At 69.7% G+C, this 57671-nt stretch carries 39 protein-coding genes and 1 tRNA gene (2 of these 40 only partly in view); 13 read left to right on the top strand and 27 right to left on the bottom strand.

What is annotated here, in order from left to right; genetic code table 11:
* From galT to rsmI, 11 genes are all read right to left on the bottom strand, one after another.
* A protein-coding gene (galT, locus tag ACT1U9_RS18455; protein WP_444533824.1) for a galactose-1-phosphate uridylyltransferase crosses the window boundary here: on the bottom strand, positions 1–808 show its 5' portion. It extends 251 nt beyond the left edge of the window; only the first 808 of its 1059 coding nucleotides appear in the window; the start codon lies at positions 806–808; its stop codon lies beyond the left edge, outside the window.
* Positions 809–960: 152 nt separating this feature from the next.
* Complete coding sequence (locus tag ACT1U9_RS18450; RefSeq protein WP_444533823.1) at positions 961–1635, bottom strand: helix-turn-helix transcriptional regulator; 675 nt, start codon at positions 1633–1635, stop codon at positions 961–963.
* A 247-nt stretch (positions 1636–1882) separates the two neighbouring features.
* Complete coding sequence (locus ACT1U9_RS18445) at positions 1883–3733, bottom strand: outer membrane protein assembly factor BamB family protein (protein ID WP_444533822.1); 1851 nt, start codon at positions 3731–3733, stop codon at positions 1883–1885.
* A 49-nt stretch (positions 3734–3782) separates the two neighbouring features.
* On the bottom strand, positions 3783–5606 hold the full coding sequence (locus ACT1U9_RS18440; RefSeq protein ID WP_444533821.1) for an outer membrane protein assembly factor BamB family protein: 1824 nt from the start codon (positions 5604–5606) through the stop codon (positions 3783–3785).
* A 267-nt stretch (positions 5607–5873) separates the two neighbouring features.
* Positions 5874–7679 (bottom strand): ABC-F family ATP-binding cassette domain-containing protein, encoded by a 1806-nt coding sequence (locus ACT1U9_RS18435; RefSeq protein ID WP_444533820.1) that lies wholly within the window; start codon positions 7677–7679, stop codon positions 5874–5876.
* Positions 7680–7798: 119 nt separating this feature from the next.
* Entirely contained in the window at positions 7799–8692 is an 894-nt protein-coding gene (locus ACT1U9_RS18430; RefSeq protein WP_444533819.1) for a 4-(cytidine 5'-diphospho)-2-C-methyl-D-erythritol kinase, read from the bottom strand.
* Positions 8689–9549, bottom strand: a complete 861-nt coding sequence (rsmA, locus tag ACT1U9_RS18425; protein WP_444533818.1) for a 16S rRNA (adenine(1518)-N(6)/adenine(1519)-N(6))-dimethyltransferase RsmA — start codon at positions 9547–9549, stop codon at positions 8689–8691. Before rsmA ends, ACT1U9_RS18430 begins: the two co-directional genes overlap by 4 nt.
* Entirely contained in the window at positions 9546–10928 is a 1383-nt protein-coding gene (locus ACT1U9_RS18420; RefSeq protein WP_444533817.1) for a ubiquitin-like domain-containing protein, read from the bottom strand. The genes rsmA and ACT1U9_RS18420 overlap by 4 nt, the downstream gene beginning before the upstream one ends.
* A gap of 96 nt (positions 10929–11024) precedes the next feature.
* Positions 11025–11927, bottom strand: a complete 903-nt coding sequence (locus tag ACT1U9_RS18415) for a TatD family hydrolase (protein WP_444533816.1) — start codon at positions 11925–11927, stop codon at positions 11025–11027.
* A gap of 30 nt (positions 11928–11957) precedes the next feature.
* On the bottom strand, positions 11958–12386 hold the full coding sequence (locus ACT1U9_RS18410; protein ID WP_444533815.1) for a hypothetical protein: 429 nt from the start codon (positions 12384–12386) through the stop codon (positions 11958–11960).
* Between the two features lie 195 nt (positions 12387–12581).
* On the bottom strand, positions 12582–13460 hold the full coding sequence (gene rsmI / locus ACT1U9_RS18405; protein ID WP_444533814.1) for a 16S rRNA (cytidine(1402)-2'-O)-methyltransferase: 879 nt from the start codon (positions 13458–13460) through the stop codon (positions 12582–12584).
* 95 nt (positions 13461–13555) lie between these two features.
* Between rsmI and ACT1U9_RS18400 the strand changes: the two genes are divergently transcribed.
* The 4 genes from ACT1U9_RS18400 to ACT1U9_RS18385 all read left to right on the top strand — a co-directional run bounded on the left by ACT1U9_RS18400 (position 13556) and on the right by ACT1U9_RS18385 (position 19492).
* Positions 13556–15328: a dolichyl-phosphate-mannose--protein mannosyltransferase gene (locus ACT1U9_RS18400; RefSeq protein ID WP_444533813.1), complete on the top strand. Its 1773-nt coding sequence runs from the start codon at positions 13556–13558 to the stop codon at positions 15326–15328.
* Positions 15329–15436: 108 nt separating this feature from the next.
* A complete protein-coding gene (locus tag ACT1U9_RS18395) occupies positions 15437–17071 on the top strand; it encodes a penicillin-binding transpeptidase domain-containing protein (protein WP_444533812.1) in 1635 nt (544 codons plus the stop codon).
* A 109-nt stretch (positions 17072–17180) separates the two neighbouring features.
* Positions 17181–18032, top strand: coding sequence for an EamA family transporter (locus ACT1U9_RS18390; protein WP_444533811.1), 852 nt, complete (start codon positions 17181–17183; stop codon positions 18030–18032).
* A gap of 293 nt (positions 18033–18325) precedes the next feature.
* Positions 18326–19492, top strand: coding sequence for a serine hydrolase domain-containing protein (locus tag ACT1U9_RS18385; protein ID WP_444539166.1), 1167 nt, complete (start codon positions 18326–18328; stop codon positions 19490–19492).
* Positions 19493–19609: 117 nt separating this feature from the next.
* Here the strand turns inward: ACT1U9_RS18385 and ACT1U9_RS18380 are convergent, their stop codons facing one another.
* The 3 genes from ACT1U9_RS18380 to ACT1U9_RS18370 are packed head-to-tail and all read right to left on the bottom strand — an operon-like array spanning position 19610 to position 22207.
* The gene (locus ACT1U9_RS18380; RefSeq protein ID WP_444539165.1) at positions 19610–20407 is read right to left on the bottom strand and encodes an energy-coupling factor ABC transporter ATP-binding protein; all 798 of its coding nucleotides are present in this window, start codon (positions 20405–20407) and stop codon (positions 19610–19612) included.
* Positions 20383–21144: a cobalt ECF transporter T component CbiQ gene (gene cbiQ / locus ACT1U9_RS18375; protein ID WP_444533810.1), complete on the bottom strand. Its 762-nt coding sequence runs from the start codon at positions 21142–21144 to the stop codon at positions 20383–20385. The genes ACT1U9_RS18380 and cbiQ overlap by 25 nt, the downstream gene beginning before the upstream one ends.
* Position 21145: 1 nt before the next feature.
* Positions 21146–22207: an energy-coupling factor ABC transporter permease gene (locus ACT1U9_RS18370; protein WP_444533809.1), complete on the bottom strand. Its 1062-nt coding sequence runs from the start codon at positions 22205–22207 to the stop codon at positions 21146–21148.
* A gap of 200 nt (positions 22208–22407) precedes the next feature.
* Here ACT1U9_RS18370 and ACT1U9_RS18365 point away from each other — a divergent pair, with 200 nt between their 5' ends.
* The gene (locus ACT1U9_RS18365) at positions 22408–22758 is read left to right on the top strand and encodes an SsgA family sporulation/cell division regulator (protein ID WP_444533808.1); all 351 of its coding nucleotides are present in this window, start codon (positions 22408–22410) and stop codon (positions 22756–22758) included.
* 112 nt (positions 22759–22870) lie between these two features.
* Here the strand turns inward: ACT1U9_RS18365 and ACT1U9_RS18360 are convergent, their stop codons facing one another.
* Both ACT1U9_RS18360 and ACT1U9_RS18355 read right to left on the bottom strand, forming a co-directional pair.
* A complete protein-coding gene (locus tag ACT1U9_RS18360; RefSeq protein WP_444533807.1) occupies positions 22871–25093 on the bottom strand; it encodes an MMPL family transporter in 2223 nt (740 codons plus the stop codon).
* Positions 25094–25190: 97 nt separating this feature from the next.
* On the bottom strand, positions 25191–25766 hold the full coding sequence (locus tag ACT1U9_RS18355; protein ID WP_444533806.1) for a TetR/AcrR family transcriptional regulator: 576 nt from the start codon (positions 25764–25766) through the stop codon (positions 25191–25193).
* Between the two features lie 152 nt (positions 25767–25918).
* Here ACT1U9_RS18355 and ACT1U9_RS18350 point away from each other — a divergent pair, with 152 nt between their 5' ends.
* Positions 25919–29206, top strand: coding sequence for a S41 family peptidase (locus tag ACT1U9_RS18350; protein ID WP_444533805.1), 3288 nt, complete (start codon positions 25919–25921; stop codon positions 29204–29206).
* 162 nt (positions 29207–29368) lie between these two features.
* Here the strand turns inward: ACT1U9_RS18350 and ACT1U9_RS18345 are convergent, their stop codons facing one another.
* The 4 genes from ACT1U9_RS18345 to ACT1U9_RS18330 form a co-directional block, all read right to left on the bottom strand.
* Positions 29369–29554 (bottom strand): hypothetical protein, encoded by a 186-nt coding sequence (locus ACT1U9_RS18345; protein WP_444533804.1) that lies wholly within the window; start codon positions 29552–29554, stop codon positions 29369–29371.
* A gap of 81 nt (positions 29555–29635) precedes the next feature.
* A complete protein-coding gene (locus tag ACT1U9_RS18340) occupies positions 29636–30523 on the bottom strand; it encodes an SDR family oxidoreductase (protein WP_444533803.1) in 888 nt (295 codons plus the stop codon).
* On the bottom strand, positions 30520–31458 hold the full coding sequence (locus ACT1U9_RS18335) for an alpha/beta fold hydrolase (protein ID WP_444533802.1): 939 nt from the start codon (positions 31456–31458) through the stop codon (positions 30520–30522). The genes ACT1U9_RS18340 and ACT1U9_RS18335 overlap by 4 nt, the downstream gene beginning before the upstream one ends.
* Positions 31455–33026, bottom strand: coding sequence for a flavin-containing monooxygenase (locus tag ACT1U9_RS18330; protein ID WP_444533801.1), 1572 nt, complete (start codon positions 33024–33026; stop codon positions 31455–31457). Before ACT1U9_RS18330 ends, ACT1U9_RS18335 begins: the two co-directional genes overlap by 4 nt.
* Before the next feature lie 472 nt (positions 33027–33498).
* On the opposite strand from ACT1U9_RS18330, the gene ACT1U9_RS18325 reads away from it, so the two are divergent.
* On the top strand, positions 33499–34137 hold the full coding sequence (locus tag ACT1U9_RS18325) for a MerR family transcriptional regulator (protein WP_444539164.1): 639 nt from the start codon (positions 33499–33501) through the stop codon (positions 34135–34137).
* Positions 34138–34176: 39 nt separating this feature from the next.
* Here ACT1U9_RS18325 and ACT1U9_RS18320 read toward each other — a convergent pair whose 3' ends face one another.
* On the bottom strand, positions 34177–34998 hold the full coding sequence (locus ACT1U9_RS18320; protein WP_444533800.1) for an exodeoxyribonuclease III: 822 nt from the start codon (positions 34996–34998) through the stop codon (positions 34177–34179).
* Positions 34999–35056: 58 nt separating this feature from the next.
* Between ACT1U9_RS18320 and ACT1U9_RS18315 the strand changes: the two genes are divergently transcribed.
* Complete coding sequence (locus tag ACT1U9_RS18315) at positions 35057–35536, top strand: GNAT family N-acetyltransferase (RefSeq protein WP_444533799.1); 480 nt, start codon at positions 35057–35059, stop codon at positions 35534–35536.
* A 900-nt stretch (positions 35537–36436) separates the two neighbouring features.
* Here ACT1U9_RS18315 and ACT1U9_RS18310 read toward each other — a convergent pair.
* Both ACT1U9_RS18310 and ACT1U9_RS18305 read right to left on the bottom strand, forming a co-directional pair.
* A complete protein-coding gene (locus ACT1U9_RS18310) occupies positions 36437–36838 on the bottom strand; it encodes a hypothetical protein (protein WP_444533798.1) in 402 nt (133 codons plus the stop codon).
* 55 nt (positions 36839–36893) lie between these two features.
* Positions 36894–43592, bottom strand: a complete 6699-nt coding sequence (locus tag ACT1U9_RS18305; protein ID WP_444539163.1) for a polymorphic toxin-type HINT domain-containing protein — start codon at positions 43590–43592, stop codon at positions 36894–36896.
* Between the two features lie 502 nt (positions 43593–44094).
* Between ACT1U9_RS18305 and ACT1U9_RS18300 the strand changes: the two genes are divergently transcribed.
* Together ACT1U9_RS18300 and ACT1U9_RS18295 are read left to right on the top strand one after the other, a co-directional pair.
* Positions 44095–48432 (top strand): FG-GAP-like repeat-containing protein, encoded by a 4338-nt coding sequence (locus tag ACT1U9_RS18300; RefSeq protein ID WP_444533797.1) that lies wholly within the window; start codon positions 44095–44097, stop codon positions 48430–48432.
* 165 nt (positions 48433–48597) lie between these two features.
* Complete coding sequence (locus ACT1U9_RS18295; RefSeq protein WP_444533796.1) at positions 48598–50355, top strand: FG-GAP-like repeat-containing protein; 1758 nt, start codon at positions 48598–48600, stop codon at positions 50353–50355.
* Positions 50356–51047: 692 nt separating this feature from the next.
* Here the strand turns inward: ACT1U9_RS18295 and ACT1U9_RS18290 are convergent.
* Positions 51048–52619 carry a hypothetical protein gene (locus ACT1U9_RS18290; protein ID WP_444533795.1) on the bottom strand — a complete coding sequence of 524 codons (1572 nt, stop codon included), beginning with the start codon at positions 52617–52619 and terminating at the stop codon, positions 51048–51050.
* 601 nt (positions 52620–53220) lie between these two features.
* On the opposite strand from ACT1U9_RS18290, the gene ACT1U9_RS18285 reads away from it, so the two are divergent.
* A complete protein-coding gene (locus tag ACT1U9_RS18285; protein ID WP_444533794.1) occupies positions 53221–53433 on the top strand; it encodes a hypothetical protein in 213 nt (70 codons plus the stop codon).
* Positions 53434–53654: 221 nt separating this feature from the next.
* Here ACT1U9_RS18285 and ACT1U9_RS18280 read toward each other — a convergent pair whose 3' ends face one another.
* Positions 53655–54008: a helix-turn-helix domain-containing protein gene (locus tag ACT1U9_RS18280; RefSeq protein ID WP_444533793.1), complete on the bottom strand. Its 354-nt coding sequence runs from the start codon at positions 54006–54008 to the stop codon at positions 53655–53657.
* A gap of 45 nt (positions 54009–54053) precedes the next feature.
* Between ACT1U9_RS18280 and ACT1U9_RS18275 the strand changes: the two genes are divergently transcribed.
* On the top strand, positions 54054–54977 hold the full coding sequence (locus ACT1U9_RS18275) for a hypothetical protein (RefSeq protein WP_444533792.1): 924 nt from the start codon (positions 54054–54056) through the stop codon (positions 54975–54977).
* Positions 54974–56731 (top strand): hypothetical protein, encoded by a 1758-nt coding sequence (locus ACT1U9_RS18270; protein ID WP_444533791.1) that lies wholly within the window; start codon positions 54974–54976, stop codon positions 56729–56731. Before ACT1U9_RS18275 ends, ACT1U9_RS18270 begins: the two co-directional genes overlap by 4 nt.
* Positions 56732–56988: 257 nt before the next feature.
* Here ACT1U9_RS18270 and ACT1U9_RS18265 read toward each other — a convergent pair.
* Together ACT1U9_RS18265 and sepX are read right to left on the bottom strand one after the other, a co-directional pair.
* Positions 56989–57062 (bottom strand) — tRNA-Ala (locus ACT1U9_RS18265).
* Between the two features lie 75 nt (positions 57063–57137).
* Positions 57138–57671 carry the end of a divisome protein SepX/GlpR gene (gene sepX, locus ACT1U9_RS18260; protein WP_444533790.1) on the bottom strand. 657 nt of this gene lie beyond the right edge of the window, so 534 of the gene's 1191 nt are visible here — the last part of the coding sequence; its start codon lies beyond the right edge, outside the window; its stop codon occupies positions 57138–57140.

The raw sequence follows: 57671 nt of genomic DNA, 5'->3' as shown, positions 1-57671 counted from the left end.
AGCGCCGCAAGAGTTCCAGATAGACCTGTGGGAACTCTGTGCGCGCCGCCTCGTCCAGGGCCCGCAGATCGGGGACGCGCCGGCGGGGGTAGAGGTGCACCTCGTACGGCCAGTGGGCGGCGTACGGCACGAAGGCGACCCAGTGCTCGCCCTCCAGGACGATCCGTACGCGGTCGACGAGCTCGCGGTCGACGATGTCGTCGAAGAGGTTGCGCCCGCCGGTGCGCTCGCGGTGCTCGGCGAGCGAGCGGAGCATCAGGGCGGTGCGCGGGGTGGTGAAGGGGTAGCCGTAGATCTGGCCGTGCGGATGGCCGAGCGTGACGCCGATCTCGGCGCCCCGGTTCTCGAAGCAGAACACCTGCTTCACCTGCGGGAGTTCGGCGAGCTCGGCGGTGCGGTCGGTCCATGCCTCCAGGACCAGGGCGGCCTGCTCCTCGGTGAGGTCGGCGAAGGAGGCGTCGTGGTCGGGGGTGAAGCAGACGACCTCGCAGCGGCCGGATTCCCCGGCGAGGGAGGGGAAGCGGTTCTCGAAGACGGCCACGTCGTAGTCGGCGGCCGGGATCTCGCCGTGCCGTCCCTCGCGCGAGGGGCAGAGCGGGCAGGCGTCGGCGGGCGGGTGGTAGGTGCGGCCCTGGCGGTGTGAGGCGATGGCCACGGAGTCGCCGAGCAGGGGGTCGCGGCGGATCTCGGAGGCGGTGGAGACGGGGTCGAGGGGCCGGGTGTCCGCCTCGTCCCGTACGACGTCGTCCCGCGAGTCGTAGTAGAGCAGCTCACGGCCGTCGGCGAGCCGGGTCGACGTCTTCTTCACCTGCACCTCCATCAAACAGAACCGAACATAAATAACCACGAGCCAACAGCATCAGTCAATGGGAACGACAAAGACGCGCGTGCACGTGGGCGCAAACGGCTGTGGGCGCGACCGCCACGCGGTCGCGCCCACACCGAACAGAACAAGCGGGCTCAGCCCGCCGGGGGCACCGCCCGGTCGAGCAGGCCCGTGCGCGCGGCCAGCGCCGCCGCCTCCAGGCGGGAGCCGACCCCCAGCTTCATCAGGACGCGCTGCACATGGGTGCGCGCGGTGGACGGCGCGATGCCCATCCCGGCCGCTATCAGCCGGGTGTCCTCGCCGTCCGCGACCCGCACCAGCACCTCGACCTCGCGCGGGGTCAGCATCTGGAGCAGCCGCTGCCCCTCGTCGTCGGGCTGCGCCGCCGGGTTGAGCAGCTCCGCGAACGCGCCCTGGAGCAGCCCCGGCGCCACCGCCGCCTCACCCGCCCTGGCCTTCACCATGGCGCGCTCCACACCCTCTATGCGCTCGTCATGGCGTACGTAACCGGACGCGCCCGCCGCGAACGCCGCCGCGATCCCGCGTGGGCTCGGCACCGGGCCGAGCACCACCACGGCCACCTGCGGCCGCTCCCGCTTGATCCGCACGATCGGGTCGAAGGCACCCGGCTCGGCGGGCGCGGCCGTCCCGAGCAGGCACACCTCGGGCGCCCGTGACACCACCAGCTCCGCTGCCCCGGCCACCGGCGCGGCCGCCGCGAGCACCCGGTGCCCGCGGAGCTTCAGTGCCGAGGCGAGCGCCTCGGCGAGCAGTCGGTGGTCGTCGACCACCATGAGCCGCACGCCCATCGAGCAACCCCCATCCCCCCGGGGCACGTTGCCAACCCCCTGGCCCGGCCCTTCCCTGCCCCGGCAAGCTACACGCTTGTTCGACGTCGCGCGCCCCTTACCGGTGAGAAGACGCCCGGATTGCCGAAATCCCCGCCATTCAGGACTACTTGCCGGACATCCGGTTTCACCCAGGTGAGCAAAGGGCCCCGGCCGCGGAGGAGCACTCCGCGGCCGGGGCCCCAGCCACCGGGATGTTGACGCGCTGTCAGCCCACGCCGAGGCCGATCAGCAGGAACCGCTTCTCGTCCAGGGACGACGAACTCGGCTTGGAGAGCAGCACCTGCGACATGAAGAGCTTGCCCTGGCCGTAGACGACCTCGGCGTACTCCGGCGAGAACACGCTGACGACGTCCCGGACCGACTTGTCCGCCGGGTTCTGCATCAGCACGGTCTGCTTGAAGTTGCCGCCGTCGATCTTCACGACCTGGCTGCCCTTGTCGTACGGCGGGTTCTTGTACGCGATGACGTCGTTGCCGTCCATGCGCAGCGGCATCAGCGAGCTGCCGTCGCCCGCGTCGGCCTTGCCGTTCACCGGCTGGCCGGTGGCCAGGTCGAACGCGACGATCTCGTTGGACTGGCCGCCGTCCGGCGTCGCGCCGTCGTGCTTCTCGGTCGGGATGAACAGCTTGTTGCCGCCCACCGCGAGCGAGGAGCACTTCTCCACCATGGTGGAGTCGCAGCGGCCCGCGTACTTGGCGCCCGGCGCCGGGATGCGCGCGAGCAGCTTGCCGCTCTTGTCGTCGATCGAGAAGAAGTCCGAGATCCCGCTGCCGTCACCGGCGGTGTCGCCGACGTCGGCCGCGACGACCAGCGGCTTGGCGGAGACGATGTGCGCGTACTGGACACCGGCCGGCATCTTGTACGAGGTGATCGGCGCGCCCGTCTTCGGGTTCAGCGGCTGCACGGTGACCGTGGGGTTGTCGTAGTCGCCGCACTTGCGGACCGCCACCAGCGCGTCGCCGCCGCCGTAACCGGCGTCCTTGCACTGGTCGGTGGTCTCCTTCGGCTGCCAGAGCAGCTTGCCGGTGGCCAGGTCCCAGGCGGCGCCGCCGGAGGAGCCGCCGGTGGCGACGGTGCCCGCGCCGAGCGTGACCTCCTCGTACGCCGTCTTGCGGTCGCCGTCCTTGGTGGTGTTCGTCCAGGCGAGCTTGCCGGCGCCGAGGTCGAGGGCGGCGACCTCGGTGCAGCGCGCGTACTTCTCGCCGGCGGCCTTGGGGCCCTCGTAGACGATCGCCGTCCTGCCGTCGGCGCTCACGTGGTTGCTGGCCGCGCAGACCGCGCCCGGCAGCGGCACCTTCCAGACCGGGGTGCCCTTGGCCGGGTCGTAGCCGACGATCTCGTTGACGCCGGACTTGGCGTACACCTTGTCGGTCAGCCAGGAGCCCTTGACCGCGGTGAGGTCGTCGACCTTGGGCTGCGGCAGCTGGAAGAGCACCTTGGAGGTGACGTCGGCGGGGGCCTTCTCGGTGCCGCCGCCACCGGTGGAGCCGCCGTCCTTGGCATCCTTGCCGCCGGTGGTGCCCGCGGACGACTTGGACTCGTCCTTCTTGCCGTCGTCCTTGCTCGCGTACCAGATGCCGCCGCCGACGATCAGCGCCACCGCGACGGCCGCCGCGATGATGATCGTGGTCTGGGAGTTGAGCTTCTTGCCGCCGCCGCCCGGGCCCGCGGGCTGCATGGGCTGGGTGACGGGCTGGCCCGGGTAGCCGTACCCGGGCGCGCCCGGCTGGCCCTGCGGCTGGCCGGGGTAGCCGTAGCCCGGCTGCGCCGGGGGCGCCGCCTGCGGGTAGCCGTACCCGGGCGGGGCCTGGACGGGCGGCTGCGCGGGCGGGGTCGGGGGCATCGCCGGGGGCGGCGGAGTGGCACCGCCCGCCGGGGGCGTGGGCGCGCCGAACCCGCCGGCCGGGGGCGGCGTCGGAGCGCCGAAGCCGCCCGCCGGGGGCTCCTGCGGGGCGCCGAAGCCGCCCGCCGGGGGCTGCTGGGGCGCGCCGAAGCCCTGCGGCGGCTGGTCGCTCGGCTGCTGCGGGGGCTGCGGCGGCTGTGGGGGCTGACTCATGACGTACGTACCTCTGCGGAAAGGGAGGGGACGGAAGCGGGCGCGTTCATCAGTTGCCGAAGCCCATCAGGGCCTTTTCCTTGGTGTCGCCCTTGGGGCTGGACACCCGGCCGTTGAGGATGAAGAACCGGCCGCCGGAGTAGGCCACGTGCTTGGAGAAGAAACCGTTCTCGATGGACGCGGTGGACGCCGGGTTCTGCAGCACCACGCTGGGCTTGCCGCCCGTCGGCGCGATCGACGCGACCGCGCCGCCCTGCTCGGTGGTGGGCGCGATGTACGCGAGCAGCTTGCCCCCGTCGACCTGGAGCGGCAGCATCGTGCGGCCGTCGCCCGGGCTCGAACGCCACTTCTCCTTGCCGGTGTTGAGGTCGAACGCCACGACCGCGTTGGTCCGGCTGTAGCCGTCGCCGCCGCCCTGCTTGGGCTCGGTCGGCAGGTACAGCGTGTTGGCGTCGGCGGCGGTGCCGAGGCAGCCGCGCAGATCGCGCTCCATGATCGCCCAGGGGCACTCGGGCTGGAAGCTGTCCTTGCTGTCCATCTCGGAGCGGACCGAGCCGTCCGGCTTGAACGCCGTGATGTTGTACTGCTTCTTGTCCTTGTTGGTCAGGTAGACCACCACCGGGTCGACCGAGAAGACCCGCGCGACCTTCCAGCCCTTGGGGAACTGCTTGGTCCACTTGACCTTGCCGGACGTGGGGTCGAGCTCCTGGATCTGGTCCATGGCCTGCGTGTCGTCGCCCACCGTGCAGCTGCCCGCCGCGAGCAGCTTGGCGCCGCCCGCGAACGCGTCCGCACGGCAGTTGCCGTCCTTCGTGCCGCCGAAGATCTTCTTGCCGTCGGTGACCGAGAACCCGCTGACCGCGCCCATCCGGGCCACCGCCAGGGTGTTGCCGCTGATCGCCATGTCGAAGCTGGTCATGATGTCGAAGAGACCCTCCGACGGCACCGGCACCTTCCAGCCCGCCTTGCCGGCCGCGAGGTCGACCTGCTGGAGCTGGTTGCACTTGGCGTTCTTGGTGTTGTTCTCCTGCACACCGAGGACGATCTTGCCGTCGGCGGTGGTCTCGTGCGGCGCCCCGCACAGCGGAGCGTCCAGCGGCACGCTCCACTTCTGCTTGCCGTCGGCCACCGAATAGCCGGTGACCTCCTTGTACATCGCCTTGACGACGGTGTCGCCGACCACCCACGGGCCGGACTGCTCGGCGCCGTTCTGGGTCAGCTGGGTCGCGTTCTCCTGGAGCCAGACCTTCGCCTCGCCGTCCTTGCGGCCCGCGTTGAGGTCGTCCGAACCGGTGCGGCCGTCGCCCTTGCCGTCACCGAGGTCGGCCGAGGGCGAACCGGACGGCTTGGCGTCCTGGCTGCTCTTGGCGACCGGCTTCTTGTCGTCGCCGCCGCCCTTGGTGGCGAAGTACACGCCGCCGCCGATGACCAGCAGACCGGCCACGGCCGCGGCGATGATCACGGCGGGCTTGCCCTTGAACGGGTTGCGCCCGCCGCCCGGCTGATCCGGCATCGGCGCGCCCGGGTACTGCGGCTGCGTCGGGTAACCGCCGTAGGGACCGCTCTGCTGGCCGTACGGACCCGGCTGCTGCGCGTACGGACCGGCCTGGCCCGGGGCCTGCGGATAGCCGTAACCCGGCGTGGGCGCCTGCGGGTAGCCGTAACCGGGGGCGCCGGCCGGGGCGCCCTGCGGAGGCGCCGGCGGCATCGCGGCCGGGGCGCCCTGCGGCGCGGGCGGCATCGCCGGCGGCGGGCCCGCGGGCGGCGGCGGCATCTGCGGCGGCTGTGCGGGCGGCACGGGCGTCCCCGGAGGCGGGTCCGTGGGTGCCCCGAAGCCCCCCTGCGGCGGCTGCTGGCTGGGCGGCTGGGTCACAGCGTGTATCCCCCTTCGTGCGGACCGCTGCCCGAACGGACTCCCCCGCGTTTCCGGAGCGGAATCGGACATGGTCCCGCACACTTTGCGTCAGTCGAGCGGGGCTTCTTTCTATCACTCGGGCCCCTCGAACAACGGGCCGGTCCGCCCCTGTTCCCAAGGGCGGACCGGCCTGTGATGCGCCTGTTATGCAGTTTCCACGCGCTCTTTACGGATCCTTACGACGCCTGCGCTTCCGTAACGCGACTTAACGCTTGTGTGACGCGCTTACGCGTCCTCGGCGAGTTCCAGCCAACGCATCTCCAGCTCGTCGCGCTCGCCGATGAGTTCGCGCAGCTCCGCGTCGAGTTTCGCGACCTTCTCGAAGTCCGTGGCGTTGTCGGCGATCTGGGCGTGCAGCTGGGTCTCGCGGTCCGAGATCTTGTTCAGCTGCCGCTCGATGCGCTGGAGTTCCTTCTTGGCGGCGCGGCTGTCGGCGGCCGAGGCGGTGCCCGCCGGCTTGGCGGCGACCGGCGCGGGGGCCGGGGCCGCCGCCTCGATCATCCGCTTGCGCCGCTCCAGGTACTCGTCGATGCCGCGCGGCAGCATCCGCAGCGACGCGTCGCCGAGCAGCGCCCACACGTGGTCGGTGGTGCGCTCGATGAAGAACCGGTCGTGCGAGATGACGACCATCGAGCCGGGCCAGCCGTCGAGCAGGTCCTCCAGCTGGGTCAGCGTCTCGATGTCGAGGTCGTTGGTGGGCTCGTCGAGGAAGAGGACGTTGGGCTCGTCCATGAGGAGGCGGAGCAGCTGAAGCCGCCGCCGCTCACCACCGGACAGATCGCCCACAGGCGTCCACTGCTTCTCTTTACTGAACCCGAACTGCTCACACAGCTGCCCGGCGGTCATCTCCCGGCCCTTGCCGAGGTCGACGCGGTCCCGGATCTGCTGCACGGCCTCCAACACCCGCAGCGAGGCCGGGAGTTCGGTGACGTCCTGCGAGAGATAGGCGAGCCGCACGGTCTTGCCGACCTTGATCTGCCCGCCGACCGGCTGCGTCTCCCCGTCGGTACGGGACGCCTCGGCCAGCGCCCGCAGCAGCGAGGTCTTGCCCGCGCCGTTCACCCCGACCAGACCGATCCGGTCGCCCGGGCCGAGCTGCCAGGTCAGATGCTTAAGGAGCACCTTCGGCCCGGCCTGGACGGTCACGTCCTCCAGGTCGAACACGGTCTTGCCGAGCCGCGCGTTGGCGAACTTCATCAGCTCGGAGGTGTCGCGCGGCGGCGGCACATCGGCGATCAGCTCGTTGGCGGCCTCGATGCGGTAGCGCGGCTTGGAGGTACGGGCGGGGGCACCGCGCCGCAGCCAGGCCAGCTCCTTGCGCATCAGGTTCTGCCGCTTGGCCTCCTCGGTGGCGGCGATCCGCTCCCGCTCGGCGCGGGCGAAGACGTAGTCGGAGTACCCGCCCTCGTACTCGTAGACGGACCCCCGCTGGACGTCCCACATCCGCGTGCAGACCTGGTCGAGGAACCACCGGTCGTGGGTGACGCAGACGAGCGCGGAGCGGCGGGCCTGAAGGTGTTGGGCCAGCCAGGCGATGCCCTCCACATCCAGGTGGTTGGTGGGCTCGTCGAGGATGATCAGATCCTGGTCGGCGATGAGCAGCTTGGCCAGCGCGATACGGCGGCGCTCACCGCCGGAGAGCGGGGCGATGACGGTGTCGAGCCCGTTCTCGAACCCGGGCAGATCGAGCCCGCCGAAGAGCCCGGTGAGCACGTCGCGAATCTTGGCGTTACCGGCCCACTCGTGGTCGGCGAGGTCGCCGATGACCTCGTGCCGGACGGTCGCGTTCGGGTCGAGCGAATCATGCTGCGTGAGCACCCCGAGCTGCAGCCCGCCCACGTGCGTGACCCGCCCGGTGTCGGCCTCCTCCAGCTGCGCGAGCATCCGGATGAGGGTGGTCTTGCCGTCGCCATTACGCCCGACCACCCCGATCCGATCCCCTTCGGAGACGCCGAGGGAGACACCGTCGAGCAGGGCACGGGTGCCGTACACCTTGCTGACTGCCTCGACATTGACCAGGTTGACGGCCATTTCACTCCTGCGCAGTGGGGCTGAATCGCCCCCAAGGTTACGTTGTGCGGTGCCCCCCAGGGGCGCGGGGAACTGCGCGCTCGCCCCCACCGGCTCGCAGGCGAAGAACGACCTGTGGCTCAGGCAGCCACAACAGTCGCCCCGGGTGCGGGTGAGGCGGCCACCCTCGCGGAGCGGCAGGTGCCGGATGCCGTGAGGGCGTCCGCGATCTTCCGCGCCGATGCCTCGTCCTCCGCCAGGAACGCCGTCGTCGGGCCCGAGCCCGAGACCAGGGCCGCCAGGGCGCCCGCCTTCGTGCCCACCGCCAGGGTGTCCGTGAGGGATGGGCGCAATGACACCGCGGCGGGCTGAAGGTCGTTGGTCAGCGTGGCCGCCAGGGCCTTCGCGTCGCCCGTGCGGAGGGCGTCCAGGAGGGACCCGTTCGCCTCCGGCGGTGCCGCGTTCGGGCTGAGGCGGTCGAACTCCGCGTACACCGCCGGGGTCGACAGACCGCCGTCCGCCGCCGCGAAGACCCAGTGGAACGTGCCGCCGACCTCCAGCACGGAGAGCTTCTCGCCGCGGCCCGTGCCCAGTGCCGCCCCGCCCACCAGGCTGAACGGGACGTCGCTGCCCAGTTCCGCGCAGATCTCAAGCAGCTCCGCACGGGCCGCGCCCGTGCCCCACAGCGCGTCGCACGCCACCAGAGCCGCCGCGCCGTCAGCGCTGCCGCCCGCCATACCGCCCGCCACCGGGATGTCCTTGGTGATGTGGAGGTGGACATCGGGCGAGCGTCCGTACCGCGCTGCCAGGAGTTCCGCCGCCCGCGCCGCCAGGTTCGTACCGTCCAGCGGGACCTTGTCCGCGTCCGGGCCGGAGCACGTGATCCGCAGTTCGGACGCGGGCGTCGCCGTGACCTCGTCGTACAGACCCACCGCCAGGAACACGTTCGCCAGGTCGTGGAAGCCGTCGGGGCGGGCCGGGCCCACCGCGAGCTGGACGTTGACCTTGGCGGGGACGCGGACCGTCACCGTCACTTCTTGGCCTCCGCGATCCGGGCGAACTCCTCGACGGTCAGCGCCTCGCCGCGTGCCTGCGGCGAGATCCCGGCCGCGACCAGGGCTTCCTCGGCGGCGGCCGCCGAGCCCGCCCAGCCGGACAGCGCGGCCCGCAGGGTCTTGCGGCGCTGGGCGAAGGCCGCGTCCACGACCGCGAAGACCTCCGCCTTGGTGGCGGTGGTCTTCACCGGCTCCGCGCGCCGGACCAGGGAGACCAGGCCCGAGTCGACGTTCGGCGCGGGCCAGAAGACGTTGCGGCCGATCGACCCGGCACGCTTGACGTCCGCGTACCAGTTGGCCTTGACCGACGGCACGCCGTACACCTTGTTGCCGGGCTTGGCCGCGAGCCGGTCGGCGACCTCCGCCTGGACCATGACCAGGGTGCGCTCGATCGTCGGGAAGCGGCCCAGCATGTGGAGAAGGACCGGCACGGCGACGTTGTACGGGAGGTTCGCGACCAGCGCGGTCGGGGCCGGGCCGGGCAGCTCCTCGACCAGCATCGCGTCGGAGTGGACCAGCGCGAAGTGGTCCTTCTTCGCGGGCAGCCGGGCCGCGATCGTGGACGGCAGCGCGCCCGCGAGCACGTCGTCGATCTCGACGGCCGTCACCCGGTCCGCCGCCTCCAGGAGCGCGAGCGTCAGCGAGCCGAGGCCGGGCCCGACCTCCACCACGACGTCGTCGGGCCGTACCTCCGCCGTCCGGACGATCCGGCGGACCGTATTGGCGTCGATGACGAAGTTCTGACCGCGCTGCTTGGTGGGGCGTACGCCCAGCGCTGCGGCCAGTTCACGGATGTCGGCGGGGCCGAGGAGGGCGTCGGGCTCAGTGGTGCTCACCGATACAGCCTACGGCCGCAGTGCGGCCACGGGCTCGACCCCCGCTGCACGTAGAGCTTCTTGGCCCGGAACGTCTGCTCGGAGGCGCTCGCGTGCTGCGGCAGGCCGCTGCCGCCGAGCGCGTGCCAGGTCTGGCCGTCGAACTGGTAGAGCCCGCCGTAGTTCCCGGTCGGATCGACCGCGCCGGCGCGTCCGCCGGACTCGCAGTGGGCGAGCTGGTCCCAGTTGAGGTGGTCGGCGCCGCCGACCGAGCTGGGCAGCGGCTTGGTGCCGACGCGGACCGTCTGAGTGACGGGCCCGCGTACCACCTGCTCGGCCACCTTCTTCGGCTTCTGCCGCACCCCGTTGACGGTCCGCAGGGCGTACGTGACCTTCCTGAGGCCCTGCTGGCCGGGCCGGTCGACGACCTCGGTGCCGGTGAACAGCGACTCGTCCTTCGTCTTCTCGACCTCGTACGGGATCGGCTCGGCGCGGACCTCGCGGGTGCCGGTGATGCGCATGACGGTGATCGTCTGGCCGTCGCGGGGGAACGCGGACGGCGGCACCGAGGTGGTGTCCTCGCCCTGGAGGGAGATCCCGGCCTCGGCGACGGCCTCGGCGACGGTCGCCGCGTTGGTGCGGATGGTGCGCTCGCGGCCGTCGGCGAGGAAGGTGACCTGCCGCTCGGTGCGCACGTCCAGGCCCATTCCGGCGCGGCCGATGGCGGAGGAGCGGGAGGCGGAGAGGTAGGCGCCCTCGGCCCGTACGCCGAGCTGGCGCAGCGCCCCGTCGACGGTCTGCGCGGTGGTCCACACCTGGCGCCGCTCCCCGTCGAGGGTGAGGGCGACGGGCCGGCCGTAGCGGACGACGACCTCGTCGCCGCTGGTCAGGGCCTCGTGGCGGCCCGGGGCGACGATGTCGTGGTCGCCGACGGCCACGTGCTGGTCGGCGAGGAGCTCGTCGACGTCGTCGGCGAAGGTGTGCAGGGTGCGCGGGACACCGTCGACGGTGAGGCGTACGGCCTTGTCGTTGGCGAGGAACGCGGAGGTGCCGCCCGCGAGGAAGGCGACCACCAGGGCCTGCGGGATGAGCCGGCGCAGGGCGTCGGGGCGGGCGGCGCCGAGGGTCCGGCGGCGCCGGGCGGCCCGCCGCGCCCCGGCCCGTCCACCGGGGTCGGCCGGGTCGGGGTCGGCGGGGTCCTGGCCGCCCCCTTCCAGGCCGTCGCCCTGCCGGGGCAGCCGGGGTGCGGCCACCGTCTCGTGGGCGTCGAAGGCCGGAGGCGGCGCCTCGGCCGTTCTGGTGGCGGCGCGGCGGCCGCCGCGCGCGGCTCTGTGACTTCCCTGCGAAGTGCTCACGGTGCTCCAGAGGTCCGGCCGATCGTCCCGTCGAGGCGGGGACATTAGCGGAGCCTCTGTCACTCTCCAAAGCGATTCGACTACGGAGCGTCGTCGCGCTACCCTACGTTCGGCCACCCGGGGGGCATCGGCCGTTATCCCTCAGTAATCGAATGCGCGGGCAGTGTTCTCCGCGACGGCCGCGGCCAGCGCGTCCTCGTGGAGGCCCTTCACCGCGGCCATGGCCCGTACCGTAATCGGAATGAGATACGGCGCATTGGGCCGTCCGCGGTACGGCGCCGGGGTGAGGAAGGGCGCGTCGGTCTCCACCAGGACCAGTTCGAGGGGTGCCACGGCGAGCGCGTCGCGCAGCGGCTGGGCGTTCTTGAAGGTCATGTTTCCGGCGAAGGACATGAAGTAGCCGGATTTCGCGCAGAGTTCCGCCATTTCCGCGTCACCGGAATAGCAGTGGAAGACCGTGCGTTCCGGGGCACCCTCTTCGCGCAGAATGCGCAGCACATCCGCGTGCGCCTCGCGATCGTGAATGACGAGCGCCTTGCCGTGCCGTTTGGCGATCTCGATATGGGCCCGGAACGAGCGTTCCTGGGCGGCCATTCCCTCGGCTCCGGTACGGAAGTAGTCGAGGCCGGTCTCGCCGACGCCCTTCACGTGCGGGAGGGCGGCGAGCCGGTCGATCTCGCCGAGCGCGTCGTCGAGGGCGCTGTCGCCGCCGGGGGTGCGCGCCCCCTGGCGGGACCAGCCTCCCCCAGCCCCAGGGGGCTGGGAGGTGCCCCCAGGGTCACCCAGGACGATCCGGGGCGCCTCGTTGGGGTGCAGGGCGACGGCGGCCCACACGCTGTCGTACGCGGCGGCCGTCTCGGCGGCCCACTGCGACCCCTTCACGTCGCAGCCCACCTGGACCACGGTCGTCACCCCCACGGAGGCGGCCTTGGTCAGCGCCTCCTCCACGGTGGTGCCCTGCATGTCCAGATGGGTGTGCGAGTCGGCGACCGCGATCCCGAGCGGTTCGGGCAGCGGCGGCGGGGCATCCTTGGCGGCACTCATGGTGCCGATCCTATGAAAGCCCCCGGGCCGTCACTTCTTGTGGTGGTGGAAGGGGTGCAGCAGGTCGGAGAGGTGCCAGTGGTGGGAGGTGTCGGTCGCGGCCTCGTCCGCCGCGGGCTCCGCCGCCGCGGCCGGCTTGGGCCGGTCCGGCTCGGGGTCGCCGCCGGAGCCGATCGGCCCGGCCGGCGCCTGGTGTGTGGAGTGGTGCGTGAGCCACTGCGTCACGCTGGAGACCCGGCCGGCGCGCAGGGTGCGCACCACGTGTCCGCCGCAGTTCGTGCAGGTGGGCTGGGACAGCGGCGACGGCACCCGTTCCCCGTCCGCCTTGTAGACCACGAAGGGCTGGCCCTTCCCGTCCACGTGGTGCTCGATCTCGTACGCCTGTTCCCAGCCATACCCACACCGCATGCACGCGAACGCGTACTCCTCGTGCGCAGTGGTCTCAGCGATCTCACTCATGTGCCGGCTCCTCTTGTCCGCTGGACAAGCTCTTGCGAGCGCTCCTTGCGAAGCGGGGGCGGAGAACGTCCCCGATCCATGGGACGCCTTTCGCCGCCAAAACGCATCAGGGGCTGTCGAGTGTTGGTGCCGTCTTGGCCTTTCCTAGGCAAAAGCCCCGGTCTGCGGCCTGAGCTTTACTTTTCGCGTTACGTTTCACGATAGTCCTTTACCGTCCCCCGGTGCCGCCCGTGCCGCGTTCTTTGCCGCCACCACCGCGTCGAACACCTCGCGCTTGGGTAGACCCGCACCGAGAGCCACGGCCGCGATGGCCTCCTTGCGCCGCTCGCCCGCCTCCTCGCGCACCTGCACCCTTCTGACCAGCTCCTCGGCGTCCAGCTCGGCGGGTCCGCTCTCGGCGGCGCCCTCGACGACGACGGTGATCTCGCCGCGTACGCCCTCGGCGGCCCACTGGGCGAGGTCCTTCAGCGTCCCGCGCTTGACCTCCTCGTACGTCTTGGTCAGCTCGCGGCAGACGGCGGCGCGGCGCTCGGCGCCGAAGACCTCGGCCATCGCGGCGAGGGTGTCGTCCAGGCGGTGCGGGGCCTCGAAGTAGACGAGGGTGCGGCGCTCGTCCGCGACCTCGCGCAGCCGCCCCAGGCGCTCGCCCGCCTTCCTCGGCAGGAAGCCCTCGAAGCAGAACCGGTCGACGGGCAGCCCCGACAGGGCGAGCGCGGTGAGCACCGCGGAGGGCCCGGGCACGGCCGTGACCTTGATGTCCTTCTCCACGGCGGCGGCCACAAGGCGGTAGCCGGGGTCGGAGACGGACGGCATCCCGGCGTCGGTCACCAGGAGCACGCGCGCGCCGCCTTCCAGCGCCTCGACGAGCTCGGGCGTACGGGCGGACTCATTGCCCTCGAAGTACGAGACGACCCGCCCCGAGGTGTGGATGCCGAGCGCCCGGGTCAGGCCGCGCAGCCGCCGGGTGTCCTCGGCGGCGACGACGTCGGCCCGCTCCAGTTCGGCGGCGAGTCGGGGCGGCGCGTCCGCGATGTCGCCGATGGGGGTCCCTGCGAGTACGAGTGTTCCGGTCACCCCGCCATCCTCCCAGCCCCGGGCACCCGGGGTCGCCCGGGCGGGATCGGGCCCGGCCACGGGACTCGCACAGGCGCTTTCCCTACGATGGCGCGGTGACCAGTACAGCGCCACAGACCCTTGAGGGGCAGGCCGCCGGCGACGCTCCGCCCGGCTGGCAGGACCGGCTGCGCCGCTTCGGCTACTCCGCACAGCCGAGAACCGGGCTGCGCGAGCGCCTGGTGCCGCCCTACACCCGCCCGTCCGGGCAGCTGTGGTCGGTGCTGCGGGTGCCCCCGACGGCCGCCGGGTACCTCGTGCGCTGGTCGGGGTGGGTCGGGCCGCTGCTCGTCACCCTGGTGGCGGGGCTGCTGCGGTTCTGGAAGCTGGGCAGCCCGGACGCGGTGATATTCGACGAGACGTATTACGCCAAGGACGCCTGGGCGCTGATCAACCACGGCTACGAGGCCGCCTGGCCCAAGGACATCGACAAGTCGATCATCCAGGACCCCTCGTCGGTGACCATCCCGGCCGACCCCGGCTATGTGGTGCATCCGCCGGTCGGCAAGTACCTGATCGGCCTCGGCGAGAAGTGGTTCGACTTCACCCCGTTCGGCTGGCGGTTCGTGATGGCGGTGCTCGGCACGCTCTCGGTGCTGATGCTCTGCCGGATCGGGCGGCGGCTGTTCCGCTCGACGTTCCTGGGCTGTCTGGCGGGCCTGCTGCTCGCGGTGGACGGGCTGCACTTCGTGATGAGCCGGATGGCCCTGCTCGACCTCGTGGTCATGTTCTTCGTGCTCGCGGCCTTCGGCTGTCTGCTGATCGACCGGGACCGGGCGCGGGCCCGGCTCGCGGCGGCGCTGCCCGAGGGCGAGGACGGCGAGCTGCGCCCCGACGCGCAGGTGGCCGCCACTTTGCGGTTCGGCTGGCGGCCGTGGCGGCTCGCGGCGGGCGTGATGCTCGGCCTCGCCTGCGGCACCAAGTGGAACGGCCTGTACGTTTTGGTCTTCTTCTTCGTGATGGCGGTGCTGTGGGACGCGGGCGCCCGGAAGACGGCGGGCGCGGTGCGGCCGTACCGCACGGTGCTCAAGAAGGACGTGTTCCCCGCGTTCGTCTCCACGGTGCCGGTCGCCATCGCGACCTATATGGCCTCCTGGACCGGCTGGTTCATGACGGACAAGGGCTACTTCCGGGACTGGGCGCACGGCCGCGCGGGCCTGTCCCCCGACCATGTGAAGCTGCCGCTGATCGGCGATGTGAGCCTGCCGCAGTTCGGCATGAGCTGGATGCCGGAGTCGCTGCGCAGCTTCTGGCACTACGAGTCCGAGGTCTACAGCTTCCACGTCAATCTGACCGACAAGCACACCTACCAGTCGAACCCGTGGAGCTGGATCGTCCTGGGCCGCCCGGTCTCGTACTACTACGAGAGCCCGTCGCCCGGCACCGACGGCTGCCCCTCGAACACCGCCGACAAGTGCGCGCGCGAGGTGCTGGCGCTCGGCACGCCGCTGCTGTGGTGGGCGGCCTGCGTCGCGATCCTGTACGTGCTGTGGCGCTGGATCTTCCGGCGCGACTGGCGGGCGGGCGCGATCGCCTGCGGTATCGCGGCGGGCTATCTGCCCTGGTTCCTCTACCAGGAGCGCACGATCTTCCTCTTCTACGCGGTCGTCTTCGTGCCGTTCCTGTGTCTGGCGGTGGCGATGATGATCGGCGCGATCATCGGGCCACCGGGCTCGGACGAACGCCGCCGGGCGATCGGCGCGATCGGCGCGGGCGTGCTCGTCCTGCTGATCGTCTGGAACTTCATCTACTTCTGGCCGCTGTACACCGGGACCGCGATCCCGCTCGATTCCTGGCGGAACCGGATGTGGCTGGATACCTGGGTGTGAGCGTCGCGTTCCGGTAACGGGAGCCGCTCGGTGTCACTGGTGTCACGTACAGTGCCTCTCAAGCAATGCTCTTGAACATGTTCAAGAGCCTCCTGGGGAGGGGCTGCGATGCGCAGTGGAGCGAAGGCCGCGATAGTCGGCGGAGCGTTCTTGGTGGTCGGCGGGGGCGTCGTCTACGGCGGCTACGAGATGCTGGCCGGGGACGACTCGTCCCCGGCCGTGCACACCCAGGCGGCGCCGAAACGGACCGGCCCGCCGAGCGGGGACGAGGTGACGAAGACGGCGCAGGCGTTCTTCGACGCCTGGTCGAAGGGGGACACGGCGGCCGCCTCGGTGCTGACCAACAACAACGCGGCCGCGCAGACCGCGCTCGCCGGTTTCCACGACGACGCCCATGTGGACAAGGTGACGATCACCGCATCCCCGGCCACCGGCGCGACCGTGCCGTACACGGTCAAGGCGGAGGTCGCGTACGAGGGGAGGACCGCGCCCCTGACGTACACGTCCCAACTGACCGTCGTACGCGGTCTGACCACCGGCAAGGCGCTGGTCGACTGGAAGCCCGGCGTCGTCCACCCGCAGCTCAAAGCGGGCGAGAAGCTGACGACGGGGGCGGCGAAGAACCCCGAGATCGAGGCCGTGGACCGGCAGGGGCGGGTGCTGACGAAGGAGAAGTACCCCTCGCTCGGCGCGGTCCTCGACTCGCTGCGGCAGCGGTACGGCGCCAAGGTCAACGGCACGCCGGGGGTGGAGCTGTCGATCGAGAGCGGCGACGCGGGCACTCCGAACCGGACGCTGCTGACCCTGGCCAAGGGCAGGGCGGGCAAGCTGACGACGACGCTGGACGCGGACGTCCAGGCGGCCGCCGAGCAGGCCGTGAAGCGGTTCGACGAGTCCTCGGTGGTGGCGATCGAGCCGGACAACGGTGAGATACGGGCGGTCGCGGACAACCGGAAGGACGGCTTCCCGGCCTCTCTCCAGGCCGCGGTCGCACCCGGCTCCACCATGAAGATCATCACGGCCGCGATGATCGTCCAGAACGGGGTGGGCGGCGCCGACCAGCCGGTGGAGTGCCCGGCGACGGTCCCGTGGGAGGGCTACACCTTCCACAACCTCAACGACTTCACCATCCCGCACGGCACCCTGACCGACGCCTTCGCCCGGTCCTGCAACACCGCCTTCATCAAGCCGGTGAAGCCGCTCAACGGCAAGCACATCGCCGGGACCGCGCTGGGCCAGACCGCCCGGGACTACTTCGGCCTGGGCCAGGACTGGAAGCTCGGCGGGGTGAAGTCCTTCGACGGCAGCGTTCCCGAGTCGTCCGGCGTGGAGACGGCGGCCTCGTACATCGGTCAGGGCAAGGTCCAGATGAGCCCGCTCGACATGGCGTCCGTCTCGGCCACCGTGATCAACGGCGGCTTCCAGCAGCCGATCATCGTGCCGAAGGCCCTGGACGACCGCGAACTGGCCACCGCGCAGCGGCTGCCCGGCGCGCTCGCGGACCAGCTCCGGCAGATGATGCACGCGGCGGCCACCAACGGCACCGCGGCGAACGCGATGTCCGGGGTGCCCGGGCCCAAGGGCGCCAAGACCGGCTCGGCCGAGGTCGACCGACAGGGCAAGTCCAACAGCTGGTTCACGGGATACGGCAACGGGCTCGCGGCCGCAGCCCTGGTCCAGTCCGGCGGGCATGGCGGGGACGCGGCCGGTCCGATCGTGGCGTCGGTGTTGCGGGCGGGGTGAGGTCGGGGGCCCGCTGTGACGAAAACGTCGTCGCGTGGCCCGTACAACCACCGCTAGCGTCCAGGTCCATGAGCTCACAGCAACCCCCGTACGCGCAGGACACCCGCATATGAGCCTGCTCGTTGTCGTCGCGGTGCTGGTGGCCGCCTTCACGCATGCCGCGTGGAACGCGATGGCGCACGCGATCAAGGACCAGCTCGTCGCGTTCACCCTGATCGGCGGCGGGGCCTCCGTGATCGGCGCGGCGCTGGCGGCGTTCTCGCCGGTGCCGTCCGGCGGCGCCTGGCCGTATCTGATCGCCTCGGCGCTGCTGCACATCGGCTACCAGGTGCTGCTCATGCGGTCGTTCAGCCTGGGCGACTTCGGGCAGATGTATCCGATCGCGCGCGGCACGGCGCCGCTGGTGGTGACCGTGCTCGCGGTGGCCTTCGTCGGCGAGAGCCTGAACGCGTGGCAGGCGGCCGGGGTGGCCGTCGCCTCGGCGGGCCTGGTCGGGGTCGCCCTGTGGGGCATCCGGGGCTCGGGCGCGCGGCCGCACTGGCCCGCGCTGCTCGCCGCGCTCGCGACCGGCCTCTCGATCGCGTCGTACACGGTGGTGGACGGCGTGGGCGTACGCGCCGCTCACACCCCCATCGGCTACATCGCGTGGCTGATGATCCTGGAGGGCCTGCTGATCCCGGCGTACGCCTGGTACAGCCGCCGGGGCGCACTGTGGGCGCAACTGCGGCCGTACGCGGTACGGGGTCTGCTCGGGGCGGCGCTGTCCATGACGGCGTACGGCCTGGTCCTGTGGGCCCAGACCCGCGCACCGCTGGCTCCCGTGGCCGCGCTGCGGGAGTCGAGCATCATCGTGGGGGCGGCGATCGGCGCGGTCTTCTTCAAGGAACGGTTCGGGGCGCCGCGGATCGCGGCGGCGGGGCTGATGGTGGTGGGGATCGGGCTGATGCTTCGGGCTGGCTGACCGGTTTTCCCGGGGGCGCCCCGGTGGACCCCGGCGGGGCTTCGCCCCCGGACCCCGTTTTTCGGCTGCAGACCGTCTTGGGCTGGTCGCGCAGTTCCCCGCGCCCCTTGATGGGCCCTTCGGGCCCTCCTTTAGGGGCGCGGGGAACTGCGCGAGCAACCCAGCACGATCCGCAGCCGAACACCCACGAAGCCGGTCGCCGCGCAGGGGCGGGGAAGAATCGGTTCAGCTCACCACGTTGAATGGACCGCGTGCGTCAGCAAGGGCGCACCGGGGACGTGGGAGTGGCAGTGGTGGACGTGCGGGGCACCGTGGACCCGGGGTTCGAGTCGGTCAGGGACGCCTTCATCCGTAACTTCGAGCAGCGCGGCGAGCGCGGCGCGGCCGTGGCCGTCTACCACCACGGCCGGAAGACCGTCGACCTGTGGGGCGGCACCCGCGATGTGGACGGCACCGCGCCCTGGGCCGTCGACACCGTCCAGATCGTGCGCTCGGCCACCAAGGGCGTGGCCGCAGCGGTCCCGCTCCTTCTGCACCAGCGCGGCCAGCTGGACCTGGACGCGCCCGTCGCCGCGTACTGGCCCGAGTTCAAGGCCAACGGCAAGGACCGCACCCTGGTGCGCCATCTGCTCTCGCACCGCGCCGGCGTACCCGTACTGGACCGCCCCCTCACGACCGCCGAGGCCGCCGACGGCGAGTCGGGCCCGGCCGCTGTCGCCGCACAGGCACCCGTCTGGGAGCCCGGCACCGACCACGGCTACCACGCCCAGACGTACAGCTGGCTGCTCGGCGAGCTGGTGCGCCGCGTCACCGGCCGCACCATCGGCCGCTGGGTCGCCGAGGAGATCTCCCGCCCGCTGGCCGCCGACTTCTGGATCGGCCTGCCGGACGAGGAGGCGCACCGGGTGGGCCGGGTCGGCCCGGTGGAGACGCCGCAGGTGGCGGGGGCGATCACGACACGGCCCAAGCGCTCGGTCGTGGAGGCGTACGCGGACCCGACGTCGCTGACCCGCCGGGCGTTCGGGGCGATCGACCCGCTCCCGGACGAGAACGACCCCGTCTACCGAGGCGCCGAACTCCCCGCGTCGGCGGGCATATCCACCGCCCGGGGACTCGCCCGTATCTACGCGGCGACCATCGGCGAGGTGGACGGCCGCCGTCTGTTCGCCCCCGCGACGGTCGCGCTCGCGCGTACGGAGGAGTCGGCCGGGATGGACCGGGTCCTGGTCGTGGGCACCCGCTTCGGCCTCGGCTTCATGCTCCACGGCCCCGCGTCCCCGCTCCTGTCCCCCGGCTCCTTCGGCCACCCGGGCCGAGGCGGCTCCCTGGGCTTCGCCGACCCCGAATCAGGCGTGGCCTTCGGCTACGTCACCAACGGCCACCAGAAGAACGTAACGGCGGACCCGCGCGCGCAGGCCTTGGTGAGGGCGGTACGAGCAGCAGTCGACGCCCGCCCGTAGCCGTTAGGGGCGCGGGGAACTGCGCGACAAGCCCCCACCGGCCCGCAGACGAACAACCCGGCCGCCCGCCAAGGGCTTTAGGGAAGGGGCGGGGTGGGGGCCAAGGGGCGCGAAGCGCTACGCCTTCGTAGACGCCGCCCGAGGGTCGAACCCGAACGGCAGCTCCAGCCGATGCGTCCGCATCAGCTCCTCGTCCGACAGAACATCCGCAGTCTTCCCGTCCACAGCAATCGCCCCACCACTGAGAATCACCGACCGAGGACACAGCTCCAGCGCATACGGCAGGTCATGCGTGACCATCAGGACAGTCACATCCAACGTCCGCAGAATGTCGGCCAGTTCACGCCGCGAGGCGGGGTCCAGGTTGGACGACGGCTCGTCCAGGACCAGGATCTCCGGCTCCATCGCGAGCACGGTCGCCACGGCGACGCGGCGGCGCTGGCCGAAGGAGAGGTGGTGCGGCGGCCGGTCGGCGAACTCCGCCATCCCGACCCGCTCCAGAGCCGTACGCACCCGCGCCTCCAGCTCCGCCCCCCGCATCCCCGACGCGGCCGGCCCGAACGCCACGTCCTCGCGGACCGTGGGCATGAAGAGCTGGTCGTCGGGGTCCTGGAAGACGATGCCGACCCGGCGCCGGATCTCGGCCAGGTTGCGCTTCTCGACCGGCAGACCGGCCACCTTCACCGTGCCCGCGCCGCCCGTGAGGATGCCGTTGAGGTGCAGGACGAGGGTGGTCTTGCCGGCGCCGTTCGGCCCGAGCAGCGCGACGCGCTCGCCGCGCGCGACCGTCAGATCGACGCCGAACAGCGCCTGGTGGCCGTCCGGATAGGCGAAGGCGAGCCCGCTGACTTCGAGCGAGGCGGGAGCGGAAGCAGTCGCGGAAGAGTTGTTCACAGGGTCCACCCCAACAGACAGACGACTAGAGCCGACGCGGGGAGCAACGCCGCGTAACGCCATTGCGCACCGGTCGCCGTCACATCGTCGATGACCGGTATCGAGCCCGCGTAACCGCGGCTGACCATGGCCAGATGCACCCGCTCGCCGCGTTCGTACGAGCGGATGAAGAGCGCGCCCGCCGACTTGGCCAGCACGCTCCAGGCCTTCACGCCCTTCGCCTCGAAGCCGCGCGAGCGGCGGGCGATGGACATACGGCGCATCTCGTCCGTGATGACATCGCCGTAGCGGATCATGAACGAGGCGATCTGGACGAGCAGGGACGGGAGCCGCAGGCGCTGCAGGCCGAGCAGCAGCGCCCGCAGGTCGGTCGTGGAGGCCAGGATCACCGAGGCCGCGACCCCGAGCGTGCCCTTGGCGAGCACGTTCCACGCGCCCCACAGACCGTTCTCGCTCAGGGACAGGCCGAGCACATGCACCTTGTCCCCGGGCACCACGAACGGCATCAGGACCGCGAACGCCACGAACGGGATCTCGATCAGGAGCCGCTTGAGCAGGAAGCCCGCCGGGATCCGGGCGGCCGTCGCGACGACGCCGAGCAGCACCGCGTACAGACCGAAGGCCCACATCGCCTCGCGCGGGGTCGAGACGACCACGATCACGAAGAGGAAGCTGGCCGCGATCTTGCAGTGCGGGGGCAGGTCGTGGACCGGTGAGGCGTCCTGCCGGTAGAGCTTGTGCGCGTGGCCCGCGCCCATGTCAGACCGTCTCCTTCTCGGGGATCGCGGTGGGGGTGGCGTCGGCGGCGGTGCCCTTGCGGCGGCGCACGACCCAGAAGATGCCGCTGCCGACGCCCACGGTCACCCCGACGCCGATCATGCCCGCGAGGCCCGTGGCCACCCGGTTGTTGCCGATGTCCTTGACCGAGTAGCCCGCCAGCGGCGAACCCTCGGAGGCGTGCTTCTTCGTCTTCACGTCGATGCCCTTGTCGTGGGCCACCTTCTCCAGGCCGTCGGGCGAGGCGGAGGCGTAGAAGGAGACGAATCCGGCCAGCAGCAGCGCGGCGAAGACGAACACCGCCCGCACCCGGCGAGTGGACCGCGCGGCGGCGGGTACGCGCTGGGGTGCGGGGGCGTCGATCAGTTCGCCGCCCACGCGGAGCTGCAGCGGGACGGTGAGCCCGCGCGCCCCGTGGACGAGGTCGGGCCGCACGGCGATGACCGCGCCCACGGTCAGCGCGGTGATCGCGGCCTCGCCGATGCCGATGAGGACGTGCACACCGACCATCGCGGTGAGCACCTTGGAGATCGGGACGTCGGTGGTGCCGCCCAGCGCGTAGATCGCGGTGAAGGTGAGGGCCGCGGCCGGTACGGAGACGAGCGCGGCGACGAAGGAGGCGACGGTGATCGAGCGCCGCTTGCGGGGCAGCACCTTGACCAGACCGCGGAAGACGGCGTACGCGACGACGGTCGTCGTGATCGCCATGTCGGAGATGTTGACGCCGAGCGCGGTCAGACCGCCGTCGGCGAAGAGGATCCCCTGCATCAGAAGGACGACCGAGACGCAGAGGACACCGGTGTACGGGCCGACGAGTATCGCCGCGAGCGCGCCGCCGAGCAGATGGCCGCTGGTGCCCGCCGCGACCGGGAAGTTGAGCATCTGGACGGCGAAGATGAACGCCGCCACCAGGCCCGCGAGCGGGGCCGTCTTCTCGTCGAGTTCCCGCCGCGCCCCGCGCAGGCTGACGGCGATCGCGCAGGCCGCGCCGACTCCGGCTACCGCGGAGACGGGGGCGTTGATGAATCCGTCCGGGACATGCATGGGTGGTCTCCGCAAGGGCCGGGTCGACGGGATCGGGGGGCTGAGCCGTTTGATGATAGTCGTGCACCTGCGAATGGCTCGCAAGAGCGTACGGATGACTAATAACAAGCGCTCGCCCGCCCGGCGCGCCCCCGAAAATATGCGACATTTAATGACAAAGAACATGAAAAGCTGCGCACAGCGAGCGTGAGGAGCGACCGATGTCCCCCGCCGTCGAGGAGCACGCCCGAGCGAGGATCGTCACGGACGCCCCGCACCACCGACCCGTCCCGGTCTCCCTGCGCTACGACCCGGCCGAGGACCCGCTGACCGTGCATTTCGAGTTCCCCGGCGGCAACGACTGGGTCTTCCCGCGCTCGCTCCTGGAGGCCGGTCTGCGCGGCCCGGCGCGCGGCGGCGACGTCGGCGTGTGGCCGTGCGGGCGGGCCCAGACCGTCCTGGAGTTCCATTCGGCGGACGGCGTCGCGGTGGTCCAGTTCGACAGCTCGCCACTGGTCCGCTTCCTGCGGCGTACGTACAGCGTGACGCCCGCATCCAGCGGCCGGGCGTAGGAGAGCGTACGTACGAAGAGAGCCGGCCCCCCACGCGTGATGCGTAGGGGGCCGGCTGGGCGACCCACGGTCCCGTCCCCACAGGCCGTGGGCGTCCAGGGGCGGCGTCGGGTCAGACGCGCGCCAGCTCGCGGTCCTCGTCGCCGTCGGACGCCTTCTCGGCGTGGGCCTTCAGGCCCTCGCCCTCGACGTCGACGTTCGGGAGCACCTTGTCGAGCCACTTCGGCAGCCACCAGGCCTTCGAGCCGAGCAGCGCGAGCACCGCCGGGACGATGGCCATACGCACCACGAACGCGTCGAAGAACACCGCGATCGCGAGGGCGAAGCCGATCATCTTGATCATCTGGTCGCTGGCCCCGATGAAGCCGGAGAAGACCGCGATCATGATCACCGCGGCGGCGGTGACCACCCGGGCGCCGTGCCTGAAGCCGGTCACGATCGCCTGGCCGGGACGCTCGCCGTGGACGAACGCCTCCCGCATGCGGGTGACGAGGAAGACCTCGTAGTCCATGGCCAGACCGAAGACCACACCGACCATGAAGATCGGCATCATCGACATGATCGGGCCCGGGTTCTCCACCCCGAACAGCCCGCCGAGCCAGCCCCACTGGAAGACCGCGACGACCGCGCCGAGGGCGGCGACCACCGAGAGCAGGAAGCCGAGGGCCGCCTTCAGCGGAACCAGGATCGAGCGGAAGACCACCATCAGGAGCAGGAACGCGAGGCCGACCACGAGCCCGAGGTAGGGCAGCAGCGCGTCGTTCATGCGCTGCGAGAAGTCGATGTTCATCGCGGTCGCGCCGGTGACCAGGACCTCGGCCTTGGTGTCGGACTTGATGCCGGTGCCCGCGTCACGGATCGAGTGGACCAGGTCCTCGGTGTCCGTGGAGGACGGCTTCGACTTCGGGATGACCGTGATGGTCGCGGTGTCGCCGTCCTTGTTGAGCGCGGGCGGCATGACCGCGGCCACGTCCGGCAGCTTCTTGATGGTGTCCGACGTCCTGTCGGCCGCCGCCTTGGCACCGCCGGACGCCTTGGCGCCGTCCACGACGATCATCAGCGGGCCGTTGAAGCCCGGGCCGAAGCCGTCGGAGAGGGTGTCGTAGGCACGGCGCTGGGTCGTCGAGGTCGGCTGCGAGCCGTCGTCCGGCAGACCCATCTCCAGCGAGGCGGCCGGGATGGCGATGGCGCCGAGCCCGAGCACACCGGCGAGCAGCACCCAGATGGGCTTGCGCAGCACGAAGCTGGACCAGCGGGTGCCCATGTTGGGCTTGGCCTCGCCGGCGGCCTCGACCGTGCCGGCCTCCATCTTCTTGCGGGTGCGGCGGCCGAAGACGCGCTTGCCCGCGAAGCCGAGCACCGCCGGGATCAGGGTGAGCGCGATCAGCACGGCGATCACGACCGTACCGGCCGCGGCCACGCCCATCTTGGTGAGCATCGGGATGTTGACGACCGCGAGGCCGCACAGCGCGATGACGACGGTCAGACCGGCGAAGACGACGGCGGAACCGGCGGTTCCGACAGCCCGGCCGATCGCTTCCTCGCGCTCGCGGCCCTCGCGGAGCTCGGCCCGGTAGCGCGAGACGATGAAGAGCGCGTAGTCGATGCCGACCGCGAGGCCGATCATCGAGGCCAGCGTCGAGGTGGTGTTGCCGAGGTCCAGGACGTTGGCGAGCGCGGTGATCGTGGAGACACCGATGCCGACACCGATGATGGCGGTGATCAGCGGAAGTCCGGCCGCGATCAGCGAGCCGAAGGTGATCATCAGGACGATGCCGGCGATCACCACACCGATGATCTCGCCGGAGCCCGTCTCGGGCTTGGCCTGGAGCGCGTCACCGCCGATCTCGACGGTGAGCCCGGCCTTCTGCGCGGCCTTGCCGGAGTCCTCAAGCGACTTCTTGTCGTGCTCTTCCAAGGCCATGCCGTTGACCTTGTACTTCACGGATATGTACGCGGTCGAACCGTCCTTGGAGACGGCGTTCGCCTTGTACGGGTCCGTGACGGAGGCGACCTGCTTGGACTCCTTGGGCAGATCGGCGACGACCTTGTCGACCTGGGCCTTCTCGGCCGCGTCGTTCATGGTCTTGCCGGAAGGGGCCTTGAAGACAATGCGGGCGGTGGCGCCGTCGGCGCTCCCCCCGGGGAAACGCTTCTCCAGCAGATCGAAGGCCTTCTGGGCCTCGGTGCCGGGCATCGAGAAGGAGCTGGCGGAAGGAGTGGAGGCGGACGCGGCGCCGAATCCGGCGAGGAACAGCAGCGCCACCCACACCAGGGCGACATAGCGGCGGCGCCTAAAGGCGAATCTGCCGAGTCGGTAGAGGAACGTGGCCACGAGGGCGTACTCCCGGTCGGTCGTTGGCTTACAGGGCGTGGATAACCAGCCCGACGACGAGAGCGGCGTACGTCAGGTGGGGCAGGTTTGTGGGGAGCTAGACGGGATCGCCGAGGGCGGGGAGAACCACGGCGTCGATGTAGTCGAAGAGGAAGGCCTTGTCGACAGGTCTGTCCTCGACGAGCTGCCGGGCCACGAAGGCGCCGACCAGCATATGGATCACAAAGGGAAGGGCCGGACAGTCCGCGCGGACCTCGCCGCGGTCCACCGCGCGCCGCAGCACCTGTTCGAGCCCGTTGATCTCCGGCTCGATCAGTACTTCGCGCAGCGCCTGGTGGAGGTCCTGGTTGTCATGGACGGCGCGCATCAGACCCCGCATCAGGGCGGAGTCCTTCTCCAGCTTGCAGTCGTCCTCAAGACCGACCAGCTCGTGGAAGTCGCGGCGCAGCGAGCCGGTGTCGATCTCATGGAGACTCACCGGCTTGTTGTGCCGCAGCGCCCGCGCGACGAGCTCCGGCTTGTTCCCCCACTGACGGTAGAGGGTGGCCTTGCTGGAGCGGGTACGGGCGGCGACGGCGTCCATCGTCAGGGCGTCGTAGCCGACCTCGCGCAGCAGGTCGAGTACGGCTTCGTACAGTTCTGCCTCGCGTTCGGCCGTGAGCCTGCTCGCCATTCTCGACCTCCCATCCGTGCGAAACGGTTTCGTACTCGTCCGAGGGTAGCCCTGTCGGCGAGCGAAACGAAATCGTTTCGCATGTGTCCTCCGCCACAAGTGTCAGGGGTTCATAAGTTGCCGCACCCCCGCCGCGCGGAAAGCATTGAGAAGTGAGCGACGCAACGGTGGACGACCAGCAGCAGGCGCCCGTGACCGAGGGCGCGTACCTCCGCTTCCCGCATCTGCACGACGACTTGCTCTGTTTCGCCGCCGAGGACGACCTGTGGGTCGCGCCCCTCGTCCCGGCCGGCCACAGCCCGTCCAGGGCCTGGCGGGTCACGGTCGACCGCACCAAGGTCAGCCACCCGCGCTTCTCCCCCGACGGCAGCCAGATCGCGTACACGACCTGGCGCAGCCTGGACCCCGAGATCCATCTCGCCCCGGTCGGCGGCGGCCCGGCCCGGCGGCTCACCTACTGGGGCTCCTCCGACGCCCGGGTCTGCGGCTGGACCCCCGACGGCCACATCCTGGCGGTCTCCTCGCACGGCCAGCCCTTCTCGTACTTCTCCTGGGCCTACAGCGTCCCCACCGACGGTTCCCCCGGCGGGCGGCTGCCCTGGGGGCCGGTCTCCGACATCGCGGTCGCCGACCTCGACGGCGAGCGCCGCACCCTGCTGCTCACCGGCAAACCCCCGCACGAGCCCGCCGCCTGGAAGCGGTACCGGGGCGGCGCGATGGGCCGGCTGTGGCTGCACGGGGAGCGGCTGCTGAAGGACATCGGCGGGCACATCGAGTCGGTGATGTTCGTGGCCGGGCGGATCGCGTTCCTCTGCGACCACGAGGGCGTCGGCAACCTCTACTCCTGTCTGCCCGACGGCTCCGACCTGCGCCGCCACACCGACCACGACGAGTACTACGCCCGGCACGCCTCCTCGGACGGGCGGCGGGTGGTCTACCAGTGCGCGGGCGACCTGTGGGTCGTCGACTCGCTCGCCCCCGACACGGTCCCGCGCCGCCTGGACGTCCGCCTGGGCGGTCCGCGCGCGGGCCGGCGCACCTACCAGGTGCCCGCCGCCAACCATGTGGACGCGCTCTCGGTGGACACCACGGGCCGGGCCAGCGCGGTCGTGGTGCGCGGCAGCCTGTACTGGCTCACCCACCGCGACGGCCCGGCCCGCACGATCACCGACACCGCGGGCGTACGGGTGCGGCTGCCCGAGATGCTGGGCACCGGCGGGCAGGTGGCGTATGTGACGGACGCGGACGGCGAGGACGCCGTCGAGATCGCGTACCTGCCCAGAGCCAGCGGCGACCGCGAGCCCAGACGGCTGGCCTCCGGGGAACTCGGCCATGTCCTGGAGCTGCTCTCCGACTCCGACGGCGAGCGCCTCGCCATCGCCTCGCACGACGGCCGTCTGCTGCTGATCGACGCGAGCGAGGAGTCCAACGGCGAGGTCACCGAGCTGATCCGCTCGATCAACGGCCCCGTCCGCGACCTGGCGTTCTCGCCCGACGGCCACTGGCTGACCTGGTCGCACCCGGGCATCGGCCGCTCGCTGCGCCAGATCAAGATGGCCCGGATCGCGGGTCCCGGCGCGCGCGTGATCGTGGACGTCACCAACGGCCGCTTCGAGGACGAGAACCCGGTCTTCACCCGCGACGGCCGCTATCTCGCCTTCCTCTCCTGGCGCGGCTTCGACCCGGTCTACGACGTCCACACCGGCGACCTCTCCTTCCCCCTCGGCTGCCGCCCGTATCTGGTCCCGCTCTCCTCGGCGACCCCGTCGCCCTTCGCGCTGCTGCCGGACGGACGCCCGGCGGCGGGCGGGCTCGACCCGCTCGACGAGAACGGCGACGGCACGGTCACCGTCGAAGTGGAGGGCCTGGAGAGCCGGGTGACGCCGTTCCCGGTCTCGGCCTCCAAGTACTCGGCGCTGTACCCGGTCTCCGGCGGCGGTCTGGTGTGGCTGCGCTGGCCGATCTCGGGCGCGCTCGGCGAGACCTTCGCCAACCCGGCCGACACCTCGGGGCGCCCGACCCTGGAGCACTTCGACATCACCAAGGCCCGCAAGACCGAACTCGTCGACCACCTCGACTGGTTCGCGGTCAGCGGCGACGGCAGCCGTCTGGTAGTCGTCGACGACGGCGATCTGCGGGCGGTGCCCGCCACCGAGTCCGGCGACACCGACTCCACGGTCTACCTGGACCTGCGCCGCATCCTGCACGAGGTCGACCCGCCCTCCGAGTGGCGCCAGGCGTACGACGAGGCGGGCCGCGTCATCCGCTCCTACTTCTGGGAGCCCGACATGTGCGGCATCGACTGGGACGCGGTCCTCGACCAGTACCGCCCGCTGGTCGAACGGGTCGCCTCCCCCGACGAGTTCGCGGACCTGCTGCGCGAGGTCCTGGGCGAACTGGGCACCTCGCACGCGTACGTGTCGGCCGCGCGGCGCAACGAAGGTCCGCCCCACTACCAGCGCCCGCAGGGCCTGTTGGGCGCCAACCTCGTCCCCCGGGACGACGGCTGGATGGTCCGCCGCATCCTGCCCGGCGACTCCTCCGACTCCAAGGCGCGCTCGCCGCTCGCGGGCACCGGCATCCGCGAGGGCGCGGTGCTCACGCATGTCGACGGCCGCCCGGTGGACCCGGTGACGGGACCGTATCCGCTCCTTGCGGGCGCGGGCGGTACGACGGTGGAGCTGACGTTCCAACCGGCGGAGGGCGAGGGCAGATCGAGACGGGTGGCGGTCGTGCCCTTGGTGGACGAACGCCCTCTCCGCTACCAGGACTGGGTGGCCAAACGCCGGGCGGTCGTACGGGAGTTGAGCGGCGAGAAGTGCGGCTATCTGCACATCCCGGACATGGGCGGGTCGGGCTGGGCCCAGTTCAACCGGGACCTGCGCCTGGAGATGTCCCGCCCGGCGCTGATCGTCGACGTACGCGGCAACGCGGGCGGGCACATCAGCGAGCTGGTGATCGAGAAACTGACCCGCAAGATCCTGGGCTGGGACCTCACCCGCAACGCCCAGCCGGTGTCGTACGCCTCGAACGCGCCGCGCGGGCCGGTCGTCGCGCTGGCCGACGAAGCGACGTCGTCGGACGGCGACATGATCACGGCGGCGTTCCGGCTGCTGCGGCTCGGGCTGGTGGTCGGGCAGCGGACCTGGGGCGGGGTGGTCGGTATGACCGGGCGCCATACGCTCGGCGACGGCACGGTGATCACTGTGCCGATGAACGCGGCGTGGTTCGACCAGTACCACTGGTCCATCGAGAACCACGGCGTCGAGCCGGACCTGGAGATCCTGCGCACGCCGCTGGACTGGGCGGAGGGGCGCCACGCTCAGCTGGACGACGCGGTGCAGCTGGCGCTGGATCTTTTGACCGGCGATCCGGCGGCGGTCCCCCCGGACTACACGAACACCCCGGACCGGCGCCGCCCGAAGCTGCCACCTCGCTAGACCGGGCCTCCCTCGCCGCTGCGCGGCGCGCCGCCCTCCCCTTTCACCTGCGGACCGTGCGTGGCTGGTCGCGCAATTCCCCGCGCTCCTATGGGGCGCACGCACAAAATGGCGCACCCCCGCGTACCGGGGTGCGCCACTTCGTGTCGCTGCGCGCGAGCGCTACACGTCGTAGTCCATGTCGAAACGGTCCTGGGCCTCCTGCTGCGCCCGCCGGGTCTCCTCCTGGTTCTTGCCCTGGGACTTCTCCTGGGCCTGCTGGGCCCGCTGCTGCGCCTCGCCCTTCTTGCCCTGCATCTTGCCCTTCGCCTGCTGCGCCTTGCCCTGCATCTCGTCCTTGATACCCATGAGGTGTACTCCCGTGAATGGGTGAGGGGGTTGGACCTCGACCAGCGTGGCACGCAGGGACACAGCACGCATTTCGGCTGATTACGGTCGGTGACGGACCACCCGTTCCTCTTCGTCGGCGGCTCCGCCGGCCCCCACGAGCCCCCGCCCGACCCCCGAGAGCCGGGGCTCGAAGCGCCGCATCTCGCGCTGCCCCACGGCCCCGATGACCGACGGCAGATACCCCCGCACCGACTGCATCCCCCGCAGCCACCACTGCGCGTACACATGCGAGGACCGCCGCTCGATGCCCGCCACGATGCGGTCGACGGCCGGGCCCAGCGGATACGTGCGGTTGGAGGGCCACGGCAGCCGCTGCCGCAGCTCGCGCATCACCTCGTCCTGGTCCGCGCCGCGCACCATGTCCGTGTCGGTCCAGGACAGATACCCGACCCCGACCCGTACGCCCTTGTAGCCCACCTCGGCCCGCAGGCTGTGCGCGAACGCCTCCACGCCCGACTTGGACGCGCAGTACGCCGTCATCATCGGCGCCGGAGTGATCGCGGCGAGCGAGGCGATCTGCAGGAAGTAGCCCCGGCTCTCCATCAGTACGGGCAGGAAGGCGCGGGCCGTCACCGCGCCGCCGATCAGATTGACCTCGATGACCCGCCGCCACGCCTCCGGGTCGGAGTCCACGAACGGCCCGCCCGACGCGACGCCCGCGTTGGCGACCACGATGTCGACCTTGCCGAACCGCTCCTTGACCTCGCCCGCGACCCGCGCCATCGCCTCGTGGTCGGTGACGTCCGCGAACCAGGACTCCGCCTCGGTGTGCAGCCGCGCGGCCACCCGCTTCAACTCGTCCGGCTCCAGGCCGACCAGCGCCACCTTGGCGCCGCGCGCCGACAGTTTGCGGGCGAGCAGCTCGCCGACTCCCCGGGCGGCGCCGGTGACGACCGCGACCTGTCCTTCAAGGCTCACCCTGCTCATACCGCGTCCTCCTCGACCGTCACGGTCACCGTCACATACGTACGAACCAGTTCACGGATGCGTTCCGTGACCACCTCCGGTGCCTCGACCGGAGTCATGTGCCCGACGCCGGTGAGCTCGGTGAGCCCCGCGCAGACGGGCAGCGCGGCCGCGAGCCGCCGGGCGTGCACGGGCGGGGTCAACCGGTCGGCCGTGCCCGCAACAACGGCCGCAGGCACCCTCAACTCCCGTACAAGATCGTCCAGTTCGAGCTCGCTCAGGACCTGCGACCAGGCGTACCGGGGCCTGCGGTCGCAGCCGTGCACGATCCTGGCGCACGCCTCTATACGGTCCGGTGCGGCGCCCGGGCCCATCGTCGCGTAACGAAGGACCTTCTTCCCTATGGGCGTGACCGGGCCGAGCGGGGCCTTCGAGCCGAGGACGGCGCGGGTGAGGCGGGTGCGGACGCGCCCCGCCCGCAGCGGCACCACCAGCGACTCGGCCACCAGCCGTGAACTGCCCGTACTGCACAGCAGCACCGCCGCCGCGTGCTCGCGAAGCCCTGGCCGCCGGGCGGCCGCCATCAGCGTCATGCCGCCCATGGAGTGCCCCGCGAGCACGGCCTTCTCGCCCGGCGCGAGCGTAGCGGCGAGCACCGCCTCCAGGTCGTCGGCGAGCGCCCCGGTGGAACAGACGGCGTGCGCGGGCGTACGTCCGTGACCGCGCTGGTCGTACGCGATCACCCTGTGCTCCCCCGCCAGCGCGCGGATCTGCGCGGCCCAGAAGGCGGTCGAGCAGGCCCACCCGTGCGCGAGGACGACGGCCGGCGCACCCTCGGGCCCGTGCACCTCGACGTGCAGCCGGGCGCCGTCGACGGAGACGGCGGTGAGCGTACGGGCGGGGGCGGGCGGGGCGTAGGGGCCGGTGGTGACGTGGGGTGTACGGACGGGGCTCATGAGGCCACCGCCTCGGGGGTGTTGGGCTTCCGGCGGGGTGTACGGGACTTGGCGGGCGCGGGCTTGTCCTGGGACTCGGCGGCCCTGGCCCGGATCACCTCGTACTCCCCGAGATCGACCGCACGGGTCTCCTTGCGGAACTCTCCGGTCGTGCCGGGCCAGATGGTGGTGTTGCGGCCGCTGGGGTCCAGGTACCAGCTGGTGCAGCCGCCGGTGTTCCACACGGTCCGCTTCATCCGTTCCTGGACGCGCCGGTTCCAGACGCCGACGGCGGAGGGCCGGGCGCCGAGGGCGACGCGCCCGCCGAGGACGTCGAGTTGCCGCAGGTAGTCGGCCATGTAGTTGAGCTGCGACTCGATCATCAGGATCATGGAGGAGTTCCCGAGCCCGGTGTTGGGCCCGATGATCGTCATCCAGTTGGGGAACCCGGCGGCGGTGGCGCCGCGCAGCGACTCCATGCCGCCCTTCCACGCCTCGGCGAGCGTGTGCCCGTCGGCGCCGACGACGCGGTCGGCGATCGGCATGTCGGTGACATGGAACCCGGTGCCGAAGACGATCGCGTCGACCTCGGTCTCGGTCCCGTCGGCGGCGACGAGGGTGGACCCGCGCACTTCAGCGAGCCCGGAGGCGACCAGATCGACATTGGGTTTGGCGAGCGTCGGGTAGTACTCGCTCGACAGCAGGATCCGCTTGCAGCCGATGCGGTAGTCGGGGGTCAGCTTGGCGCGCAGGGCCGGGTCCTTGATGGCCCGGGCCATGTTCCGCTTGGCCAGCGACTCGACGAGCCCCAGCTCATTGGGCCGCTTGGTGAACGCGCTGACCTGCAACTCCCGTATCCCCCACAGCAGTCCACGCCGCGCGGCCCCGGTGAACGGCAGCTGCCGGTGCAGCCACCGCTCGGGCGCGCTGATGGCCCGGTCGACGCGCGGCATGACCCAGGGCGGGGTGCGCTGGAAGAGCGTGAGCGTACGGACCTGGGGCTGGATCGCAGGCACGATCTGAATGGCGGACGCCCCGGTCCCGATCATGGCGACGCGCTTGCCGCGCAGGTCGTAGTCGTGGTCCCAGCGGGCGGAGTGGAAGACCTTGCCGGGAAAGGTGTCGAGCCCGGGGATGTCAGGGATCTTGGGATCGGAGAGCGGCCCGGTGGCCGACACAACAACATCGGCGGTGATGGTGACCCCATTGGCGGCCTCGATGACCCACCAAAGCTGCTCACTGTCCCACCGCATCATCGTGACCTCATGCCCGAGGCGCAGATGGGGCCGCAGCCGGAAGGTGTCGGCGACGTGCTCCAGATAGGCCCGGATGTGCCGCTGCCCCGAGAAGGTACGCGGCCAGTCCGGGTTGGGCGCGAAGGAGAACGAGTACAGATGCGACGGCACGTCACAGGCGCACCCGGGGTAACTGTTGTCCCGCCAGGTCCCACCCACGGAGTCGGCCCGCTCAAGGACCACGAAGTCGGTGATCCCCTCCCGCCGCAACCGCACGGCAGCCCCGAGCCCCCCGAACCCGGATCCGATCACCGCGACGCGAACGTGCTCGTGGTCGCGCTCGTGCTGGACCATGCCACCGCCTCCATGCCGTTTGTCCGTGCGTAGCGACTCTGCCAGTAATCACTGGCACAATGGGGAGAGTAGAGCAGCGGCATACCGAGCGGTAGGGGTCAGCCGGGGAAAGTTACCGGCGGTACAACATAGGCTGGCGGGTGTGACAGACGGAGGAGCAGGCGTGGGGGACGATGGCTCCGCCACGGGCGGCGCGGCACCGGAGGACGGCTCCAGCCCCGCTGCGCCCCACCCTGCAGCGGACGACGGCCCGCAGCCGAACGGGAGGGCGGGGGGCAAAGCCCCCGTTGGCACCGAGGCCCCCGGCGCAGAGCGGGTGCCCGCAGCCGCCGGGACCGAGGCTCCGCGCACGCACGGGGTGCCCGCAGACGCCCGGGCCGAAGCCGCCCGCACGCACGGGGCGCCCGCAGTCGACCCCGCCCGCACCCCGCAGGGGCCCGCAGTCGACCCCGCCCCGCCCCGCGAGTACCGCATGGACGAGCTGGCCGCCAAGGCAGGCATCACCGTGCGCACCCTCCGTTTCTACCGGGAGCGCGGCCTCATCCCGCCGCCCCGCCGCGAGGGCCGTATCGCCTGGTACGACGACCACCACCTGGCCCGCCTCCGCACGATCACCGCACTACTGGAGCGCGGCCACACCCTCTCCGGCATCGCCGACCTGACCGCCGCGTTCGAGTCCGGCCGGGACGCGGGCGAGGCGCTGGGCCTGGTCGAGCCGACCGAGGAGACCCCGGTCCGGCTGACCCCCGAAGCCCTCGCGGACCACTTCGCGGGCGAGGTGACCCCGGAGAACCTGGCGGCCGCACTGGACCTCGGCTACCTCGCCGTCGACGGCGAGGAGATCGTCCACATCAGCCGCCGACTGCTCGACGTCTCGGCCGCGCTGGTACGCGAGGGCGTCCCGCTGGCGGCGGTCCTGGCGGCGGGCCGCGAGGTCCGCACCCACGCGGACGCCCTGGCCCGCCTCTTCCTCACGCTGCTGCGCGCCCACGCCCCCGACCAGGACATCGCCGCCCTGCGCCCGCTGGCCAAGAACGTGGTCGAGGCGGAACTCTCCATGGCCCTGGACCGCCACATGGCGAAGGGCCCGGGCGAGGGACCGACCACGTGACCCCCGTACGCCTACAGCGCGTACACCTCGTACGTACGCCTAGAGCTCGTACGCCACAGTGACCGGCGCATGGTCGCTCCACCGCTCCCCATGGCTGGCGGCCCGCTCCACGAACCCCTTGACCGCCCGCGCGGCCAGCCCGGGCGTGGCGACCTGGTAGTCGATGCGCCAGCCCGTGTCGTTGTCGAAGGCGCGCCCGCGGTAGGACCACCACGAGTACGGGCCCTCCTCCTCGGGGTGCAGCCCGCGCACGACGTCCACGTAACCGGCGTCGCTCCCGGCCCCGTCGCCGAGCTCGCCGAAGACGCGGGACATCCACTCGCGCTCCTCCGGCAGGAAGCCGGAGTTCTTCTTGTTGCCGCGCCAGTTCTTGAGGTCGGCCTCGCGGTGGGCGATGTTCCAGTCACCGCAGACGACGACCTCGCGCCCATCGGCGGCGGCCCGCGCGCGGAGCTCCTTCAGATACGCCAGAAACTCCCCCATGAACCGATACTTCTCGTCCTGCTTCTCCGTACCGACCTCGCCGGAGGGCAGGTACAGGCTGGCGACGGTGACGCCGGGCAGGTCCGCCTCGACATACCGCCCGCTGCCGTCGAACTCCGCGCTGCCGAACCCGACCCGTACGCGCTCGGGCTCGCGGCGGGTGTAGAGCGAGACCCCGGCCCGGCCCTTGGCGGCGGCGGGCGCGTGCACGACGTGCCACCCCTCGGGCTCGCGTACGTCGGCCGTCAGCTGCTGCGGCTCGGCCCGTACCTCCTGGAGGCACAGCACATCGGCGTCGGTCCCGGCCAGCCACTCCAGGAAGCCCTTCTTGGCAGCGGCGCGGAGCCCATTTACATTCACAGAGGTAACAGTGAGCACCGGGGCACCATACCCACCCGGTCATCGTGATCGCCTGCATAGAAGTACGCTGGAACGCATGAACATCCGCACCCTCGGGTACGACCACCCGGACGCCATCAAGCTCAACGACCAGGTGCAGCTCGAATACATCGAGCGCTACGGGGACGACGGCGACGCCACACCGCTGGACGCCTCGATGTTCGTACCCCCGAAGGGGCTGTACCTCATCGCGTACGACGCGGAGGAGCGCCCGATCGCCACCGGCGGCTGGCGCACCCAGGACAAGAACGACGAGGGCTATTCCGACGGCGACGCCGAGCTGAAGCGCATGTACGTCATCCCGGAGGCGCGCGGCCTGGGCCTGGCCCGCCGCATCCTCGCCGCCCTGGAAGCCGACGCCCGCGCCGCCGGCCGCACCCGCATGGTTCTGGAAACCGGCAACAGGCAGCCGGAGGCGATAGCCCTGTACACCTCCACGGGCTACACCCCCTGCACCAAGTTCGGCCACTACCGCGAATACCCGAGCAGCCGCTGCTACGCGAAGCCGCTCGCGTGAGACGGAGCCCACACCCCAAGGGCGCCCACCGGGGCGGCCCTTGGGCCCCCGCTCACCCATCGCATTGTCCGGGCACACGAAGAAGAGCCCCTGCCGGATCTCTCCGACAGGGGCTCTTCCCTGTTGTTGTGGGCCGTTCGCGGGTGGGGGTGAGCTGGGGATACGGCTGACTCCAGCTCAGGCTTCCCAACCTCATCGAGGCGTTTTCCCAAATCCCTGGAAGGGTCACGCGCCAACGGGGAACATGCAGCCGACCTTGCCCTGTTCGTATGTACGACTACCCCACCTTGCCCAAACTCGCCACAGCCATCACAGACGCCTGGCGGCGCATGCGTCGACCAGAACACAGAGGCACATTACGTAGGGGCGGCCACCACAACGGTCACTCAGTGCTCCGCCGCGCATAGGGCTTGCGCATGCTCGGCCAAATAGAGGAAGGACGGGGAGCGCGAAACGGGTGATCGGGCCAGCCACAGCCGTGTATCAGCCAGTGGAGGCCACCAACAAGGTTCAGCCTGCATGGAACTTTAAGGCCGCCCACCCGCCCGTCCAGGCGCGTCGCCGTTGAACAATGCACTGGAAAGCACCATTCAAACACTTGCTCGCCGATCGCGTTCGACAGACGACTCAGCTGGCCAACATTAGCTAATGCGATAGCCGGACAGAGCCTGGATTAACGTGATTCCGACACGATAACGTAAATGATTCAGGGCTCCACCCGACATCAACACTAGGTGGAGCCCTGCCCCGAAATCCCAGAGACCTCGCCAGAGCACTAAACGATCACTGGTCTCCGGATTTGAAAATGCACCAACGAAGCCGGTTATCCGTCTCGCTTACCGGCAGAATCCACAGCTCGCTGGCCAGACTCCTTGGCGAACCTTCACGGGATCATACATCTCACGAATTTCCCTCACCGTCACGGGCAAGTCTTGAAGACGCACGAATCACGCATTCACGCAACTCGGGAGTCAGCTTGTCCGATTGCAGCATTTCGACGACGAGATCCCGGATGATTTGACGATCAAAGCCAAGATCGTCAACCATTTCCGTGACCCAAGATACGGAAAGGTGCATCCAGTATGGCCGACCAGAAGCCCACGCCGACCTGACTGTCTCCTCAATCAGACTCTCTGGACGCGGCAGCCCTGCAACTGGCCGCGCGGTCCAAGCGCTGCGCAGATTTTGCAGGCATTCCGAAAGCCCCTGTTCCATAAAAGGCCACATGGGAGTGAATCCTGACGCCTTTAGGGATACTCGCCCCTCGGCTTCAATCCCAACACCCATTTCCCCGTTGGGCATGACCCCAATCCAAGCCCCGTTACCACGATAGATTACTGGGATCCATTTATTCACGTTACCCCCATGGGCTGTATTCATACTCAACCCCATAATCCTCTAGGAAGTTATGGAATTGCTGGCGTTGCGTGTCAGTCCATCTATGTCCGTAATGACCACTACTCTCCGTGAAGACTAGGCGTCCATTATCTCGATAGATAGTGCCACCAAGCACGGTCTCCTCATCGGCGCCAATCGATCGGGCCAACTGTTCGTGCGGACTGCCAGGAAGTTTCAGATGGGATGGATCGCCCGTCACGAACTTTCGCGTCCCCGGTTCGAAGACGTACTCGATCTCGGGCCCTGGGGGATTGAAACCCTTCAATGCCTCAGCAGAATCAACACCCGGCCCCAGCTCAATCAAGCCGCAGGTGTTGTGGACGAGCACTGGAGTGCTACCCGCAAGTACATAGTACGTGTGGACATCGGCGACGGTGAGATTATATGTACGTGCATGCTTGCTGTATGAGCGGCTTGCCTGAACAGAGGCAGTCGCGCCGTCATCAGTGAGCAGGGTCATACCTGACGCGAGTTCGCCCGCCACTACCCAGCGACGCTCGGACTTGACCCAGAAAGGGTGCTCGCGAGTAGCCGTAAGCTTCTTCGGGCCATCGGCGGTCGCGATGGTCAGCTCATTGAAGTGCTTGTCGCCTTCAGTGATGACGAGGGCTGTTACCTTACGCTTCGAAGTCATTCCCCGTTCAGGGTCGGTGGCGAGTACTTCATCACCTACCTTGACTTCTTCGATCTTCTTGGTTGATTTATCCCCCATGAGAACCAGGGTGCCAGCAAGGAAGCATTGCGTGGGCTTACCTCCGCTCTCATTAGGGGTGCCCGTCCGCCCCTTTCCTCTACCACCCCAGCCGCGGCTGGCGCTGACCATGCCCACCATGGGGCCGAATATCATCGCGGTCTTGTAGTAGGAATTCCTGATATCACAGAGCCACCCAGGGTCGCCGGCCGGGCACGGCAGGTCGGGTATTTCTGCCACCGAAGGTGTGGGCTCCACGCGATCGCAGCTACTAGCCATGGCGTAAACACACACGCCGTTTACTTCGTATCGATACTTTTGTGGGACGGTGACGTGCCAGGCAGGGTGCAGTTTCGGCCGGGGGGACGGGGCGGGAGTGGTTCCGGTCAATACCGGCTGATTATTCCGTTCCGCTTCTTCTGTCCCATCGGGGCAGCTGCCGGTGTCCATGTTGCAGCTGAAGGACGACATCCCGCTGGGGTCCGATGCCGCGACCGGGTTGTTCTCAGCGTACGTGTAGCCGCTAAGTGATTGGGGCTTGTCGGTTTCGAGGAGGGGGTCGACGCTGATGAAGCGGCCCGTCTTCGGCTCGTACTCGCGGGCACCGAGGTGGGTCAAGCCAGTGTCGGTGTCCTTGGTGCCTCCAACGAACCCCTTGTCGCCAGCCCATGTGGTGGGGGTGGTTCCGCGCGGGGCACCGAAGATGGTGGTCCTGCGGCGGGTGATCGCCTGGGTGGTGACGTCGATCTGGCTGGTGGTGGTGCCGTGCGGGTCGGAGAGCAGGAACGTGAGCTGGCCTGCGGCTCGGACCGCGGCGGTTTTGCCGCTGTAACTGTAGTAGCGGGTGCCGGTTACGGTGCCCGACTTGAGCAGGAGCTCGTTGCCGCCCGGGAGGTAGAGCGTGGTGCCGGTGGAGTCGGTGCGGGTGAGGCGGTTGCCGCTGGCGTCGTAGAGGTAGCTGGTGGTGTTGCCGCTCTGGGTGACGGTGGCGAGGTGGCCTTCGGTGTCCCAGGTCAGTGTCTGGTCAGCTGTGGTGCCGGTTTTGCGGCTGGTGGTGTTGCCCGCCTGGTCGTAGCCGTACGTCTCGGTGTGGGCGTTGGGGCCGGTCTCCGTGACCTGCGGCAGCGCGTGCTTGCCTGCGGCTGGGGGCGCGTAGGTGCGGACGGCGTCGGTGGCTGGGCCGCCCGCCGTCTTGTGCTGCGTCTCCGTCTGGCGGTTGCCGACCGCGTCGTAGGTGTACGACGTCCAGTACGCGTCCGGGCCGCCGACGCTCGCGGACGAGGCGGTCGTGGGCACGGTCTTGCACTGGTCGGTGGCCGTCCACGCTTCCGTGATCCGGCGCAGGTTGTCCGTGACGAAGCACTGCGTGTCGACGGTGCGGGCGGTGTCCTGGCCGGAGCCGGTGGTGATGGACGTGATGTTGCCCGAGGGGTCGTAGGTGTAGCGGGTGTCGTCGATGCGGGCCGGGCCCAGGTCCCGGTCGGTGGTCACGCTGGTCAGCGCGCTGGTGTGGTCGTCGTAGGTGTAGGAGGCGTAGACCTTCTTGCCGAGCGCCCCGTATTCCTCACGTTGGGTGCGGCCGTAGTGGTCGTACAGCGTGTGGGAGACGATCGGGTCGCTGCCGGCGTAGAGGGTGTCGGGCACGTCGGTGCTGTTGGTGATGCCGTAGTACAGCTTCTCCAGGGGCAGGCCGCCGATGGCGGGCTGCTGGGTCCACTGCGGCAGGCGCGTCACCGCGTCGTAGGCGGTGACCCACTTGTAGGTGCCGGCCAGGGCGCCCTGGCTGTCGGGGATGGTGGCCTGGATGCCGACCGGGTCACCGTTGAGGGTGTAGGACAGGTTGGTGTTCGTGTACGGCTTACCGTCGACGTAGCGGGTGGCCGTGTAGGGCTTGCCCTTGCCGTTAACCGCGCCGTCGTACGTCCACTCCGACAGCACCGTGGTGCCCTGGGTGAGCTTGGTGCGCCGCCCTAGGTCGTCGTAGTCGGTGTGCAGGGTGATGCCCCGGGCGTCCTTGACGTCCGTGACCCGGTCACCCTGGTCGTAGGTAGTGGTGGAAGTCCCCTTGTCGGGGTCGTCGACGCGGACCTGGCGGCCCCGCAGGTCATAGCCGTATGTCCACTTGGCGCCCACGGCGTCCTGCACCTCGGCGAGCTGGCCCAGGCTGTTGTAGGTGTAGCTGACGGCCGGCTTGGGGTCGCCGTTGTTGTAGACGGCTGTCTTGCGGCCGCGCGCGTCCACGACCGTCTTGGTCGTGGTGCCGCCCTGCGGCGGGGTGACGGTGGTGCTGTCACCCGTGTAGCTGGTGGTGGTGCGCTTGGTCTCGTCCCCTAGGTGCTTGGAGATGACGGCGGTGGGGCGTCCAGCCCCGTCGAACTCGGTTTCGGTCGAGTTGGGGTAGGTGGTGGTCTTGCCGGTCACGAGGACCGGTTCGGCCTTGCCCTCGGCCCAGTACGTGCCCGAGGACCACCACGCCTCGCCACGGCTGTTGTAGAACGTCTCGCTGACCACGCGTCCGGAGTCGTCCGGCGCGATGGCCTGGGTCTGACGCGGGCGCAGCAGTCCGTCGTAGAAGTCGTAGCTGGTCGTGTAGGCGGAGTGGCTGTTGAGCTTGCCCGTGGTGACGACGACCGGGCCGTCGTTGCGGACCAGGTACTCGTACTTGTAGTTCGGGTACTGCGGGAAGGCGGCCTGGGTGTGGGTGGGCAGCCAGACGCCGGTGGTGCGGCCCAGAGGATCGTAGGCCGTGGTGGTCACGGCGTTGTTGATGTCCGTCACGCTGGTCGGCAGACCGCGGAGCGGGTCGACCGTGTTGGTGACGGCCTGGCCGCGCGCGTTGGTCACCGTCGTCTTGGTGGCCGGTTCGCCCTCGGCGGGGAGGTAAGCAGTCGTCGTGGTCTTGCCGTACGGGTCCGTCACGGCCAGCGCGCGGCCGTACTGGTCGTAGCAGAGCTGCTTGCCGTCAGTGCCGCAGGTGGCCGGGGTGCTGGAGACGGTGTCGAAACCGCCGTCGGTGCCGTCGTATCCGGCCCCGTCGCCCTTCACCTTCTGCGTCTTGGTGACATCACCTCTGGTCGGGGCCGCCGTGATCGAGGTGGCGCCGTCGTAGAAGGTGCGGGTGTCGCTGACCAGGTTCTGCGGGAAGAGCGCACCTGTGTCGCAGGTGACGTTGCTGGTGAGGACCCGGGAGACCTTGTTCAGGATCCAGGTGCCGGTGTTGCGCGTGTAGCTGGTGGTGGTGCAGGTCTCGTCGCCGGTCTTGTCCTCGTCACCGAGATCGGAGACCTTCGTGACCATGCCGTACTCGTCGAAGGCGCGGGTGAGCCTCGTGGTCCGCTCGCTGCCACTCACGGTGGTACGAGTCCGCTCCGACTCCGTACCCGTCTGGTACGCCTCCAGGTCCGGCAGACCGCTGCGGGAACGGGCGGCGGTCACCGCCGAGCGCCAAGGGGTGTACGAGGTGGCGGAGACTAGCTTGCCGGTGTCGTCACCGTTGTAGGTGGCCTTCTCACGGACCATGCCCGCGAACTGCTCGCGGTCGGTGACTTTCGCCCCCGACGAGTCGGCGACATCGGCACCGTCGACGCCCCGGAAGTACCGCGTCTGGGTCAGCGTCCGGGCCGCGTTGGGGTTTCCGGTACGGGTCTGCACCTGGCCGTAACCCCGGTTGACCGAATACGTACGGTCCTCGGCCTTGGTGAACTCGTCCGTGCTCTTTGTCCAGGCCATGCCACCGAGGTAGCTGTAGTCGGTCTCGACGTCGGGGGTCTCGGCGAGGTTGTCGCCCTGGAGGACCTGGGTGACGGGGTAGGTGACGAACCAGTCCCGCTTGGCCTTCTCCCCTTCGTACGGCCACTTCACCGAGTAGCAGCGGGTGGTGTTCGTCCCGTCCGTCGGCGGCAGACTCGTCGGACTGCAGTCCGGGTCCTCCGCGTAGGTGACACCGATGGTGCCGCCCGTCTCGGTCGTGATCTGGCTCAGCCGCATACGGAAGAACGGGGCGAGCCCGTCCCCGGTCTTGTCGACGCGGTTGGACAGGCCCTGGCCCTTGAACGTCACCGGCGGCAGCTGGGCGGTGCCGCCCGCCAGGCCGGTACGGGTGATGGACTTCAGCCACATCGGGCGGTGGATGCCGTCGCCCGCGCCGTCGGGGAAGTCCTGGTCCAGGGTCCAGGAGTCGACGTTGCTGTACGCGCCGCCGGTGAGCACCTTGGTGGTGACGGTGGTCAGTCGCTTGCGGGACCAGAACGTCGGCGACCCCTTGCCCTTGCAGTCGTCCCCGTCCTTGCAGAACTGGTCGAACGGAACGTCGGGCCAGTTCGCGGCGTGCGCCTCGTCGAAGGCGCAGTCGTTCAGGCAGCGGTCGCTGACACCGAAGGAGACCTGGCCCATCGCCTTGCCGGTGTAGACGGCGTTCGAGCGCAGCCCGTAGTCGATGTGGTCGAGGTAGCCCGCCGGGTTGTACTTGGACGGGGTGCCCTTGCCCGTGGTCAGCGACATGTTCCGGGCGTAGTTGTTGGTCTCCTTGTTCCAGTAGTACGCCATCGCGTTGCCGTGCGGGTCGACGACGTAGTCCAGGTTCCACCGCCAGGCCTGGTCGCAGGAGGCGGAGTCGAAGGAGGAGTCGTAGCAGGGCTCGCCCGACTGGTTGCCGAAAACCGGCACGGTCAGCGTCGAGTTGGTGACCGGGTCCGGGTCCTTGGCGGGCGTGGCCGGGTTGTCGTCGCGCCAGCCCGGGAGCCGGTTCAGGCCGAAGAAGTACTGGGTGCCGTCGGTCGTGGTGACCTTCCAGTGCTCACCGTTGTTGTCACCGTTGGCCGTCTTGTAGTCCGAGTCGGTCAGCTTCTCGACCTTCTCACCGGAGTCGGAGGCCGGGTGCCAGCCCTTGCCCGACTGGTAGACCAGCTCCGTGCTCTTGCCGCCCAGCGACAGGGTCGCGTTGTCGTTGGACTGCCAGCACAGGTCGCCGACCTTGGAGCTGTTGGTCCCGCCGTCCTTGTCGTCGTCGCAGGGCCTGTAGCGCCGCTCGATGAAACCCGGCTGCAGCGACCAGCCGTCACCCGCCCAGTCAGCTTGGTTGTTGGTGGACGAGGTGCGTCCGTCGGCGGCTTGCGAGGAGTAGTCGAGGCTCAGCTTCGGCTGCAGCCCGCCGGGCACAGCAGGAGTCCCGAGCGGGTAGTTCCAGGTGAAGGCACCGCTGGAACCGCCAGCCGTCCAAGAGCCGGACGGCTGCAGGGAGGTGGCCTTGTAGTCGCCGCTGGATCCCGTCGCGTCTGCGGCTGCTGCCAGGACGGTCGCGCCGCTGGCCATCGCACCCATGAGGCCCGACCGTGAGGAAGTGCCGGAGCCAGTCTGCGGGTTCACCGTCACAGTGGCGGTCAACGTGTGCGACTTGGCGTCGTTACGGGTGGCCAGCGGCGTCTGTGTACGGCACTCGGCCTTGTCCGGCATGGTCAGCACACAGGCGGGCAGCTGCACGAGCCGCAGGCGGCTGGCCCAGTCACCGCCGTACGCCGCTCCGAACGAGGAGTAGTCCACGCTCACTTCGGCCGGACCGCCGTTCGTGGCGCCGTCCGTGCGGCCCACCGACAGCAGGACTCCCTCGACGCCTGCCTGGCGCGCCTTGGTGCGGTCGGCGACCGCGACCTTCACCTTGGCCGGGCGGCTGCCCCCGCGTGCCTTGGGGTCCGCGGGAGCCACGGTGACGGGGAGCTTGGCAGCGCCCCGTACGGCTGCCGCCGGCGCACGCCGCGTTCCGGTACGTGTGAGGTCGATGTCGGTGGATCCCGCCGACGGCCAGGTGACCTTCGGCGCCCCCTTCCAACTGTGCAGCGCGGCATCGTCGCGCCGCTGCGCGCCGCCCGCGGCGACCTTCGTCACCGGAACGGCCTTGGGCTGCACCAGCCCCGGTAGTTTCGGACCGGGGGCCGTCGCCGCGACCGACACGGTCGGCAACGCCCCCGTCATTGTGGCCACGGCCAAAGCGACCGTGAGCCCGCGCATGCCAAATCTGGCCACGCTCCACCCCTCGCACAATTCAAAAATGACGGCCGAACGATATCAAGGCGCCCCTCACCGCCCGACTTCCCCCACCACCGAACCTATGCGTCAGCTTTGAAGATATCGGCGACAGTCCGCTATCAACTCAGAGGGCGAACGTCAAGGCACTCTCCGTACAACCTTGCAGGTCAGTCGCGCGTCAAAGAGATGCAGAGCGTCCCGTTTGACCACTTATCTGCTCTTTATATGAGGAGTTTTCTCCGCTCCGGCGAGCTAGATCACACACCGAACAGAAATTACCAACCCCGCTTTAGGCCACCCGATCCCGGGCTATAAAGTGCTGCTTATTTTCCATGTACATGTGAAGGGTCGCGTAATGTCGATTTCACGCCGGGGGCATGCCTCCCGACGTCGGCTCAGACGCCTACTGGCCGTCGGAATAGGCGGCGCTGTCGGGGCGACGAGCTTCTTGGTCCCGGTCTCCGCAAGCGCCTCCCCGCAGGCGCGCGCAGCTGCGGCGGCGGACACGCCCTCCGACAGTGGGCTGCCGGAGGAAGACCGGGCTCTGGCCGCGGCCCAGGCATCGGGTCAGCCCGCCGAGGTGGTCTCGGCGCGGACCGAGTCGTCGGACGAGTGGGCGAACCCGGACGGCACGTTCTCCGTCAAGCGCTACGGCTCGCCCATCCGCGTCTTCCGCGACGGCGGCTGGGTCGCCACCGACCCCACGCTGGTCCTCGCCGCCGACGGCAGTGTCGTACCGAAGGCGTCGACGGTGAGCGTGGTGTTCTCCGGCGGCGGCACGGGTCCGCTGCTGACGGGCGTACGGGACGGCCGCACCCTGACGCTGGGCTGGCCGAGCGAGCTGCCCAAGCCGACGCTCGCGGGGAATGTCGCCACGTACGCAGAGGTACTGCCCGGCGTCGACATGCAGCTGAAGGCCGAAGTCGACGGGTTCTCGCAGCTGTTGGTGGTCAAGACCGCCGAAGCGGCCAAGAACCCGGCGCTTGAGACGGTCAAGTACTCCCTGCGGGCCTCTGGTCTGACGGTGTCGAAGGATGACGACACCGGTGTCGTCTCGGCCGTCGACCCGGCCGGGCAGACGGTGTTCTCCAGCCCACGCCCGGTGATGTGGGACTCCACCGCCGTCAACAGCGGCGAGGTCAAGGCCCCGCTGGTGGCAGCCGCACCCGCACCCGGTTCGTCGTTCGACCAGCAGGCCGGTGCCAAGAACTCGCTGATGCCCACCAGCCTCAGCGGCAACACCCTCAGCATCGTCCCCGACCGCTCGCTGCTGAACGCGTCGGACACCAAGTACCCGGTGTACATCGACCCGCCGTGGAGCGGCAGCAGCTACAGCGAGCGTCAGCACTGGACCCGCGTCTACAAGAAGTGGCCCACCAACTCCTACTACGACGCCAAGGACGTGGCACGGGTCGGGTTCGAGCACGAGACGGACGGGGTCTCGCGGTCCTTCTTCCAGATGGACACCGCCAAGCTCAAGGGCGCGAAGGTCGTCAAGTCCACGTTCCGGATCAAGAACGTGTGGTCGTGGTCCTGCCAGGCCCGCCCCGTACAGCTGTGGGAGACCGGCCCGATCTCACGCAAGACCAACTGGAACAACCAGCCCGGCCGGATCGGCAGCGAGCCGCTGAAGACCGTCGACGACGCCAAGGGCTGGAGCAGCACCTCCTGCCCGGCGGGCAACCTCGAATTCGACGTCACGCCGAAGATGAAGACGGTCGCCGACCAGGGCAGGGCCAGTATCACCCTGGGGCTGAGCGCGACGGCCGAGGACGAGAAGGGCGACCAGCCGGAGGAGGACACCTTCAGCTGGAAGAAGTTCGACCCCAAGTCCGCCGTGCTGGAGACCCTGTACAACAGGGTGCCGGACGCACCGGACAAGCTGGGCACCTTCCCGCACACGAGTTGCGAGGCCGGCAGCGCTGTCGGCAACACGCACGTCAGCCTGTACGCCCGGGTCAAGCAGCCCGACGCGGGCCCGCTGCACGCCCGCTTCACCGTGACGAAGACCGGGGAGAGCAAGCCGTTCCTCCAGAAGACGGTCGACGCCACGAACTGGTCCGTCGCCACACTGCCGGTCGCGGACGCCGACCTGCCCACCGGTGACTACACGTGGAACGTGACGGCGACCGACAACCAAGGCGCGTCGTCCTCGGCGAGCAAGACCTGCAAGTTCTCCGTGGACCGCACCCGGCCCTCCAAGCCGCCAGTCATCAACTCGGTCCAGTTCCCGGACGGCAAGGACGGCAGGCCCGCCACCACCGGCCGGGCCCGGGACGAAGGCTGCTTCACGTTCGACCCCAACGGCGTGAACGACGTCGACTCCATCTGGTGGTGGAGCGACACCGACGCCTCCCAGCACAAGGCAACGCTCGGCGCCTGCGAGAACGGCAAGATCTCCGCGCGCATCAAGCCGCCGGGCGAGGGGCCGCACTTCGTCTACGCCTACAGCGTCGACGCCGCCGGCAACCAGTCCGACCCCACCTCCTACCTCTACTACGCCAACACCCGCGGCGAGCGCGACCAGCCCGGCGACCTCAACGGCGACGGCAACAACGACATCTGGAGCGTCGACTCCAACGGCACCCTGCTCACCTACGCGGGGCAGAACAACGGTCAGTTCTCCGCCGCCTCCAGCGGTGGCAAGGCGTTCACCGGCGCGCAGATCACCTATCGCGGTGGATGGCGGGAGGACAGCGCTACCGACCTCGTCTCCCTGGAGTACAGCGAGGCCGAGAAGCGGAAGAAGCTGTGGACGTATGCCAACGACGGCAACGGCACCCTCACGCAGACCGGCCTGGGCACGGCCGCGGTCGGTACCGCACTGACCGTCGACTGCCCCGAGGCCGACGACTTGACGTGCTTCACCTCGGACGACCACTGGAAGGACGCCGACCAGATCGTCGCCCCCGGCGACATCAACGGCGACAGCAAGCCCGACCTGCTGGTACAGGAGGGCGATCTGCTCTACCTCTACTACGGCAACCGCAACGAGCACCTGAGTTCCCCGCTCGCGGTCGGTGACACTGGATGGAACAACTACACCGTCATTGCACCGGGCGACATCAACGGGGACGGACTGCCCGACCTGTGGCTGCGCGACAAGGCAAACGGTGACCTGTACGTCTCGTACGGGCAGGGCATCAAGGACGTGCAGTCCGGCAAGCAGATACTCGACCTGTCCAAGTGGGGCAGCCTCGACTCCCGGTACTCGGCGAAGATCGGCTCCGGCTACACCACCGCCAAGTACCCCACCCTCAGCTCCATTGGGGACGTCACCGGGGACAAGGTCCCCGATCTGTGGGCGCGCCAGGCGGACAACACCATGGTCGGCTGGGCGGGCAAGAGTGACGGCACCAAGGTCACCGGCTTCGGCAGCAGCTTCGTGATCGACGGTTCCACCGGCGGCATCCGCATCCCCGCGGGCACCGTCATCACGGACGGGCAGAGCTTCAAGTCCCGCTCGGCCAAGCTCGCCTTCACCGGCAACCGCCTCGTGATCACCTCGAACGCCGGCAAGACCCTGTGGGCCTCGCCCGCCGGGGATGCAGGCAGCAAGGCGGTCATGCAGGCGGACGGCGTCCTCGCCGTCCAGAACTCCGGCGGCCAGGTGGTCTGGAAGGCCGCCGCCGGCACGGACAACGGCTACGCCCTGCTGCAGGACCGCGGCAACCTGGTGCTGTACGACTTCGCCGGGCACGCCAAGTGGTCCAGCGGCACCGCGCTGCAGCACGACTACGACGGGGACGGCCGCGACGACCTCGCGGACTGGTACGACTTCGGCGACGGCCACGACGGGATGCACACTTTCCTGTCGAGCTCGGACGGCACGCTCACCGCACCGCCCCTGGCCTCCTACACCTCGCCGACGGGGAACTGGAACGCCAGCAACATGAAGTTCGCCACCGGCGACTACAACGGCGACGGCCGCGCCGACATGGCCGCCCTGTACGGCTACAGCGACGGCAGCGTCAAACTGTTCACCGCACTCGGCAAGGCCGACGGAGGCTTCGAGGCCCCCACCGCGTCCTGGGGCAGCGGCCCCGGCAACTGGGCCTTCGGGAACATGACCATGCGCTCCGGGGACTTCAACGGAGACGGCCGCGACGACCTCGTGGTCTGGTACTCCTACGGAAACGGCAGCGACCAGCTGTTCACGTTCACCGCCGACATCCGAGGCGGCTTCAACGCCCCCCTCGCCTCCCAGTACTCCGCGCCGGGCAACTACAACGTGAACAACATGAAGTTCACAGTCGGGGACTTCAACGGCGACGGCCGCTCCGACCTGGGCGTGCTCTACGGCTACAGCGACAACCACGTGCAGCTGCACAGCTTCCTCGCCCGCGAGGACGGCGGCTTCCAGGACCGCACCTCCTCCTGGGAAGCGACCAACTTCCAGTTCGCCCGCACCCACATCGTCGCAGGCGACTTCAACGGCGACGGCAAGGACGACATCGCCGCCTGGTACGACCAGGCCGACGGCGGAGACGCCATCCACACCTTCGTCAGCAACGCCACCAGCGGCGGAAAGTTCGACAACCCGAAGATGGGCTGGCAGGCCCCGCCGGGCAACTACTACTACCCCAACATGAAGATCGTCGCCGGCGACTTCGACGGCGACGGCAAGGACGACATCGCCGCCATGTACGGCTACGACAACGGCGCAGTGAAGATGTTCACCTGGCGCTCCAACGGCAACGGGTTCAGCGACCCCCAGCCGGGCTGGTCCGCTGCCCCTGGCAACTGGACCTTCGACCGCGTCCACCTCTTCAACAACTACAGCTAGTGACCCAGTGCCGGGCCCCGACCAGGGGCCCGGCACCCCTCTCGGCCACCGAGGCGGCACGGACCTCCCTGCGCGCGCATGCGCGTACACAATTCGTGCCGCCTTTCACCGCTCCTTCTCCGCCGCCCGAACGACTCGGGCGGCGCTCCTGAAAGGGACATCCCCATGCGTCTCGAGCGTCGGCACCGCGCCGCCCTCACCGCAGCGGCCCTTGGTACCGCACTCGGCGTCACCCCGCTGGACACCGCCCTGGCGGACACCGCCCTGGACTCCCCATCCCTGTCCCTGCAGACCCCGGACAGCATCGATGTCAACGGCACCGCAGCAGACATCGACATCACCCTGAAGAACCCGCCCGCCGCGGACAGCTACCTGCTCTTCACCCTCGCCGGTCAGGGCGAAGACCACCTGACGGTCACCGACGACACCGGCGTCCGCGTCCCCATGACCTACCTCGGCGCCACCCGGCCCCTCTTCACCAGATTCGGCAAGGAGGACAGCGACCACGACGGCATCCCCGGCGCCACCCTCACCGCAGGCACCACCCACCTCCACGTCGCCGCAGACGGCCACGTGGGAGGAAAGCTGTACGTCGACGCCTATCTGGTCGACGGCGCCACCGACCGCATCCTGAGCCAGAAAGGCGCCAGCGCCACGGCCACTGTGAAGGTAGGGCAGCCGTTCATCAACCCGACCTGGACTTCCCCCGGACACGGCTCCGGCTGGCAGCCGAGCATCCCCGTCGACACAGGGGTCACCCAGCCGGTGGAGATCCAGCTGGAAACGGTCATGACCATGCACACCCCGCCCGCCGCGACCCGGACCCGCTGGCTGTTCACCGCCCAGGAGATCGCCGACAAGGGCTACACCGCCCGCCAACTCGCCCAGGCCCTGCACGTGGAGTACTCCGGCGACGGCACCACCTACACCCCCCGCGCCTGGACCATCGGCGCGGACGGCTCCCTCTACCTCGACCTGCCCGACCACACCTGGAGCAGTGGCGGAGCGACCCGGCCCGTCGAATCCCTGCGCCTGACCGCCGCCTGGGGACTTTCAGCTGGATACCTGAACGGGACGCTGCAAGTCCTCGACGGCAAGGACGTGCAGTACAGCAGCACCGACAGCGACCTGTGGTTCAAGACCGGCACCATCCCGGCCTCCAACCGCGCCGCCTTCTACGGCCGCGACCGCGCCGGAGTCCTGTGGCAGTACCAGTCCAGCCCCACCGGCGACCCCTCCCGCTACACCGCCCGTACCCAGATCGGCGGCGGCTGGCAGACCTACGACACCGTCACCAAACTCTCCACCCTCCAGGCCGACGGCACCGGCGACCTCGTGGCGCGCGACGCGTCCGGCACCCTCTGGTACTACAAGGCCACCGGCAACCCCGCCGCCCCCTTCGCACCCCGTACAAAGATCGGCGGAGGCTGGCAGATCTACAGCTCGATCACCGGGGCAGGCGACCTGACCGGCGACGGCAGGGCGGACCTCGTCGCCCGTGACCGCGACGGCGTGCTCTGGCTCTACAAGGCCACCGGCAACCCCTCCGCCCCCTTCGCGCCCCGCACGAAGATCGGCGGAGGCTGGCAGATCTACACCGACCTCAGCGGCGGAACCGACCTCACCGGCGACGGCAAGCCCGGCCTCCTCGCCCGCGACCGCGACGGCGTCCTGTGGCTCTACAAGGCCACCGGCAACCCCGCCGCGCCCTACGCGACCCGTGCGCGGATCGGCGGCGGCTGGAACACCTACACCCGCATCGTCAGCGTCGGCGACACCACCGGCGACGGCAAGGCCGACCTGATAGCCGTCGACCGCGACGGCGGACTCTGGCACTACCGCGGCACCGGCAACCCCGCGGACCCGTTCGCCACCCGTACCAAGATCGGCACCGGCTGGAACACCTACAACACCCTCATCTGACCGGCCATCGAGCACGCCCGTCGGTACGCTGCCCGCCCCGGAGCCGCCAGGTTCCGGGGCGGGCAGAGCACTTTCCGCGTGAATCGGACCGGTACAGCGTCTAGATGGCGCAATGGTGCTCCTCCATCCGCACCATCCGGCTGGCTATTCATACAGCCAGAGCACACGATCAGGGAATGCGCCTTCCAGCTCCTCGGTTCCGCCGCCATGCCGTTCTCGTTCTCATTGACGTCAGCCAGTGCGTCGCGCTGCTGCCCGCCTCAGATGCAGCGCATGGAGCATGGGCCCTGCCCCGGCGTGCAGTCAGGCCGCGACAGTTGTACGGCGAGGCAGCTGCCCAGCTCACGAGTAATGTCATAGACGGCGAGCCGGTGCGGCGGGGAACGATCACCGGACACTTGTGGGCGCCTCCACCGTCTGGCAACTCGCCCCGCGCCGAAGCGCGCTACTTCATCGCCAGGACAGATCGCAGCGCCGAACGTCCTGCCCTGAACAGCCCCGCCCGCTGGGTTCCGCGAACCAGCCTCCCCACGTTTCTGGAGGGCCACGAACTCTCGACTACGACTGTTCTCGTTGACGGATACCTGGACGGCTGGCTGCCCGACGGGCCGATCACCCTGGACTGACCCACGTGCAGGGCCCGCCGCAGCCGGGGCCGTAACTCACAGCCCCGGGAGTACGCAGCGTCCCCCTCAGTCCAGCCCCGCGCTGCCGACGGCCTCGGCTATCAGCGCCCCCACAGTCTTGGTGGCATTGGGCACCATCCGGTGCAGAGCGCTCTGGAACGCTTCCCATGCCGTCGCGTCATCGCCGAGCTCTGCCTGCACGAGCGCGGCCACCGCAGCCGCCTGGGCGGTGCTGGAGAGGGCCAGTACAGCTGGAATCTCCCGCAGATGTACGGCCGTGGTGTGACGGGAATCGAGAATCGCGAGCGCAGTCTCCCGCCGCTGGGCGGCCGTCCCCCTCAGTGGCAAGAAGGCAGCGAGTGCGGCCTGCGGGTCTGCGCTCTCGGCCAGTGCGTCGTCCGACGGCACGGCGAGGTGCACTGGCCGCTTACGGGGCGACGAGGCAGTGGTGGGCACAGACCTCATGGACTGCTCGGTCGCCTTTTCGAGGATGCGGGCGACCGCCTCCCGGACCCCCTCATCAGGATGTCCGACGAACCGGGCGGCGGTCTCCGCACCGAGGAACGGCGCCAGAGCGACCAGGGCAGCGCTTGGGCAGAGTGGATTGCGTACGAGAGCGTCGGCAGCGGCGGACCTGGCGGCGATCCATTCCGGGTCGTGCCGGCCTCGGGAGGACCACTGGGGTGCTGAGGCTTCGGCCAGGCAGTCGGCGGCGTCCTGGAGGACGCCCGGCGCGGTGCACAAGTCGGCCAAGCGCTCAAGGGACTTCCAGCCGGTACCCCGCACCCCCTTCTCCCTGGCCTCGGTGAAGAGGGCAGCCGCAGCGGAGGATGCGATCTTGCCGATCACCGAGCTGTACAGGACCAGTGCTCGAGGGTGCCGTGAGACCACATCGGAAAGTCTGCTGAGCGGCAGGAATACGGTCCAGATGGTGTCTTCCTCATCATCCGCGGCGTCTTCGGGGAACGCCGCTCGGAGGCAGGCCAGCAGGGTGGGGTCGTCGATGTTCTCGGCGCGCCTGAGCAGCAAGCCGGTGATGAGTTCTCCGCTTTGCTCGTCCGCGATCAGTGCGGGCCACTGGCGTGCGGCCGGTTCGGCCGAGAGGAGGGCCCAGACATCGTCGTGCCACTTCTTCGCCACGGCCCGCAGCTTCTCCTGGTCCGCATCGCTGAGGGGGTGCCCCTCCTCTGTCAATGCACGCAGTTCCTCGGGCTCCCGTGCGGCAGCGAGAATCAGCGCCTCCCGAATCTCCGGACCGAAGTGCTGCCACGTCTCGGCTACCCGGCGTGCGGCGGCGTGGTCAAGCAGCGAGACGAGCCGTAACTGGGCGTCAGGAAGGTCCCAGCGGGACCGTGCCATGTCGAGCAGGACGGTCTCGGCACCGAGCTTCTCCGCTGCCGCCAGCAGGTGCTCAGTGGTCACGACAGGGGTGGCGAGCATGGCCTTGAGTACCTGGCGGTCAAATGTGTCCCGGATCAGTTGGTGGCGGACCGCGTCGGACAGGTCGGGCCGGGAGAAGAAGCGGGCCCCGGTATCGGGGGCACGCAGCCGGGCCACGGCTTCGGCAACGACAGACTGCTGCACAGGAGAGAGCACAGGCGCATCCGCCAGCGCACTCCAGAAGGATTGCGTGTTCATGGGTATCGACGCTAGACCAACCAACTGACACTGGCGTGTGGTTGAGCATGCCAAGCACAGTCCCGACCAGCACTGGTCAGAACAAGGAGGGAGCTGGCGGCAACGTACGTAGGGCAGTTGATCTCTCCCGGGTGAATGAGGACCGCATGATGCCCACAACGCTGCGCCTGCCCCCTACAGTTTGGGGCGTCGCAGTCGCCTAACTCAGCCCTTCCATGAACAGGGCTATGCGAGATAGTCGTTGATGGGAGCCGCAGTGACGGGCGAAACACTCTTCAAGCGCCTGAACGCAGAGGAGAGCGAAGTCCGGGAAGCGATTGATCACTTGCGCACCCAAGTGGCTTGTCTGGAAGAGCGCCTCGCTCACCTGGCCATTACGCGACGGACAGTGCAATCGCTACTGGATGACGCGGCACCGGACTCTCCACACGCCGAAGCAACGCAGTCGCATGAGCCACCGCTCACGGAGCCAGAGGACGAGCCATCGGACGAAGGTGCTCCCTGCGCCGACACCCCCACTGCCCCAGCTGCCGGGGCGCCTCCGAAGCGAGTGCCGGAACAGAGGTCACGGCGCCACGGCAAGCCACGTCCGCTCGGACCAGTGAGCAGCCGCATTGTCACGCTCGTGTCGAGTGCGGACCGCCCTCTTCGCGCCAAGGACGTGACCATCGCTCTGGGCCGCGCCAATCCCAAGCGGACGCAGGTCGAGAGCATCCGCTCGGCGCTGAAGAAGCTGGCCGACGAAGGCCACCTTTGCAAGGTCGGGCCGGGCCTGTATTCCGGGGCGCGCTCAGAGACACAGGAGGCCGCCTAACGAGTGGTTGAGAAAGACGGCGTGATGTCGACCAACTGGCCGACGCGATAGCCGAACAAAAGGCGGTGCCGCCGAGGGACTAGCTCAGCGGCACCAGTGCACGAGACCCCCTGTAACGGGCTTCAGCATGCCCTCGGAGCGTATCCCACAGATGGAGCATTCCGAGGACTTGCTGGGCCGATTTCACCCTGCCTGCGTACATACCGCGGGCGAGCGGAGGTTCAGCAATGCCCCGAACCCGGACCAATCACCCCCGGGTACAGCCCGATGCCGAGCGCGTCCTCCAGTCGGCTCAACGTCGCGACGTCCGGCCAACTGCTGCCGACGACGAGGTTGGCGATTGCCTGGCGGTTGACGCCACTGAGCATCGCGACTCGCCTCAACCCGAGCCCGTTCCGCTCCATATGCCTGGTCAGAGCGCATGCAATGCCCTGCACCACCCTTGCCTGAGGGTGGTCGGGGATCACCGCCTCGGGCCAGTTCTCCGGATCCCTGGCCAGCCCCCTGGGCGGCACACTGCGTCCTCTGCCTCCGGTCATGCGAATGCGCTCCTGACGGTCGAAGTGCACACTCACGACACAGGCGGCTACTTGTGTAGCCATTTCTCGTGGTGTGTCCCTTTGGAGTCGGAATTGAGCGGCGCGATCCTCGGCTACACGCCGTCGCAAGAGCCTGCGGAGTGGCCGCTGGTCGCCGACGGCGTGCGGATGGTGGCCGCCGCGGCCTGCGATTCGGTCCCCTACCCGGTACCGAAGCTGATGCTGGTGCTCTCCGCCCTGGCGGTGTTCGCCGAGCGTGCCGGTATCGCACGTGACCCACTGGCCTGGCTGGCACCGGAGACCATGACGCGGTTCCTGCTCGCGCAGACCGCACTCAAAGGCAGCTCGGTGCAGACCTACCGGGCCATCCTGCTGAGGATCCGTGAGGCGCTGCTGTGGCTGGAGTACGGGCAGAGGCCAACTCCCCGGATGAGTGCCGCCCGGCAGCGTCCCGATCCGTACACGCCACCGGAGCTCGCCCGCTTCCTGATGTGGGCACGCGCCCTGCCACCCGCTGCCGGGCTCGGTGGCAGCGCGCTCTCCCTGCTGGCGCTGGGAGCCGGCTGCGGCTTTGCACGCCGTGAGGTACTGGCCGTACGGGGCAGCGACGTCACCGTATTGCCGTCCGAAGCCGTGGCGGTCACGGCACCGGGCAGCGATCGAGTCGTGGTCTGCCGGGCCATGTGGGAGGAGGACCTCGCAGCCCAGGCCCGCGCCGCCGGGGATGGATACCTGTTCCTGCCCCAACGCCAGGCCGCCGACCCGAAGAACGGCATCTCGAACTGGGTCGAGCGGACCATAAAGAGCCCCGCAGGGCTCCCCGATCTGAAACTCGCGCGGCTCCGCAGCACCTGGATCGTGGAGCTGCTGCGGCAGCGCGTGCCGGAGGATGTGATCGCCGCCGCAGCAGGCATGGCCTCGACCGCAGGTCTTGCCCCCTACCGGGCCTGGGTTCCACCTCTGACCGCCGAAGCCACTGCCCGGATGCTGCGGGGCTGCGCATGAGGACGCCCGCCGACGACCCGCGCTACCAAGCAGGGAACGGCCGCCCCCGCCGCCCCTACCCGCGCTCACACGAACCGTCCCAGCTGCCCGACAGCAAGGTCATGAAGCTCCGACGGATGCTGCAGCGCAGCGGTGTCATCGCCGTGGTCGAGGACCGGTTCGCGGGACTGCCCGGTCCGCCCGGCTACCCCGTTCGCCTCGTCCTGCTCGGGCTGGTCTGCGCAAGTTACGAGAAGGCCAGCACCAATCTGGATGACGCCTTCGAGATCATCACCTTCTGCACCAGCGAGCGACTGCGAGCCGAACTCTCCATCCCCACCTGTGACATCGAGGACCAAGACGCGGTCAACGCGCTGTACAACCGCTTCCACCGCGCCTGGAGCCGCATGAATTGGCTGCTCGACCCGGCCCCGTACCAGCGCCGCAGCAGACTTCCCCGGGCGGAAGGCCGGAAGATCGCCGCGCAGTGGAACGGCGCGAGCGGCGAGCAGGCCCTGCGGCACTTGGAGGAACTCGCCAACCGTCTGGTCACCGCACCCGTGCGCACAGCCTTCGCCAAGGGACTGATGCGTCACTGGCACGGCGACACAGCCATTGACACGACGGCGGTGCCCACCTGGGCGCGGCCGCACACGCGCCGCCGCTCGGCGCTCGAGGCAAGCGCCAACTGGCACTACAAGGGAGGTGGGGGCCGGGAGTTCGGCTACAGCGCGACCCTCGCCATCGCCGCGCACGCGGACCCTGGCCTGGCCGGCCGCTACCCGCAGCTGATCCTCGGCATGGTGCTGCACACCCCCGAGAAGGACATGGGCCGTCATGCCCGCTACGTGCACACGGTCCTGGCCCACCTCACCAAGCTCCGGGGCTTCACGGCGGCGGACCGGGCCTACACGAAGCTCTTCCCCAAGGACTTCCACCAGCCGATGCGCGCCCTCGGCTACATGCCTGTGCTCGACTTCTCCAAGACCCAGGTGTCCGACCAGGCAGAGGGCTACCACCAAGGCGCCATCGCCAAGGTGGGCCGCCTCTTCTGCCCCCTCACCCCACGACGGCTGCTCGACCTCTACCAGCAGATCCGCAGCGCCAAGAACGAGCGCGAGCGCATCCCCCTGCGAGAGCAGTTGCAGGAGATCGAGCCGTACGCGCTCACCCGCAAGGACACCCTCGACGAGCGCGGCACCGAGCGTTTCGCCTGCCCTCTCACCAAGCTCAACTGCCCTTGGGCACAAGAACGGGAGGAGGGCAGCGCACGAAAGAAGGGGCCTGTACCGGTCGTCATCCACCTCGACGTCCCCAAGGCACGCGCCTCCCACCCTGCCGGCCGACCCGCCGTCCAGCCCCCGGACATCCCCCTCGCCGACCGCCCCAAGTGCTGCCGCCAGTCCTCCGTCACCATGCAGGCATCCGTCATGCCTCGCATGCGCCAGGAACTGCCCTGGCAGACCCCGTCGTGGGCCCTGGCCTACCAGACACTGCGCGCCCACATCGAAGGCGGCAACGGCCGCCTCAAATCCGTCGACGCCGCCCTGCACGCCCGAGAGAAGCGACAGCCTCGAGGCCGCGTCGCCCAGACACTGCTCGCCGCCATCACCGTCATGGTCGAGAACATCATCGAGTTGGAGCGCTACCTCATCGCGAGCAGGAAGAGCCCCGTCACCGGCCTCGACCTTGAACCGGGCGAGTCCCTCATCCCCTACCCGACGGCCGAAGAGAGGCCCACACCGAACCCCCAGAGCCTCAGCCGCAGTCCCTGAGTCCGCCACCGCCCCATAACTGAAGACCGACATGCTGCGAGACCGCAGGAGCCTGCCTCCACGCCTGCGGTCCCCGCGGCATGTCCGCATCTCCACCCCCGGCCCGTTCCGACACGCGCCGCCGCGCTTCCCGGCGGCCCGGCAGGCTGACTTTCACACAAGAAGAGGCTGAAACGACGAGATCCCGGTCAGACGATGACCGTCTGACCGGGATCTCGTGAACCCTTCGCAGGTGAACCCGCGAACGGCCTTTGTTGTGGACCTGAGGGGATTCGAACCCCTGACCCCCTCGATGCGAACGAGGTGCGCTACCGGACTGCGCCACAGGCCCTTGCAACGGGTGAAACATTAGCACCCCGATCGGGGTGCTTGGAAATCCGATCCCCGCTGGTGGGCGAGACGGGCGTCACTCGTTGGCCGCGCGGGGGCGGTCCTGCTCCGCGTACTGGTCGAAGAGCGGGGTCCGGCGGCGACTTGGGGACGTGCGCTGACGGGGTGCCGGGGTGGCCGGGGCCGCCGGGTCCGCCGTGGAGGAGCGGGCCGAGGACCAGGTGTCCGGGGCGCCCAGGTCGATGCTGCCGGTGGCGCGGGGGGCGACGGGGGCCGTCACGTACGTCGGGAGCGGCACCGGGACCGGCTCCCAGCTGTCGCCGCGCTCGGGGCCACGCTCGCGCTGCTGGTCCACCCACTCCGCGTGGTCGGTCTGCTCGACCAGCGCGCGCCGGTCGGCCTCCTGCGGGGAGACGACGGGCTCGGGCTCGGGGGCCGGGTGGGGCTCCGGCTCCTCCTCGGTCTCCGCCACGGCGGCGGGCTGGCGGCGCGGCTGGCGCTCGCGCAGCCGCTGCGCGGCGACCTCGGCCCGGCGCCGGTCCATGACGAACGCGAACCGCCGCCGCTCCCGCGCCCGCAGATGCACGATGTACGCGCTGAGCAGTACGGC

The organism is Streptomyces sp. BR1, assembly GCF_052373795.1.
GTDB lineage: Bacteria > Actinomycetota > Actinomycetes > Streptomycetales > Streptomycetaceae > Streptomyces.
Note: the sequence above shows the minus strand (reverse complement) of the source record. Positions and strands in the feature narration are given on the sequence as shown.

Excerpts from the sequence above, each read along its gene's own strand:
- ACT1U9_RS18450 (WP_444533823.1), bottom strand. The coding sequence starts at position 1,635 with ATGGGCGTGCGGCTCATGGTGGTCGACGACCACCGACTGCTCGCCGAG.
- ACT1U9_RS18445 (WP_444533822.1), bottom strand. The coding sequence starts at position 3,733 with ATGAGTCAGCCCCCACAGCCGCCGCAGCCCCCGCAGCAGCCGAGCGAC.
- ACT1U9_RS18435 (WP_444533820.1), bottom strand. The coding sequence starts at position 7,679 with ATGGCCGTCAACCTGGTCAATGTCGAGGCAGTCAGCAAGGTGTACGGC.
- ACT1U9_RS18420 (WP_444533817.1), bottom strand. The coding sequence starts at position 10,928 with ATGTCCCCGCCTCGACGGGACGATCGGCCGGACCTCTGGAGCACCGTG.
- ACT1U9_RS18415 (WP_444533816.1), bottom strand. The coding sequence starts at position 11,927 with ATGAGTGCCGCCAAGGATGCCCCGCCGCCGCTGCCCGAACCGCTCGGG.
- ACT1U9_RS18410 (WP_444533815.1), bottom strand. The coding sequence starts at position 12,386 with ATGAGTGAGATCGCTGAGACCACTGCGCACGAGGAGTACGCGTTCGCG.
- ACT1U9_RS18395 (WP_444533812.1), top strand. The coding sequence starts at position 15,437 with ATGCGCAGTGGAGCGAAGGCCGCGATAGTCGGCGGAGCGTTCTTGGTG.
- ACT1U9_RS18390 (WP_444533811.1), top strand. The coding sequence starts at position 17,181 with ATGAGCCTGCTCGTTGTCGTCGCGGTGCTGGTGGCCGCCTTCACGCAT.
- cbiQ (WP_444533810.1), bottom strand. The coding sequence starts at position 21,144 with ATGGGCGCGGGCCACGCGCACAAGCTCTACCGGCAGGACGCCTCACCG.
- ACT1U9_RS18370 (WP_444533809.1), bottom strand. The coding sequence starts at position 22,207 with ATGCATGTCCCGGACGGATTCATCAACGCCCCCGTCTCCGCGGTAGCC.
- ACT1U9_RS18365 (WP_444533808.1), top strand. The coding sequence starts at position 22,408 with ATGTCCCCCGCCGTCGAGGAGCACGCCCGAGCGAGGATCGTCACGGAC.
- ACT1U9_RS18355 (WP_444533806.1), bottom strand. The coding sequence starts at position 25,766 with ATGGCGAGCAGGCTCACGGCCGAACGCGAGGCAGAACTGTACGAAGCC.
- ACT1U9_RS18345 (WP_444533804.1), bottom strand. The coding sequence starts at position 29,554 with ATGGGTATCAAGGACGAGATGCAGGGCAAGGCGCAGCAGGCGAAGGGC.
- ACT1U9_RS18340 (WP_444533803.1), bottom strand. The coding sequence starts at position 30,523 with ATGAGCAGGGTGAGCCTTGAAGGACAGGTCGCGGTCGTCACCGGCGCC.
- ACT1U9_RS18335 (WP_444533802.1), bottom strand. The coding sequence starts at position 31,458 with ATGAGCCCCGTCCGTACACCCCACGTCACCACCGGCCCCTACGCCCCG.
- ACT1U9_RS18330 (WP_444533801.1), bottom strand. The coding sequence starts at position 33,026 with ATGGTCCAGCACGAGCGCGACCACGAGCACGTTCGCGTCGCGGTGATC.
- ACT1U9_RS18325 (WP_444539164.1), top strand. The coding sequence starts at position 33,499 with ATGGACGAGCTGGCCGCCAAGGCAGGCATCACCGTGCGCACCCTCCGT.
- ACT1U9_RS18315 (WP_444533799.1), top strand. The coding sequence starts at position 35,057 with ATGAACATCCGCACCCTCGGGTACGACCACCCGGACGCCATCAAGCTC.
- ACT1U9_RS18310 (WP_444533798.1), bottom strand. The coding sequence starts at position 36,838 with ATGCCCAACGGGGAAATGGGTGTTGGGATTGAAGCCGAGGGGCGAGTA.
- ACT1U9_RS18305 (WP_444539163.1), bottom strand. The coding sequence starts at position 43,592 with ATGACGGGGGCGTTGCCGACCGTGTCGGTCGCGGCGACGGCCCCCGGT.
- ACT1U9_RS18295 (WP_444533796.1), top strand. The coding sequence starts at position 48,598 with ATGCGTCTCGAGCGTCGGCACCGCGCCGCCCTCACCGCAGCGGCCCTT.
- ACT1U9_RS18290 (WP_444533795.1), bottom strand. The coding sequence starts at position 52,619 with ATGAACACGCAATCCTTCTGGAGTGCGCTGGCGGATGCGCCTGTGCTC.
- ACT1U9_RS18270 (WP_444533791.1), top strand. The coding sequence starts at position 54,974 with ATGAGGACGCCCGCCGACGACCCGCGCTACCAAGCAGGGAACGGCCGC.